Source organism: Micrococcus sp. CH7 (assembly GCF_001595485.1).
Lineage (GTDB): Bacteria > Actinomycetota > Actinomycetes > Actinomycetales > Micrococcaceae > Micrococcus > Micrococcus luteus.
The window spans coordinates 1-56,109 of the sequence record NZ_LOSQ01000010.1; the positions used below are offsets into that span (position 1 = coordinate 1).

General features: G+C 73.4%; 51 protein-coding genes and 2 riboswitches (1 of these 53 only partly in view). Of the genes, 30 read left to right on the forward strand and 21 right to left on the reverse strand.

Translation table 11 applies throughout. The annotated features are described in order from the left end of the window. The first annotated feature begins 232 nt into the window (after positions 1 to 232). The 5 genes from AUV08_RS04610 to AUV08_RS04630 are packed head-to-tail and all read left to right on the forward strand — an operon-like array spanning position 233 to position 8,270. A complete protein-coding gene (locus AUV08_RS04610) occupies positions 233 to 3,499 on the forward strand; it encodes a type I restriction endonuclease subunit R (protein WP_061867659.1) in 3,267 nt (1,088 codons plus the stop codon). Between the two features lies 1 nt (position 3,500). Then, entirely contained in the window at positions 3,501 to 4,427 is a 927-nt protein-coding gene (locus AUV08_RS04615) for a GIY-YIG nuclease family protein (protein ID WP_060775113.1), read from the forward strand. Next, the gene (locus tag AUV08_RS04620) at positions 4,427 to 5,968 is read left to right on the forward strand and encodes a DUF262 domain-containing protein (RefSeq protein ID WP_060775112.1); all 1,542 of its coding nucleotides are present in this window, start codon (positions 4,427 to 4,429) and stop codon (positions 5,966 to 5,968) included. Before AUV08_RS04615 ends, AUV08_RS04620 begins: the two co-directional genes overlap by 1 nt. Beyond that, a complete protein-coding gene (locus AUV08_RS04625) occupies positions 5,958 to 8,015 on the forward strand; it encodes a DUF262 domain-containing protein (protein ID WP_060775111.1) in 2,058 nt (685 codons plus the stop codon). Before AUV08_RS04620 ends, AUV08_RS04625 begins: the two co-directional genes overlap by 11 nt. A gap of 45 nt (positions 8,016 to 8,060) precedes the next feature. Beyond that, entirely contained in the window at positions 8,061 to 8,270 is a 210-nt protein-coding gene (locus AUV08_RS04630) for a hypothetical protein (RefSeq protein ID WP_002857973.1), read from the forward strand. 101 nt (positions 8,271 to 8,371) lie between these two features. Here AUV08_RS04630 and AUV08_RS04635 read toward each other — a convergent pair whose 3' ends face one another. Further along, positions 8,372 to 9,172, reverse strand: a complete 801-nt coding sequence (locus AUV08_RS04635; protein ID WP_060775110.1) for an enoyl-CoA hydratase/isomerase family protein — start codon at positions 9,170 to 9,172, stop codon at positions 8,372 to 8,374. 21 nt (positions 9,173 to 9,193) lie between these two features. On the opposite strand from AUV08_RS04635, the gene AUV08_RS12300 reads away from it, so the two are divergent. Next, positions 9,194 to 9,322, forward strand: coding sequence for a hypothetical protein (locus AUV08_RS12300; protein WP_255351296.1), 129 nt, complete (start codon positions 9,194 to 9,196; stop codon positions 9,320 to 9,322). Positions 9,323 to 9,331: 9 nt separating this feature from the next. Here AUV08_RS12300 and AUV08_RS04640 read toward each other — a convergent pair whose 3' ends face one another. Beyond that, the gene (locus AUV08_RS04640; protein WP_002857975.1) at positions 9,332 to 9,874 is read right to left on the reverse strand and encodes a MarR family winged helix-turn-helix transcriptional regulator; all 543 of its coding nucleotides are present in this window, start codon (positions 9,872 to 9,874) and stop codon (positions 9,332 to 9,334) included. A gap of 132 nt (positions 9,875 to 10,006) precedes the next feature. On the opposite strand from AUV08_RS04640, the gene AUV08_RS04645 reads away from it, so the two are divergent. Then, positions 10,007 to 10,393: a hypothetical protein gene (locus AUV08_RS04645; protein ID WP_044658809.1), complete on the forward strand. Its 387-nt coding sequence runs from the start codon at positions 10,007 to 10,009 to the stop codon at positions 10,391 to 10,393. Between the two features lie 9 nt (positions 10,394 to 10,402). Here the strand turns inward: AUV08_RS04645 and AUV08_RS04650 are convergent, their stop codons facing one another. The 3 genes from AUV08_RS04650 to AUV08_RS04660 are packed head-to-tail and all read right to left on the reverse strand — an operon-like array spanning position 10,403 to position 14,369. Then, positions 10,403 to 11,605, reverse strand: a complete 1,203-nt coding sequence (locus tag AUV08_RS04650; protein ID WP_036384913.1) for an acyl-CoA dehydrogenase family protein — start codon at positions 11,603 to 11,605, stop codon at positions 10,403 to 10,405. Continuing rightward, positions 11,602 to 13,200 (reverse strand): fatty acyl-CoA synthetase, encoded by a 1,599-nt coding sequence (locus tag AUV08_RS04655; protein WP_061867660.1) that lies wholly within the window; start codon positions 13,198 to 13,200, stop codon positions 11,602 to 11,604. The genes AUV08_RS04650 and AUV08_RS04655 overlap by 4 nt, the downstream gene beginning before the upstream one ends. Positions 13,201 to 13,220: 20 nt before the next feature. After that, positions 13,221 to 14,369 (reverse strand): acetyl-CoA C-acetyltransferase, encoded by a 1,149-nt coding sequence (locus AUV08_RS04660; protein WP_036384911.1) that lies wholly within the window; start codon positions 14,367 to 14,369, stop codon positions 13,221 to 13,223. A gap of 266 nt (positions 14,370 to 14,635) precedes the next feature. On the opposite strand from AUV08_RS04660, the gene AUV08_RS04665 reads away from it, so the two are divergent. Beyond that, a complete protein-coding gene (locus AUV08_RS04665; protein WP_036384910.1) occupies positions 14,636 to 14,890 on the forward strand; it encodes a DUF6480 family protein in 255 nt (84 codons plus the stop codon). A 138-nt stretch (positions 14,891 to 15,028) separates the two neighbouring features. On the opposite strand, the gene AUV08_RS04670 is transcribed toward AUV08_RS04665, so the two are convergent. The 7 genes from AUV08_RS04670 to AUV08_RS04700 form a co-directional block, all read right to left on the reverse strand. Beyond that, positions 15,029 to 15,424 (reverse strand): hypothetical protein, encoded by a 396-nt coding sequence (locus AUV08_RS04670; RefSeq protein WP_036384909.1) that lies wholly within the window; start codon positions 15,422 to 15,424, stop codon positions 15,029 to 15,031. 189 nt (positions 15,425 to 15,613) lie between these two features. Then, complete coding sequence (locus tag AUV08_RS04675; RefSeq protein ID WP_061867661.1) at positions 15,614 to 17,056, reverse strand: sodium:alanine symporter family protein; 1,443 nt, start codon at positions 17,054 to 17,056, stop codon at positions 15,614 to 15,616. 60 nt (positions 17,057 to 17,116) lie between these two features. Further along, positions 17,117 to 18,472: an RNase H family protein gene (locus AUV08_RS04680; RefSeq protein WP_061867662.1), complete on the reverse strand. Its 1,356-nt coding sequence runs from the start codon at positions 18,470 to 18,472 to the stop codon at positions 17,117 to 17,119. Positions 18,473 to 18,678: 206 nt separating this feature from the next. After that, complete coding sequence (locus AUV08_RS04685) at positions 18,679 to 19,185, reverse strand: TetR family transcriptional regulator (protein WP_002857997.1); 507 nt, start codon at positions 19,183 to 19,185, stop codon at positions 18,679 to 18,681. Further along, the gene (locus AUV08_RS04690; RefSeq protein ID WP_036383834.1) at positions 19,182 to 19,883 is read right to left on the reverse strand and encodes an ABC transporter ATP-binding protein; all 702 of its coding nucleotides are present in this window, start codon (positions 19,881 to 19,883) and stop codon (positions 19,182 to 19,184) included. Before AUV08_RS04690 ends, AUV08_RS04685 begins: the two co-directional genes overlap by 4 nt. Beyond that, entirely contained in the window at positions 19,883 to 21,613 is a 1,731-nt protein-coding gene (locus AUV08_RS04695; protein WP_036383832.1) for an iron ABC transporter permease, read from the reverse strand. Before AUV08_RS04695 ends, AUV08_RS04690 begins: the two co-directional genes overlap by 1 nt. Beyond that, positions 21,613 to 22,680: a thiamine ABC transporter substrate binding subunit gene (locus AUV08_RS04700; RefSeq protein ID WP_036383830.1), complete on the reverse strand. Its 1,068-nt coding sequence runs from the start codon at positions 22,678 to 22,680 to the stop codon at positions 21,613 to 21,615. The genes AUV08_RS04695 and AUV08_RS04700 overlap by 1 nt, the downstream gene beginning before the upstream one ends. Positions 22,681 to 22,750: 70 nt before the next feature. Then, positions 22,751 to 22,856, reverse strand: a riboswitch (TPP riboswitch). A 46-nt stretch (positions 22,857 to 22,902) separates the two neighbouring features. Here AUV08_RS04700 and AUV08_RS04705 point away from each other — a divergent pair. Continuing rightward, entirely contained in the window at positions 22,903 to 24,189 is a 1,287-nt protein-coding gene (locus AUV08_RS04705; protein ID WP_036383828.1) for an AI-2E family transporter, read from the forward strand. On the opposite strand, the gene AUV08_RS04710 is transcribed toward AUV08_RS04705, so the two are convergent. Continuing rightward, positions 24,155 to 25,204, reverse strand: coding sequence for an agmatine deiminase family protein (locus AUV08_RS04710; protein WP_061867663.1), 1,050 nt, complete (start codon positions 25,202 to 25,204; stop codon positions 24,155 to 24,157). The two genes, AUV08_RS04705 and AUV08_RS04710, sit on opposite strands and share 35 nt — an antisense overlap. 131 nt (positions 25,205 to 25,335) lie before the next feature. Here AUV08_RS04710 and AUV08_RS04715 point away from each other — a divergent pair, with 131 nt between their 5' ends. From AUV08_RS04715 to AUV08_RS04730, 4 genes are all read left to right on the forward strand, one after another. After that, positions 25,336 to 28,980, forward strand: a complete 3,645-nt coding sequence (locus AUV08_RS04715) for a bifunctional proline dehydrogenase/L-glutamate gamma-semialdehyde dehydrogenase (RefSeq protein WP_061867664.1) — start codon at positions 25,336 to 25,338, stop codon at positions 28,978 to 28,980. A 19-nt stretch (positions 28,981 to 28,999) separates the two neighbouring features. After that, complete coding sequence (locus tag AUV08_RS04720) at positions 29,000 to 29,581, forward strand: thioesterase family protein (protein ID WP_036316171.1); 582 nt, start codon at positions 29,000 to 29,002, stop codon at positions 29,579 to 29,581. Positions 29,582 to 29,612: 31 nt separating this feature from the next. Beyond that, complete coding sequence (locus AUV08_RS04725; protein WP_061867665.1) at positions 29,613 to 31,607, forward strand: FMN-binding glutamate synthase family protein; 1,995 nt, start codon at positions 29,613 to 29,615, stop codon at positions 31,605 to 31,607. Between the two features lie 116 nt (positions 31,608 to 31,723). Beyond that, positions 31,724 to 32,944, forward strand: coding sequence for an MFS transporter (locus AUV08_RS04730; RefSeq protein WP_036383812.1), 1,221 nt, complete (start codon positions 31,724 to 31,726; stop codon positions 32,942 to 32,944). Between the two features lie 204 nt (positions 32,945 to 33,148). Here AUV08_RS04730 and AUV08_RS04735 read toward each other — a convergent pair whose 3' ends face one another. Both AUV08_RS04735 and AUV08_RS04740 read right to left on the reverse strand, forming a co-directional pair. After that, the gene (locus tag AUV08_RS04735; protein ID WP_010080175.1) at positions 33,149 to 33,352 is read right to left on the reverse strand and encodes a cold-shock protein; all 204 of its coding nucleotides are present in this window, start codon (positions 33,350 to 33,352) and stop codon (positions 33,149 to 33,151) included. Positions 33,353 to 33,590: 238 nt separating this feature from the next. After that, entirely contained in the window at positions 33,591 to 34,115 is a 525-nt protein-coding gene (locus AUV08_RS04740; protein WP_061867666.1) for a flavin reductase family protein, read from the reverse strand. A 73-nt stretch (positions 34,116 to 34,188) separates the two neighbouring features. Next, a riboswitch (SAM riboswitch) is annotated at positions 34,189 to 34,308 on the reverse strand. Between the two features lie 192 nt (positions 34,309 to 34,500). Between AUV08_RS04740 and AUV08_RS12160 the strand changes: the two genes are divergently transcribed. Continuing rightward, positions 34,501 to 35,115 (forward strand): hypothetical protein, encoded by a 615-nt coding sequence (locus AUV08_RS12160; protein WP_231862109.1) that lies wholly within the window; start codon positions 34,501 to 34,503, stop codon positions 35,113 to 35,115. 48 nt (positions 35,116 to 35,163) lie between these two features. Here the strand turns inward: AUV08_RS12160 and AUV08_RS04750 are convergent, their stop codons facing one another. Next, positions 35,164 to 35,532 carry an RNA-binding S4 domain-containing protein gene (locus tag AUV08_RS04750; RefSeq protein WP_002855797.1) on the reverse strand — a complete coding sequence of 123 codons (369 nt, stop codon included), beginning with the start codon at positions 35,530 to 35,532 and terminating at the stop codon, positions 35,164 to 35,166. A gap of 10 nt (positions 35,533 to 35,542) precedes the next feature. Next, positions 35,543 to 36,859, reverse strand: a complete 1,317-nt coding sequence (gene hisD, locus AUV08_RS04755; protein WP_061867667.1) for a histidinol dehydrogenase — start codon at positions 36,857 to 36,859, stop codon at positions 35,543 to 35,545. A 134-nt stretch (positions 36,860 to 36,993) separates the two neighbouring features. On the opposite strand from hisD, the gene AUV08_RS04760 reads away from it, so the two are divergent. Continuing rightward, complete coding sequence (locus AUV08_RS04760; protein WP_061867668.1) at positions 36,994 to 38,571, forward strand: mechanosensitive ion channel family protein; 1,578 nt, start codon at positions 36,994 to 36,996, stop codon at positions 38,569 to 38,571. A 16-nt stretch (positions 38,572 to 38,587) separates the two neighbouring features. On the opposite strand, the gene AUV08_RS04765 is transcribed toward AUV08_RS04760, so the two are convergent. Further along, positions 38,588 to 39,124, reverse strand: coding sequence for a universal stress protein (locus AUV08_RS04765; RefSeq protein ID WP_041102665.1), 537 nt, complete (start codon positions 39,122 to 39,124; stop codon positions 38,588 to 38,590). Between the two features lie 72 nt (positions 39,125 to 39,196). Continuing rightward, positions 39,197 to 40,012, reverse strand: coding sequence for an MBL fold metallo-hydrolase (locus AUV08_RS04770; RefSeq protein ID WP_061867669.1), 816 nt, complete (start codon positions 40,010 to 40,012; stop codon positions 39,197 to 39,199). A 12-nt stretch (positions 40,013 to 40,024) separates the two neighbouring features. On the opposite strand from AUV08_RS04770, the gene AUV08_RS04775 reads away from it, so the two are divergent. The 5 genes from AUV08_RS04775 to AUV08_RS04795 all read left to right on the forward strand — a co-directional run bounded on the left by AUV08_RS04775 (position 40,025) and on the right by AUV08_RS04795 (position 46,377). Beyond that, positions 40,025 to 41,176 carry a glutathione S-transferase family protein gene (locus AUV08_RS04775; RefSeq protein ID WP_061867670.1) on the forward strand — a complete coding sequence of 384 codons (1,152 nt, stop codon included), beginning with the start codon at positions 40,025 to 40,027 and terminating at the stop codon, positions 41,174 to 41,176. Between the two features lie 200 nt (positions 41,177 to 41,376). Further along, positions 41,377 to 42,144, forward strand: a complete 768-nt coding sequence (locus AUV08_RS04780; protein ID WP_061867671.1) for a LamB/YcsF family protein — start codon at positions 41,377 to 41,379, stop codon at positions 42,142 to 42,144. Beyond that, positions 42,141 to 43,901: a carboxyltransferase domain-containing protein gene (locus AUV08_RS04785; protein ID WP_061867672.1), complete on the forward strand. Its 1,761-nt coding sequence runs from the start codon at positions 42,141 to 42,143 to the stop codon at positions 43,899 to 43,901. The genes AUV08_RS04780 and AUV08_RS04785 overlap by 4 nt, the downstream gene beginning before the upstream one ends. Continuing rightward, positions 43,898 to 45,673 (forward strand): biotin carboxylase N-terminal domain-containing protein, encoded by a 1,776-nt coding sequence (locus tag AUV08_RS04790; protein WP_036384271.1) that lies wholly within the window; start codon positions 43,898 to 43,900, stop codon positions 45,671 to 45,673. The genes AUV08_RS04785 and AUV08_RS04790 overlap by 4 nt, the downstream gene beginning before the upstream one ends. Next, positions 45,670 to 46,377 (forward strand): GntR family transcriptional regulator, encoded by a 708-nt coding sequence (locus AUV08_RS04795; protein ID WP_036384245.1) that lies wholly within the window; start codon positions 45,670 to 45,672, stop codon positions 46,375 to 46,377. Before AUV08_RS04790 ends, AUV08_RS04795 begins: the two co-directional genes overlap by 4 nt. Before the next feature lie 22 nt (positions 46,378 to 46,399). On the opposite strand, the gene AUV08_RS04800 is transcribed toward AUV08_RS04795, so the two are convergent. Together AUV08_RS04800 and AUV08_RS04805 are read right to left on the reverse strand one after the other, a co-directional pair. Then, positions 46,400 to 47,212, reverse strand: a complete 813-nt coding sequence (locus AUV08_RS04800) for a putative hydro-lyase (protein WP_036384247.1) — start codon at positions 47,210 to 47,212, stop codon at positions 46,400 to 46,402. Further along, the gene (locus AUV08_RS04805; RefSeq protein ID WP_061867674.1) at positions 47,205 to 48,488 is read right to left on the reverse strand and encodes an NRAMP family divalent metal transporter; all 1,284 of its coding nucleotides are present in this window, start codon (positions 48,486 to 48,488) and stop codon (positions 47,205 to 47,207) included. Before AUV08_RS04805 ends, AUV08_RS04800 begins: the two co-directional genes overlap by 8 nt. A 168-nt stretch (positions 48,489 to 48,656) precedes the next feature. Between AUV08_RS04805 and AUV08_RS04810 the strand changes: the two genes are divergently transcribed. The 10 genes from AUV08_RS04810 to AUV08_RS04855 all read left to right on the forward strand — a co-directional run. After that, positions 48,657 to 49,412, forward strand: coding sequence for a VIT1/CCC1 transporter family protein (locus AUV08_RS04810; protein WP_036384251.1), 756 nt, complete (start codon positions 48,657 to 48,659; stop codon positions 49,410 to 49,412). 468 nt (positions 49,413 to 49,880) lie between these two features. Beyond that, positions 49,881 to 50,117 (forward strand): 50S ribosomal protein L28, encoded by a 237-nt coding sequence (gene rpmB / locus AUV08_RS04815; RefSeq protein ID WP_002858335.1) that lies wholly within the window; start codon positions 49,881 to 49,883, stop codon positions 50,115 to 50,117. 1 nt (position 50,118) lies between these two features. Continuing rightward, complete coding sequence (gene rpmG, locus AUV08_RS04820) at positions 50,119 to 50,286, forward strand: 50S ribosomal protein L33 (RefSeq protein ID WP_002858336.1); 168 nt, start codon at positions 50,119 to 50,121, stop codon at positions 50,284 to 50,286. Between the two features lies 1 nt (position 50,287). Beyond that, a complete protein-coding gene (gene rpsN, locus AUV08_RS04825) occupies positions 50,288 to 50,593 on the forward strand; it encodes a 30S ribosomal protein S14 (RefSeq protein ID WP_002858338.1) in 306 nt (101 codons plus the stop codon). A gap of 229 nt (positions 50,594 to 50,822) precedes the next feature. Next, on the forward strand, positions 50,823 to 51,104 hold the full coding sequence (locus AUV08_RS04830) for an HU family DNA-binding protein (RefSeq protein WP_002858339.1): 282 nt from the start codon (positions 50,823 to 50,825) through the stop codon (positions 51,102 to 51,104). A 157-nt stretch (positions 51,105 to 51,261) separates the two neighbouring features. Then, complete coding sequence (locus AUV08_RS12305; RefSeq protein ID WP_036384254.1) at positions 51,262 to 51,957, forward strand: hypothetical protein; 696 nt, start codon at positions 51,262 to 51,264, stop codon at positions 51,955 to 51,957. A gap of 110 nt (positions 51,958 to 52,067) precedes the next feature. Further along, entirely contained in the window at positions 52,068 to 52,751 is a 684-nt protein-coding gene (locus tag AUV08_RS04840; RefSeq protein WP_036384256.1) for a copper resistance CopC family protein, read from the forward strand. 103 nt (positions 52,752 to 52,854) lie between these two features. Further along, complete coding sequence (locus AUV08_RS04845) at positions 52,855 to 53,466, forward strand: copper chaperone PCu(A)C (protein WP_061867676.1); 612 nt, start codon at positions 52,855 to 52,857, stop codon at positions 53,464 to 53,466. Beyond that, positions 53,453 to 54,865 (forward strand): Dyp-type peroxidase, encoded by a 1,413-nt coding sequence (locus tag AUV08_RS04850; protein WP_061873115.1) that lies wholly within the window; start codon positions 53,453 to 53,455, stop codon positions 54,863 to 54,865. The genes AUV08_RS04845 and AUV08_RS04850 overlap by 14 nt, the downstream gene beginning before the upstream one ends. A gap of 73 nt (positions 54,866 to 54,938) precedes the next feature. Further along, on the forward strand, positions 54,939 to 56,109 hold the 5' portion of the coding sequence (locus AUV08_RS04855; protein WP_061873116.1) for a cytochrome c oxidase assembly protein. It continues 1,088 nt past the right edge of the window; the window shows 1,171 of its 2,259 coding nt (coding positions 1-1,171); the start codon lies at positions 54,939 to 54,941; its stop codon lies off the right edge, out of view.

A 56,109-nucleotide genomic window follows, 5' to 3' on the forward strand; every position in this document is an offset into this window, starting at 1 on the left:
CGAGGGCTCGCCTGGGTTCTTCTCGTCGATCATGGTCATGATTCTTACCGTTCCTCTCGGTACGGCTTACACAGACCATCTGACACGCCCACCTCGACCACGAGACCGCAAAGATCGACGCGCTCATCGCCAAGGCCGAACGCTTCATCGAGCTCGCCCAGGAGCGCCGGGCCGCGCTGATCACTGCCGCCGTCACCGGCCAGATCGAGATCCCCACGGAGGACTGACCGCCATGGCCATCCACAACGAGAGCGAGCTCGAGACCTGCATCTGCGAGTACCTGGAGCAGCACGGCTGGCTCTACTCGCCCAACGATGCCGGCTACGACCGCAAGAACGCGATCTTCCCCGAGGACGTCCACGCCTGGCTGGCCGAGAACCAGCCGGAGGACTACGGGCGCATCGTGAAGGCCGATGCCCCGGCCTCCGCCCAGCAGGCACAGCGGGACCAGATCACCACCCGCCTGATCGACGTGCTGAACAAGCCGCAGGACACCGGCGTCGGCGGCACCCTCAACGTGCTCCGCAAGGGCTTCAAGGTCGGCACCTCCGCCACCCTGCGCATGGCCGAGCCGCGGCCGGCCACGAACCTGAACCCGGCCGCTGTCGCCTCCTACGAGCGCATGCGGCTGCGCGTGATGCGTCAGGTGCACTTCAACCCGGCCACCAACCAGTCCGTAGACCTGGTGCTGTTCGTCAACGGCCTGCCCGTGGCGACGATCGAGCTGAAGACCGACTCCACCCAGTCCATCGGCCACGCGAAGAAGCAGTACCGCGAGCGCAACCCCAAGGCCACGCCACTGTTCCGGTTCGGCACCCGCGCCGTGGTCCACTTCGCCGTCTCCAACCGCGAGGTCTGGATGACCACCAAGCTGGCCGAGAAGGACACCTTCTTCCTGCCCTTCAACCAAGGCGACGACGGCCACGCCGGCAACCCGCTCAACCCGAACGGCGGTTCCTCCACCTCCTATCTGTGGGAACGGATTCTCCAGCGGGACACCTGGCTCGAGATCCTCCAGAAGTTCGTCTTCCTTAAGAAGGAGACCGTGGAGGACGAGTACGGCCGCTCGCGCCGGGAGTCCACGCTGATCTTCCCGCGCTTCCACCAGTGGGAGGCCGTCACCACGATGCTCGCCGCCGTCCGCGAGGAGGGCGCCGGGAAGTCCTACCTGATCGAGCACTCCGCGGGCTCCGGCAAGACCAACACCATCGCCTGGACCGCCCACCGGCTGCTCTCCACCTACGGGGCGGACGAGCAGCGGGTGTTCGACTCGGTCATCGTGGTCACCGACCGCACCGTGCTGGACGACCAGCTTCAGGAGGCCGTCCGGCAGATCGAGCGGACCTCCGGCACCGTGGTGGCCGTGGACCGCAAGAACCTCGGGGGAGAGGCCACCAGCAAGTCCGCCCTGGTGAAGCAGACGCTGCTGCAGGGCAACCGGATCATCGTGGTGACGCTGCAGACCTTCCCCGCCGTGCTCGAGCTCCTCAAAGGTGACTCGACGCTCGCCGGCCGCACCTACGCGGTGATCGCGGACGAGGCGCACTCCTCCCAGACCGGCTCCGCCGCAGCCAAACTCAAGCGTGTGCTCACCCCGGAAGAGCAGGCCGACCTCGAAGACGGCGGAGAGGCGGACACCGAGTCCATCCTCGCCGCCGAGGTCGCCGCCACCGGACGCCCGCAGAACATCAGTTTCTTCGCCTTCACCGCCACTCCGAAGGACAAGACCCTGCAGATGTTCGGCCGCCCCTCCGGCGAGTACGACGAGAAGGGCCGGGAGATCCCGGCCTCCTTCCACCGGTACACCATGCAGCAGGCCATCGAGGAGGAGTTCATCCTCGACGTGCTGAAGAACTTCACCAACTACGACACCGCCTTCAAGCTGGCCCTGGCCGGACAGAAGGGCGAGTTCCGTCCGGAAGGCGACCGGGCCGCCGTCGGGAATCCGACCACCGAAGTGGACCAGACCGAGGCGAGCAAGAAGCTCATGCGGTGGGTCAAGCTGCACCCGACGAACATCGCGCAGAAGGTCAAGATCATCGTGGAGCACTTCCGCGCCAACGTGGCCGGACTGCTGGACGGGCAGGCCAAGGCCATGGTGGTCACCGACTCCCGCGCCGCCGCCGTCCGGTACAAGCGCCAGATGGACCAGTACATCCAAGACATGGGGTACACGGACGTGGGCACCCTGGTGGCCTTCTCCGGCGAGATCACCGACGACGACTTCGGGCTCGAGAAGGTCACCGAACGGTCCATGAACCCGTCCGTGACCGGCGACCTGGCGAAGGCGTTCGACGGGGACGGCTACCAGGTGATGATCGTGGCCAACAAGTACCAGACCGGCTTCGACCAGCCGAAGCTCTGTGCCCTGTACGTGGACAAGAAGCTCTCCGGCGTGCTGGCCGTGCAGACGCTGTCGCGGCTGAACCGCGCGGCGCCGGGCAAGGACACCACCTACGTGCTGGACTTCGTGAACTCCGAAGACGACATCCAGGCTGCCTTCGAGCCGTACTACGCGGGCGCGACGCTGGAGACGGTGACGGACCCGAACCTGATCCATGACCTGGGGACGAAGCTCGACGCCGCGGGTGTGTACGACTGGGACGAGGTCGACGCGTTCGCCGAGGTGTGGGTCGCGTGGAAGCCGGGGAGCGGGCAGGAGGGCCTACAGGCTGCGCTGGAGCCCGTGGCATACCGGTTCCGCAAGGAGCTGGCGCATGCGCGGATGAACCAGGATGAGACGCGCGTGAACGAGCTCGTGCTGGTGCGCAAGGACATGCGGTCCTTCGTCAGCCTCTACGACTTCCTCTCCCAGATCTACGAGTTCGGGGACACCGAGCACTACAAGCGGGCGCTGTTCCTGCGGCACCTGGTGCAGCTCGTGGGCGATCAGCCCGGCGGTGAGGAGCTGATCGACCTGAGCGATGTGCAGCTGGTGAGCATCCGGCAGAAGAAGACGTCCTCGGGCGACATCGGGTTGACCGGTGGGACCGCGCTGAAGGGGACGACCGCTGTGGGAGGCGGGCAGGTGCGTGAGAAGCAGCGCGGGCCGTTGGAGGAAGTGATCGAGAAGATCAACGAGATCTTCGCTGGTGAAGGCGTGGATGCCTCCCCGTCCCAGCAGGAGGCGTGGGTCAGTGCCCTCGTGGCGCCGCTCATGGAGGACGAGAAGCTGCTGGGGCAGGCCGGTGCGAACTCGCTGGAGCAGTTCCTCGCGAGCCCGAACCTGGAACGGTCGGCGATGGGCGCCGTGTACGCGAACGAGGACGCCTTCGCGAAGATGACGGACATCGTGGGCAGGGGCGGGGACCCGTCCAAGATGATCGTCGCTGCCATCGGGGAGTACCTGTACTGGAAGGTGCGAGGCGAGGGGACTGGGCCGGTGGACGTTGCTCATGGACAGTCCGCCGTTTTCGCTGACGAAACGGCCCCTTCGCAGGGCACTTCGGTCGATGAGAGGGCGAGCGCGACACCGTCGCGCGTCCGGAAGGGGAACTGAGATGGCACATCCCAAGACACTGCAGGTCTTCCTGATGGACGGTGCACCCACCGGTCGACTGAAGTGCACCCTCGACAACTGGACGGGCCTCGTCTATGTGGTGCCACGCACCAGCCTCAACGCGGACGGACACCCCGAGGCGTTCGAAGGCACCGGTGTGTACCTGCTGCTGGGGCAGGACGCCGATTCCGGCGACGACGTCGTCTACGTCGGCCAGGCTGTCGGGCGGGCCAACGGCAACGGCATGGTAGGCAGGATCCGGGAGCACGTCCGGAAAGAGGCGCACGACTTCTGGAACCGGGCCATTCTCCTCTCCACCCTCGGGGACACCTTCGGCCCCACGGAGGTGACCTACCTGGAGCACTACTTCCACCAGGCTGCATCCACGGCCGGGCGCTTCACCGTGGACAACGCGGTGGCGCCCTCCCAGGGCAACGTCACGGAGGAGAAGAAGGCGGAGCTGGAGGAGTACGCCGACAAGGCCAAGATCCTGATCAGCGCCCTGGGGCATCGCGTCTTCGAGAGCGCTGACGGCTCACATGCCGTGGTCGCGGCGGGCCGGGCCACCCAGGCGCCCGGGTCGGTGCCGGAGCGCACCCTGTTCACCATGACGGTCAACGGCGTGAGTGCGCAGGGGCACCCGACGCCGGACGGGTTCGTTGTCCTGCGGGGCAGCGGCCTCATGGAGGGGCTGCGGCCCAGCGCGCCCGCGGGTGTCCGGGCGAGCCGCGAGCGCTTTGCCGGCCACATCGGCGCTGATGGGGTCCTGATCGAGGACGTCTCCTTCACCAGCTCCTCGGCCGCGGCCGGATTCGTGGCCGGCGGGAGCATGAGCGGGCCGTCCTCATGGCGGGCGCCGGATGGGCACACCCTCGGCGAGGTCGAGGCCGCCTCGGCTAAGACGGGACCCATGGAAGACGACGCCTGATGGAGATGCACTCGACCGCCGCGGATGCCGCCGTCGACCATCTGCGGGGTGCCCAGAGCGACGCCCAAGGACCGGGGACGGGGCACTCCGGGTCGTTGACCGCGAACGTCATGACCGTCGCGGATGCACTGCGGGACCCTCGTCTCCGTATCCCCGTGTACCAGCGGCCCTATACGTGGTCCACGAAGAACGCTGTGCAGCTGATCGACGACATCCGTCGATTCCGCAGCGCGGCGTCCTACCGGATCGGCACCATGATCGTGCACGCCGAGGACGGCTGGCTGGACATCGTCGACGGCCAGCAGCGGTACATGACCTTCGCGCTGATCGCGCTCGCACTGCAGGAGGTCCTGGGCGACACCGCCGAGCGCGCCGAGCGCCAGCGTGCGGCCCTGGACAGTGCGGCGACCATCGAGCTGCCGCCGGGCCGCCGGGACGTGTCGGAGCGCCACGTGGTCGAGAACCACCGCCTCATCCTGCAGACATTCCGGTCCTGGGACAGCACCGAGGTCGAGGACTTCGCGGACTACTTCCTGGACCGTTGCACGCTGGTGCGCCTGATCGTCAGCGACCTCGACGCGGCCTTCCAGATGTTCGACTCGCAGAACACCCGCGGCCGGGCACTCCTGCCCACCGACCTACTGAAGGCCTACCACCTCCGCGCCTATGGTGAAGCCACATCGGACCGGGCGGCGATCCTCGCGGCCGTGCGGGAGTGGGAAGCCACCCCGCCGGTCGAGATCCACCATCTCTTCTCACGTCTGCTCTATCCGATCCTCCGCTGGAGCGCCGGTGAGTCCCTGCCGCGCGACGGCTTCACCGCGTCCCGGATCGGAGCGTTCAAGGGGATCTCCGCTGGGCCGACGGGCCTCGGCCGACTGCCCTGGGCGCGCGGGCTTCTCATGGCCAAGGCCCACGTGGACGACTACAACGGGCGAAACGCCGCGCTGATCGCGCACGGTGCCCTTCCTCCGCTGGAGTTCCCGTTCCAGCTGACCCAGCCTGTCACCGACGGCGAGATGTTCTTCCGCCTGGTGTATCACTACACCCGGCTCGCGAGGGCCCTCGGCGTCTCCGCGACGGACGCGGAGCAGACCGCCGGGGACGACGCCCGTCGTGGGAGGGAGAACAGGCGATTCCAGACGATCACCCGGCTCGTCCGGGCCGCCGGCACCGGCGCTGGCTACCGCTACACACAGGAGCTCTACGGAGCGCTGCTGCTGGCCTACGCAGACCGGTTCGGCGACCACGACATCGAGCGCGCCGCTCTCGTGCTCGCACGGCATGCCTTCGCATTGAGAACGCGGTTGACGCGGGTCTACCCGCGCTCCGTGGAACTTCACGCGCTGGGCCAGCACGGGGCGCCGGACCTGGAGGACCGGGTCAACCTGTTCCGCCTGATGAGGAGCAGCCTGGACCCCGCCGCCGTCACCGGGCGCGTGGCGGCCCTCCCCGGGCCGTACGTGGACGAGGCCTCCCCGGTGGAGCGTCTCTACTCGGACACGCCCTGGGACACGGAGGAAGCCCACGATGCAGACTGAGAAGCACGCGCCTGAGGCGCTGACGATCGAGGAGGTCTTCACCGCCGCCCGGCACTACCGGGTGCCGGTCTACCAACGGGCCTACGCCTGGACGCAGGTCGAGATCGCGACACTCCTCGCGGACGTGCGCCGCGCTCGCCTCCGCTCGGAGAAGCCGGATACGCAGGGAGCCTCGTCCGACTACTACCTCGGCTCGCTGGTGGTGAACCGAGCCACGACTCCTGAGGGCGTGCCGATCGACGAGGTGGTCGACGGGCAGCAGCGCCTGACCACGCTGACGGTGCTGGCGGCCGTCGCGGAGCGTGTCATCCGTGCCGGTGTCCTCGACCCCCGGACGTTGGCCGTCCTGGATTACGAAGGGCGCCCCGAGGCCGGGGAGGACCTCGCGACCCTCCGCCGTCGGGGCGCCCCCGCCGGGACGTCATTCCAGGTGGACGCCATCGGGGTGGCCGTCGAGACGATCGCTGCGGCCTGCCGGCGGGCCATGGACCGGCAAACCCCGGCAGACGATCAGGAGGTGATGTTCGACGGCGACGACCTCGCGTACCTCTGGAAGCATGTCCGGTTGCTGCGCACCGAACTTCCGAAGGGCACGGACCTCAACCACTATTTCGAGGTGATGAACACCCGCGGTGAGCAGCTCGCCAAGCACGAGATCCTGAAGGCCACATTGATGCGGCCTCTCGAGGACGCCACGGACCGGAAGGTGTTCGCGCACGTCTGGGACGCCTGCGCCGTTCTGGACCGCCACATCCAGCTCCAGTTCTCGACGGAACGGCCGAAGGGTGGCGGTGAGGCGGCAAGAGACGCCGTCTTCGGCGGGTCCTGGTCGGCCCTCCTCACCCGGGATTTCGCGTCGCTGCGGGCAGCTCTCGCGCCGAGCCAGACCGCGACGGCGTCGGGCGCCCGCACCATCATTGAGGCTCTGCTGGCCGCCGGGCAGACCGCCGTGGAGTCCGGGCCCCCGTCCGACCAACGCCAGGACGACGCCGATACCGGCGCCTACGGGACCATCGTCGACTTCCCGAACTTGCTGCTGCATGTGCTGCGCGTGATGCAGGAGAAGGGTGAGGGGGCCGAGCCCGGCCTGCCGCGGTGGGGCCAGGACTCAACGGGGGCCGTGCGGCTCGAGGACGGCTCCCTGCTGGAGCAGTTCGCCCAGCACGGCCATGGCGACGCGGCCTGGTCTCAGCGTTTCCTCGTGACGCTGCTCCGCATGCGCCTTCTGCTGGATACCTATGTGATCAGGACTCTGGCGACGACGGGAACACAGGCGGACGAGGAGAACTGGGTGCTCAGCCGAGCTCAGAAGCTCGAGACTGAGGCCGGCGAGCGCTCTCCGCGCCGACGGCTGGGTGTGAAGAACACCTTCCGGGATCAGCAGGTCCAGGACGCCGTCCGGAACCTTCAGGCCATGTTCCAGGTCACCGACACGCGCCGCACATCCAAGTACTTCCTGTACCGCATCCTGCGATGGCTGGATGCGCAGCCGGTGGACGGTGTGGACGGCGTGGCGTTTCAGCTCATGCTGGAAGATCTGGCGCGAGAGCGCCTCCGTGCCTATGAGGCGGACAAGACCTGGGATGCCGGCGTCAACGTCCCCAACTTCGTCTTCAACGCCCTGGACTACATCCTCTGGGACGCCGGCCGGACATCGCCCATGGAACGGGAACATCTGCGGGAGCCCCTCAGCGATGTCGAACAGGAGGTGCTCCGCCGGCGCGCCGACGCCTTCCGGTTCCGGTACCGAACCTCGGTGGAGCACTTCTACCCCGTGGTTCCGGGTGAGGAGCAGGAGGCCTTGACCGCGGAGGACGTCAACCGTTTCGGGAACCTGTGCATCATGGGCCGACGCGAGAACTCCCAGCGGAACAACCTGATGCCCGTCTCGAAGGTGAAGCAGTACTCCTCGGACGAGCAGAGCCTCAAGTTCCAGCTCATGGCCGGCATCCTTCACGCCGAGGGCGACTGGGACGTCCCCCAGATCAAGGAGCACGGGAACAGCATGCGGCGGGTGATCCAAGAGTGGCAGGGCAAGCGGCCCTGACACCTCGGGACGATCTGGCCTCAGGGCCCCCGTTACGCTCGCCCCATGAAGATCGGTCTCCGCAAGCCCAGCCTGAAGAAGTCCATCAAGGCCCGCACCACGGGCCGCGCCAAGCGTGCGATCAAGCGCAAGGTCATCCCCGGCTACGGCCGCAAGGGGATGGGCTGGCTGCGCGATCCGAAGCGCGCCGCCTACAACGCCGTCTACCGGCGCACCACGGTCGGCCTGGGCGACGTCCTGAAGATGTTCAAGTGACCTCCACGCCCTCGCGGACCTGACCGGGGTCGGCCCGGTGGAGGAGCGCCGCCGGCCCGGCCCGCCGGCCTGCGCCGCCGGCCCGGGCCGCCGCCCACCCCTCACCGGCCCGCGAACGCCTCCACCCGCCGCACGGCCTCCAGGTGCTCGGACGCCGCCGCGATCGACGCCGCCTCCTGCCGCACGTGTGCACGCAGCGCCTCGACGTCGGCCCCGCGCGCCAGCGCCTTCGTCGGCCCATAGGTGTGCGCCGGACCGGCCACCAGCTCGTCCTCGAGCTCCGCCAGACGCGCCGCGAACGCGTCGCCGGCCACCGCCTCGGTCGCCAGGCCCCACTCCACGGCCTCGGTCCCGGTCAGGCGCCGACCGCCGAGCAACAGCTGCGTCGCGCGCACCTGCCCCAGCACCCGCGGCAGCCAGTAGGACACGCCCGTGTCCGGTGTCATCCCGAGCGCGGAGAACGCCGTCACCAGCTGCGCGTCCTCGCGCACCAGCACGACGTCGCCGCCCAGCAGGAGCCCGAGCCCCGCCCCGGCGGCCGTCCCATTGACGCCGGCCAGCACCAGCAGGCGAGAGCCTGTGAGCGCCACCGCGACCTCGCCCGCCGCCTCGCCGAGCTCCTGGATCATCGCGCGCCGCTCCGGCCCGGCAGGCGCGGCAGCCATGGCCTGGACGTCCCCGCCGCCGCAGAAGATCCGCCCGGCGCCGGTCAGCGTGAGCACGTGCACGGACTCGTCCGCCTCGGCCGCGGCGATCGCCGCGAGCACCTCGCGCGCCATCGTCAGTCCGAGCGCGTTGCCCTTCGCGGGCCGGTTCAGCGTCAGCCGCACGACGCCGGGCCGCGTCTCGACGAGGACGGCGGGGGCGTCGTCGGAGGAAGAAGGGGTGGGTGCGGTGCTCATGTCAGCTCCTGGGGTTGGCGGGTGCGGTGCACGGGTGCCGGCCGCGAGGACGGCCGGCCGGGCATGGGGTGGGTGCGCGATCCGAAGCGCGCCGCCTACAACGCGGTCTACAAGCGCACCACGTTCAGCGTCTGGGACCTGTTCCGCTGAGTCTGTTCCTCACGCGGGCTGGTCCGCCTCGTCCTCGTCATGCTCCTCCACGCTGCGGATCAGGGCCCGCAGGAACGCGGCCGCGCCGGCGAGCTCGGCCGGGGTGAGGCCCTCCACCGCGGCGAGCATACTGCGGTGCATGGCGCCCAGGGTGGCGCGGACCTCGTGGTCCGTCTTGGCCGTCGGTTCCACCACCACGGATCGGCGGTCCTGTGGGTGGGGCGCCCGTCGGGCGTAGCCGTCTCGGACCAGTCGGTCCACCAGGGCGCTGGCGGAGGCCGGGGTGATCTCCAGGGCGCTGGCCAGATCCCGCTGACGGACCTTGTGGCCGCGTCGGTCGGCCCGCAGCAGGTAACGCAGGGCTGACAGGTGGGTCTCTCCCATCCCCATGCTGTCCCGGGTGCGGGCGCGCATGCGCCGTTCGGCCTCCCGGTAGCGTCGCAGCAGGTTGAGCACGTCCACGGGTTCGATCTCGCGGGCGCCGCGGGTGTACCAGTAGCCCGACGTCGGTTCGCCATCCGTGCTGGTCAGCGTGGTGTGCTCCTCACCCATGCGCTCTTGAACCTCCCTGTTCACGTCACCCCGAAAATTTGGTTAGTCTTCCTAACGCATAGTTAGACTAACATTTTCCAGGTCACGGCGATCTCTGTGAGGGGGCGCCCGGGCCGCGGCGAGAGGAATGTCATGACAGCAACGCTGGAGGCCCCCCAGGCCATGGGGCGGACCCTGTCCGCCGTCCCGCCCGTCCTCGAGTCCCCGGCGCCGCAGCCCGCCGCCTTCCGTCAGCGCTGCGCCCTCCTGGCCATGAGTGCCGCGCGGGCCGTCACCGTGTTCCCCGAGGTCGCTGAGGCCAGGTTCGCCATCACCGGCACCCCCTCCGCCCCCGCGCTGGAGGTGGACTGCATCCTGCGGGACGGAGAGGACACCGCGGCGGTCATCGAGACCATCACGGTGCACCTCGTCGAGGACCTCGAGGAGCTGCTCGGCGCACGGTTCCACGAACGTCGGCTGGAGCTGGTCGTGGACCGCAGCCTGCCCCGGGTGGGCGTGGGAGTCGTCTCCGCGCCCTGAGGGAGGCGCTCACGCGAACGCGCTCATCCCGGTCAGGTCCCGGCCGAGGATCAGCGCCTGCACGGACTCGGTGCCCTCGTAGGTGTGCAGGGCCTCGACGTCGGCGAAGTGCCGCATCACCCGGTGCTCTAGGAGGATGCCGTTGCCGCCGAGCATGTCCCGGGCGATCTGCGCCACCCGCCGCGCACCCCGGGTGCAGGCGTACTTCAGCAGGGAGGCCTGCTCGTCACGCAGCCGCCCGGCCGCCTGCAGGCGGGCCACGGCCACGCAGCGGGTCTGCATCGCGGTCACCTCGTCCAGCATCTGCGCGAGCCGTTCCTGCACCATCTGGTGCGCTCCCAGCGGCTTGCCGAACTGCTCGCGCTGCCGGGCGTAGGCGAGCGCGGCCTCGAACATGGCGGTCGCGTGGCCCAGCGCGGACCAGCCCACGTTCACGCGGGTGGCCACCAGCACGCGCGCGGCGTCCTTGAACGTCGCCACGCCCGGCAGCCGCGCGTCGTCGCCGACCCGCACGTCGGTCAGCGTGATCTCGGCCTGGTGGATCGCCCGCAGCGCGCCCTTGCCCGTGATCACCTCGGCCTCGTAGCCGGGCGTGGACTGCTCCACCACGAACCCCTTGACCTGCCCGTCCTCGGTGTCCCGCGCCCACACGATCGTGATGCCCCCGGTGGCCCCGTTGCCGATCCACTTCTTGGCGCCGTTCAGAACCCAGCCGCCGGCGCCGTCGGGCCGCGCGGACGTCTCGAGGGACACCGAGTCCGAGCCGTGCAGCGGCTCTGTGAGCGCGAACCCGCCCGGCAGCGTGCCGCGCGCCACCGGCTCGAGGTACCGCTCCTTCTGCTCCGGGCTCGCGCAGTGCACCAGGGCGCGCAGCACGAGCCCGCCCTGCACCGCCGCCGCGGCCGCCATCGACCCGTCCGCCCGGGAGATCTCCATCGCCACCAGACCCGCCGCCAACGGCGACATCACCGCGTGCCCCGGCACCTCCAGCCCATCGGTGAGCAGGTCCAGCTCGCCCGCCCGCGCCACCAGGTCCAACGGGTACTCCGCCCGGTCCCAGTGCCCGTCGATCCGCTCGAGCACCTCCCGGCCGTAGGCGCGGGCGCGGTCCCAGTGCGCGCGGTCCTCGTCCGTGGCCTCCCCGAACGCGTCCAGGTAGTCGACGTCCAGGGGCGTGACGACGTCGTAGGTCGGCTTCTGCGTGCGCGTCACCGGGCCTCCTGCGTCCGCTCGGCGCGCAGCGCGCGCTTGAGCAGCTTGCCCGACTGGTTCCGCGGCAGCTCCGCCACGAAGTCCACGCGCTTGGGCACCTTGAAGCCCGCCAGCCGCTCCTTCACGTGGGCGCGCACGGTCTCCGCGGTCAGCTCCGCGCCCTCCTTGAGCACGACGACGGCGGTCACCGCCTCGATCCAGCGCTCGTCCGGCAGGCCGATGACGGCGACCTCGGCCACCTCGTCGAGTTCGTAGATCGCGTCCTCGACCTCGCGCGGGGCGACCAGCACGCCGCCCGTGTTGATGACGTCCTTGATGCGGTCCACCACCTGGATGTAGCCGGCCGCGTCCTGGGTGACCTGGTCGCCGGAGCGGAACCAGCCGTCGTCGGTGAACGCGTCCGCGGTGGCATCCGGCCGGTTCCAGTAGCCGGAGAGCAGCTGCGGCGAGCGGTACTGGATCTCGCCGGGCTCGCCGGGCGCGGCGGGGGCGCCGTCGGCCGTCATCACCCGCGCCTCCACGTGGAACACGGGGCGGCCGCACGAGGCCGGCCGCGCGTCGTGCTCCTCGGGGCGCAGCACCGTGCACAGCGGGCCCAGCTCGGACTGGCCGAAGCAGTTGTAGAAGCCGATGCCCGGCTGGCTCTGGCGCAGGCGCTGCAGCACGGTCACCGGCATGATCGAGGCCCCGTACTGTGCCTTGCGCAGCGAGGAGAGGTCGCGCGTGGCCAGGTCCGGATGGTTCGCCAGCGGCACCCAGACGGTGGGCGCCAGGAACAGGGAGCCGATGTGCTCGGTCTCCACGAGCTCGAGCATCCGGGGGATGTCCGGGGCGGGCAGCAGGCGCACCGTGGCGCCGAGGCTCAGGTAGGGGAGCAGGAACACGTGCATCGCGGCCGAGTGGTACAGCGGCATGGCCACCAGGGGCCGGTCCTCGGCCGTGAAGTCCAGCGCGATGATCGAGGAGAGGTACTCCGCCACGAGCGCCCGGTGGGACATCATGGCGCCCTTGGGGGTGGAGGTGGTGCCGGAGGTGTAGAGCAGCTGGGCCAGGTCGGTGGCCGACACCTCCGCCTCCGGGGCGGCGGCGTCCAGCGTCTCGTCCCGGGCGGTCTGAAGCACGGAGGGCTCGGCGTGGCCCGCGGGGAGCATGGTCCACACGTGCCGCAGCGCCGACGCACGGCCCTCGGCCCGGACCTGGTCGACCCGCTCGAGCATGCCGGCGTCGGCCACGAGCAGCTCCGCGCTGGAGTCCTCGAGGGCGTGGGCGAGCTCGCCGCCCTTGAGCGCGAAGTTCACGGGCACGTGCACGTAGCCGGCCGTGACGCAGGCGAGGAAGAGCAGCGCGTAGGCGTCCGAGTTGGTGGCGTAGGCGGCCACCCGGGTGCCGGCCGGCAGGCCGGTGTCCTGGAGGCGGCGGGCCACGCGGTGCGCTCCGTCCCGGAGCTGGGCGTAGGTCCAGTCGCGGTCCTCGAAGCGCAGGGCGACGGCCTGCGGGGAGCGGGCGACCGCGCGCGCGAACACGCGGCCGATCGTGTCCTCCGGGGCGGGGGAGAGGTGGCCGGCGTCGGTGGGGTGGGTGATCTGGTCTGGCATGGGAACCTCCGGGGGATGGGTCAGAGACGTTCGATCACGGTGACGTTGGCCTGGCCGCCGCCCTCGCACATGGTCTGCAGGCCGTAGCGGCCGCCGCTGCGCTCGAGCTCGTGCAGCAGGGAGGTCATCAGGCGGGCGCCGGTGGCGCCGATGGGGTGGCCCAGGGCGATCGCCCCGCCGTTGACGTTGACCTTCCCCGGGTCCGCGCCGGTCTCGGTCAGCCAGGCCAGCACGACGGCGGCGAACGCCTCGTTGATCTCCACGAGGTCCATGTCGTCGATGGTCAGGCCCATGCGGTCGAGCGCGTACGCCGTCGCCGGGATCGGGGCGGAGAGCATCATGACGGGGTCCGCGCCGCGCGCGGAGATGTGGTGGATGCGTGCACGCGGGGTGAGGCCGTGACGACGCACCGCCTCCTCGGAGGCGAGCAGGAGGGCGGCCGCGCCGTCGGACATCTGGGACGCGGTGGCTGCCGTGTGCAGCCCGCCGGGGACGATCGGGTCGAGCGAGGCGATCTTCGCGGCGTCCGGGGTGCGCGGCCCCTCGTCCGCGGTGAGGCCGGCGAGGGGGATGATCTCGCGGTCGAAGCGACCGTCGGCCTGGGCGGCGAGCGCGCGCTCGTGGGAGCGCACCGCGAACTCCTCGAGGGTGTCCCGGTCCAGGTTCCAGTGCCGGGCCATCATCTCGGCCCCGCGGAACTGGGAGATCTCCTCGTCCCCGTAGCGGGCGGCCCAGGACTCGGAGCCGGTGAACGGGTCGGGGAAGCCGAAGTCGGCGGCCGCGCTGTTGGACCGGGAGAGCGGGATCGCGCTCATGGACTGCACGCCGCCGGCGACGACGAGGTCCGCCGTCCCGCTCATGACGGCCTGCGCGGCGTAGTGGACCGCCTGTTGGCCGGAGCCGCACTGGCGTTCGACCGTGGTGCCGGGGACGTCCTCGGAGAGCCCGGCCGCGAGCCAGGCGTTGCGCGCCACGTCCATGGCCTGCGGGCCGAGCTGGTCGATGCAGCCGAGGATGACCTCGTCGTACTCGGCCGAGTCGATGTCCTGGCGGGCGACGAGCTCGCGCAGCGGCGCGGCCGCCAGATCGAGGGGATGCACGCCGGCGAGCCCCTTCCCTCGGCGACCCACGGGGGTGCGGACGGCGTCGATGATGTAGGCCTCGGGCATGGGGACTCCTCCGGACGGCGGGGACGTGACGCCGATCACGCTATTGCTTGGACGTCCAACGATCAAGAGTGTGACGGGATCCGTCGGGGCGGCGTGGGCGTCGCGGAGGGCGCCGTTTCGGCCACGAAAGCGGCTCGGGGCGCGCCGTTTCGGCCACGAAAGCGCTGGGGCGGGCGTCGCCTCGCCCTGGTCAGGACCCCCTGCCCCGGGCCTACCGTGAGGGCCAGCGGCGCGCACCCGTGCCGCCGAGACGAGAGGAGCCGGCCATGGCCACCCCGCACACCCCCGACCCCCAGGACGCCCGGCGCGCACGCGAGGCGACGGACGAGACCTCCGGCGTCGCATTCGACGGCGACACGCCCCCAGCCGAGGGTGCAGGCGTCGGCCCGGACAACCCGGGCATGGACGTGGAGCAGACCGGCGAGCGCTCGGCCGGCAAGATCGTGCTCGGGCTGATCATCGCCCTCGTGGCCATCGGCGTCCTGGTGTTCATCCTGGGCCGCGTCGCCGGCCTCGGCTGAGCCGCGGCGCAGACGCCTCGAGCACGCCACCGGCCCACCACGACCACGGGGCGGGCACCGATCCGTCGGTGCCCGCCCCGTGGTCGTGTCCGCTCCGCGGTGATGCCGTTCAGCGGCGACTCCGCGCCCGCGCAGCGGTCAGAAGCCGCCGCCCACGGTCCGGCGGCCGCCCGCCGCGCGTCGGCCGACGGCGCCGCCCCGGCCGCGGGAGGCGAGGGCCCCGCCGAGCAGCCCGCCCAGCAGGCCGGTGCCGAGGCCGCCCGTGGACCGGGCCGAGGGCCCGAAGCCGCCGCGGTACGCACCGGAGCTGCGCCCGCGCGTCGTGCCCCCGGCGCCGCGGCGCGAGAGCTCACGCAGCGCCAGACCGCCGAGCGTGCCCAGGAGGGCACCGCCCAGGCCGCTGGACCGGCGTCCCTGAGCGCGGCCCTGCCGGCCGAAGCCGGGGGACCGGCCGACGTGCGCACCGATGGTGGGCCGGCTGGAGCGGCGGCCGCCGCCGCCGAGAGTGCGGGTGATGCTGGAGAGGATGCCCATGTGTCCTCCTCGGACGTCGTGCCGGCCGCTCGGGCGTGGCCGGTCGGGTGCGCCTCAACCTAGGCGCCGACCCCCGCGCGGTGTCCAGACCGGGCCTCCTCACGCATCGAGGCGGGATATCCACCCCACGGCCGCCCGCGGCAGCCGGATGGGGTCGATATCCCGCCTCGAAACGCGCGGGCGGGGGCGTCAGTCCTGGAGCGGGGAGGTCTTCGGCTCGTCCCGCCAGAGGGCCACGTTCCGCGCCTCGGGCAGGTCGGAGATGTGGAAGCCCGGATCCATGCCCGCCTTGAGCTTGCGCTCGTAGTCCCGGAGCAGCTTCACGGCCAGCCCGCCGAGCGGGATGATCGCCACGAGGTTGATGGTCGCCATGAGGGCCGCGAACGTGTCCGCGAGGTTCCACACCAGCGCCACGGAGCCGAGCGCGCCGCCGACCACGCACACCAGCACGAGCACGCGGAACACGGTGATGGCCGGGCCCGCGTGGCGGCCGGCCAGGTACCGGATGTTGGCCTCGCCGTAGTAGGTGTTGCCCAGCACGGAGGACCAGGCCAGGAAGAAGATGATGACGGTCAGCGCCGGGCCGGCCCACGCGCCCACGGCCTGCTGGAGCGCACCCTGGGTCACCTGCATGCCGAGCGCCTCCCCGCGTCCGTAGGCCGGGTTGGAGAGCAGGATGACGAACGCGGTGGCCGAGCACACGATCAGGGTGTCGAAGTAGACGCCCAGGGACTGCACGAAGCCCTGCTTGGCCGGGTGGGAGACGGCCGCGGTGGCGGCGGCGTTCGGGGCGGAGCCCATGCCGGCCTCGTTGGAGAACATGCCGCGGCGCACGCCCTGCATCACCATCGTCATGCCGACGGCGGCGCCCGCGACCTCGCGCAGGCCGAAGGCGTGGCCCACGATCAGCGCGATCATGCCCGGGACCTCGGTGATGTTGACGACCATCACGATCAGGGCCAGGAAGATGTAGAACGTGGCCATCACGGGGACCAGCACGTTGGTCACGGCCGAGAGCCGGCGCACGCCGCCGAAGATCACGAGGCCGGTGAGGGCGGCCAGGCCCAGGCCCACGATCCACGCGGTGGTGGAGGACGCGCCCCAGTTGGCCTGCACGGACTCGGAGATCGAGTTGGACTGCACGGCGTTGAACACGAAGCCGTAGGTCACGGTGATGGCGACGGCGAACACGGCCGCCAGCCACTTCGCGCCCAGACCGTCGCGGATGTAGTACGCGGGCCCGCCGAAGTAGCCGTCCGCGCCCTTCTGCTTGTACAGCTGGGCCAGCGTGGACTCGACGAACGCGGTGGCGCCGCCGATGATCGCCAGCAGCCACATCCAGAACACGGCGCCCGGGCCGCCGATCACGATCGCGATCGCCACGCCGGCCACGTTGCCGGTGCCCACGCGCGAGGCCGCCGAGATGGTGAAGGCGCGGAACGGGCTCACGCCGTCGTTCTCGAACCCGGTCTGGGACTTGGCCGTCACCGACCGGAGCATCTCCGGGAGCATGCGCACCTGCACGCCCACGGTCCGGATGGTGAACCACACCCCGGCCACGAAGAGCAGCGCCATCACGACGTACCAGTACTTGTCGTTGAAGGCGGTGACGGCCGCTGTGATCTGTTCCACTGTCGCTTCCACAGCCCCACCCTAGAGGCTGGGACGGAGGACGCGGAATCGGGGCCGGGGTCAGCCGGCGGCGGCGTCGTCCTCGACGCGGAGCTGGATCAGCTGCCCCAGCCGCTCGGGCAGGTCCCCCTCGGGGGTGCCGACGCTGGCATGGCGGGCGGCGGCCCGGGCGAGGTCGTCGGCGAGTTCGTTGCCGTGCACCCCCACGTGGCCCTTGACCCACGTGGTGTCCACCTGGACGTCCGCGGCCTGCGCCAGGTCGACGGCGGCCAGCAGGCGCCGCAGAGTGCGGCGGATGCGCTCGCCCCGGGCGCCACCGAGGGTGAGCCGCTCACGGCGGGCGGCGTTGAGCAGGGCCAGCGCGGCGCGCGAGTCCGAGTGGATGGTGACCCGGCCGCCGGGGGTGCCCGCCCACGCGCAGATCACGTGCCCCAGCACGAGCGCCTCCAGTTCCACCTCGAGCGGCATCGTGGCCCCGGCCACGGCCTGCACGGCCCACATGCTCGGCCCGGCGACGGCGGCCGCCCCGCCGATGCGGGAGCCGCGCAGCACGGAGCCGTCCACGTACACGTCCGTCACGTCCGCCTCGTCCGCGAACGTGAGGCCGTGGGTCACCCCGGGCAGGTTGCGGCGCAGGAAGCGGTCCGTGCGGCGGCGGGAGAGGAAGACGCCGGAGGAGCGGCGCAGCGCGTCCTCCTCCTCCTGGGCGGCCTCGATGGCCTCGAGCGGGATCCGGGCCGCACCCGTCTGGGCGACCGTCTCCGGGTCCACGTCCGGCAGCAGGTAGCTGGAGCGCTGCGTGCCCACGGGGGACTCGTCGAGCCGGTAGGAGACCACGCGTGTGTCCACGGGGGCGAGGACCTCGAGCAGGGCGAGCAGCTCGGCGTCCCGGTCCGAGCGCAGCCGCACGATCACCGGGCGCTTCGGCGGCAGGTCGACGGTGACGGTGGACCAGAAGGCGCTCAGATGCGCCGTGCCGACCATCCCGGTGTAGACGTGGCCGCGGACGTCGTCGCCGAGCTCGCGCAGCTCGAGCTCGCGGGCCACGTAGACGATGCCCCCCGTCGTCGGGTGCAGGTCCAGGCGGAGGGCGGGGCCGTGGTCCACGCCGGGCAGCATGGCCAGCGGGCTGGCCACCACGCGGACGCCGTCCCGGCGGATCCGGGTGCGCGGCGGGGCGGGGCGGGGGACGACGGGGCCGGTGCGCGTGAGGTCGACGCCGTTCCGGTCCCGCGGGGTGCCCCGAGGTCGGCGGGCACGGACCACGCGCAGCGGGCGGTGCTGCTCCTCCGCCTTGGCGCCCGGGCCACGGAAGTCCCAGCCCACGTCGACGAGCGCCGCGGGGTGCGCGGCCTCGACGTCGTGATGCAGCGTCCGGTCCACGACCGTCCGCGGGTGGTTGATCCGTGCTCCCATGGCTTCGCCGGCTGTGTCGAAGGGGGCCGCGCCGGAACTGTGAGCCGGGTCCGGCGGGCCATGCTGGTCCTGCGGCGGTCGGGCGGGATCGCCCTGAACGAAGGGGACGACCCGTCCCGACCTGTCCTCCCGACCTTACCGAGCGCACCTGTGAGGAGGCAGGTCTCCTCTCCTCGGCCTCCCGCGCGGCGGCGCCGGACGGGGGCTCAGAGCGGGTCCGTGCGGTGCCGCTGCACGTCCGGGCCGGTCGGCACGCCGAGCGCCTGCGCCTGCGCGCGCTGCTGCCGCAGGGACACGGTGCCCAGCAGCAGCGCCAGGGCCCGCTCCCCGTCCTCCGGGGTGTCCGCCGCCTCGGTGAGCAGACGGTGCAGGCCGAGGCCGCCCAGCCCGAGCGCGAGGGCGGAGAGCACCACGTCCGCCCCGTCCCGGTGCCGCAGCAGGGCGGCCTCCGCGGCCTCGGCGCGGCCCGCCAGGTCCGTGACGCGGCGGGCGCGCACGGTCTCCTCCGCCTCGGCGACGATCCGGTCCGCCACCCGCGCCAGCAGCGACTGCTTGTCCGGCACGTGCCAGTACAGCGCGGAGGCCTGCACGCCCAGCACCCCGGCCACGCGCCGCATGGACAGGTCGCCCATGCCGAAGTCCTGCAGGATCCCGACGGCGGCGTCCACCACGTCCTGGGCGGTCAGCCGGGGGCGGGGTGCGGGCGGGGTCATGCCTGAGAGGCTACCGCCGGGTCGTCCTCCTCCGCCGCGATGCGTCCGCCCGCACCCAGGCGCACGGTGCGGTCGGCCATCACGGCGGCCTCCGCGAGGTCGTGGGTGACGACGACGCCGGTCGTCCCCGCCGCCCGCAGCACCGTCCGGATGTCCTCGGCCAGGCGCCGGCGCAGGTCCGCGTCGAGCGCGGACAGCGGCTCGTCCAGCAGGAGCACCCGCGGGGCCGGGGCCAGCGACCGGGCCAGCGCCACGCGCTGGGCCTGCCCGCCGGAGAGCCGCTGCACGGGCCGGTCCGTGAGCTCGGTCAGGCCCACCAGGTCCAGCAGCTCGGCCACGCGTGCCCGCCGCCGGGCCCGGTCCCAGCCGGCGGACTCGAGACCGTACGCCACGTTCCGGCCCACGGTCCGGTGCGGGAACAGCTGCCCGTCCTGGAACACCATCCCCACGCCCCGGCGGTGCGTCGGCACCGCGGCCACGTCCCGCCCGTCGAGCTCCACCGTGCCCGCCACGACGTCCTCGAGCCCGGCGATCCCGCGCAGGATGGTGGACTTGCCCGAGCCGGAGGCGCCCACGAGCGCCACGATCTCCCCGGCGGCCACGTCCAGGTCCGTCCCCCGCACGGGGGTGGAGCCGTCCGGGTAGCGGATCGCCACGTCCCGCAGCCGGAGGGAGGCCCCCGTCGTCGTCGGCGTCATCAGAGACCTCCCGCCCCGGCCGGGCCCCGGGGGCGCAGCCGCTCGCACACCAGCATGATCCCGGCGCTCAGCACGGCCAGCACCGTGGCCGCCGCGAGCGCCATCCCGTAGTTGTCCGCGCCCGGCCGGCCCAGCAGCCGGGCGATCAGCACCGGCAGGGTGGGCGCGGACGGGCTCGCCAGGAAGCTCGTGGCCCCGAACTCGCCCAGGGACACCGCGAAGGCGAAGCCCGCGGCCACGCCCACGCCGCGGGCGAGGAACGGGCCGTCCACCGTGGCCAGCACCCGCCACGGGCCCGCCCCGAGGGTGCGCGCGGCCTCCCGCAGCCGCGGATCCACCGCCGCGAGCACGGGCACGAGCGCCCGCACCGCGAGCGGCAGCGCCACCACCGCCTGGGCCAGCGGCACGAGCACGCCCGAGGCCGCCAGCTCCGGGAACGCGGCCCGCAGGGACACGACGAAGCCGAAGCCCACGGTCACCGCGGACACCCCGAGCGGCAGGAGCAGGGCGCCGTCGAGGGCCCGCTGGGCCGCCAGCGCCGCGCGTGAGCGGAAGGGCCGGGTCAGCAGCAGGGCCAGCGGCACGGCCACCACGAGCGTCACGAGCGTGGCGTCCACGGCCACCCGCAGGGACTGTTCGAGCGCCTGGGCCGGCGTCGACCCGCCCACGAACCCGCTGCCCGCGCTCGTCGCCAGCAGCCGGTAGTTGCCCAGCCCCCAGCCGTGGCGGGTGTGGAAGGAGCGCACCACGAGCGTGAGGATCGGCGCCACCACGAGCGCCACCACCGCGAGCATCACGGCCACCGGGACCGCGTCCGCGCGCGTGAGCCGGGCCGGCGGCGTCTCCCGCAGCCGCAGTGCCCGCTGGGTGCGCGCCGCCGTCACGCCGGAGACCACGACGGCGGCCAGCACCACCGCGAACTGCAGCACGGAGAACACCGCCGCGGTCCGCAGGTCCAGGTAGACGGAGGTCTGCACCCAGATCTCCGACTCGAGCGTGCCGTAGCCGGGCCGGCCGAGCGTCTGGACGATGCCGAACGCGGACGCGCAGAACAGGAACACCAGCGCCGCGCTCGTGGCGATCGCCGGGGCGAGCTGGGGCAGCGTCACGGTGCGGAACGCCCGCCACGGCGAGGCGCCCAGGGTGCGGGCGGCCTCGGTCTGGCGCGGGTCCAGCGCGTTCCACAGCGCGCCCACCTGGCGCACCACCACGGACACGTTGAAGAAGACCATGGCCAGCACGACGGCGGTGGTCGTCTGGTCCAGCCCGGTGAAGCCCAGCGGTCCGCCGGGGGCGAGCAGGGCGCGGAACGCGACGCCGACCACCACCGTGGGCAGCACGAACGGCACGAGCACGAGGGCGCGGAGCACGGCCCGCCCCGGGATGCGACGCCGGTGCAGCACGAACGCGGTCGGCAGGCCGAGCGCCACCGAGACCACCGTGCCGGCGGCGGCCATGCCGAGCGTCTGGCCGAGGATGCGCCACGTGCGCTCGCGGGCGAGGGTCTCCCCGAAGGCGGTGAGGTCCACGGCGCCGGTGAACGCGTCGGCGTCGCCGCCGATCCCGCGCCAGAGCATGGCCGCCACGGGCCACGCGAAGAAGACGAGCAGGAAGGCGACCGGCAGGACGGCGGCCACCAGCCACCACGGGCCGAGCCCGTCCCCCCGGCCGCGGGCCCGCCGGCGCGGCAGGTCCGTGCCGGGGGCCGCGACCTCGGTGAGTGCGGACATCAGCGCCGGGAGGCCTCGGACAGGGCGGTCCACTCCTTCAGCAGGTCCTCGCGGCGCTCGTCGATGCGGGCGGGGTCCGGGGTGATGGCGTCCTCGACGAGCGGTGCGTTCTGCGCCCACTCCTCGGGCAGCTGCACCGACTCGTCGATCGGGTACATGTACATCGACTCGGGCAGGGCGGACTGGACGTCCTCGGTGAGCATGAAGTCCACGAACGCCTGCGCGCCCTCGGGGTTCTTCGCGCCCTCGAGCACGCCGGCGTACTCGACCTGCGGGGTGCAGGAGTCCTCGATCACCTCGGTCTCGGGGGCGAACGCGGGGGAGGAGGAGTAGGAGAGCACCACCGGGAACCGACCCTTGCCCTCGCCGCCGGAGAAGTCCGAGTTGTAGGCGTCGGACCAGCTGTCGGCGACCTTGCCGCCGTTCTCCATCAGGCCCTGCCACCAGTCCTGCCAGCCGTCGTCGCCGTACTTCTCCGTGGTGGCCGCGAGCAGCGCCAGGCCGGGGGAGGAGGCCACGGGGGAGGTGGCGACCGTCAGCTTCGCGTACTCGGGGTCGTCGAGCTGGTCGATCGAGGTGGGGGCCTCGACGTCGTGGGCGGTGAACCACGCCGGATCCGTGTTGAAGCACACCTGGCCCTGGTCCACCGGGGTCATGCGGTCCTCCACCATCCGGTCCTGCGCGGAGGCGGGCAGGTCCTTCGGGGTGTAGGCGGCGACGACGCCCTCGCGGACGAGACGGTGCGCCGAGTGGTCCTCCACGCCATAGACGCCGTCCACGGTGGGCTCGTCCTTGGCCAGCAGGAGCTGGTTCACCACGCTGCCGGCGTCGCCGGGGGCCGTGGTCTTCAGGGTGTAGCCGGACTCCTGCTCGAACTTCTGGACGAGCTCCTCGGGCAGGTTGAACGAGTCGTGCGTCATGATCGTCACGGTCGTCGACTCGCCGCCGCCGGCCCCGGAGACGGACGACGACGCCCCGTCGCCGGACGAGCCGGACACCGAACAGCCGGTGAGGGCGAGGGCGGCCACCGAGAGGGCGGCGAGGGCGCGGTGCGGGATGCGGGACATGGCGGTTCTCCTCTGTCTGGGACGGCAGAGGGGCCGGGACGAGGTCGCCACCGGAATCCCGGGACGACGTCGACCGGGAGACTCGACTTCCTTCGCCGGTGCGGACCGGAGCAGGTTCGAGGGTCTGCGGCGGACCGCACTCTCAGCGCCGCGCGGGCGCTCCCCTGTCGATGTGGACTGGTCCCGACCCTACCCCGTCCGGCCCGCGCATAGACTGCCCGCGTGAGCGCCGCACAGCCCCCGGGGGTGACCCCGCAGCCCGCCTGGTCCAGTCCCGCCTCCGACTGGGACATCCGCCGCCCCCACCGCATGTGGCCGCGCATGCTGGTGATCGTCCTGACGCTCGCGGGTCTGGTGCTGGTGGTGCAGTTCTTCCAGGGGATCGCCTCCATCGCGGCGCCCGTGTTCCTGGGGCTGAACCTCGTGATCGTGGCCTACCCCCTGCAGGCCTGGCTCATCCGCCGGGGCCTGCACCCCGTGCTCGGCGCCACCACCACCGTCCTGCTGATCGTCGCGGTGATGGGCGTGTTCGGGGGCATGATGGTGTGGTCCGGCCTCGAGATGGTGGCGGAGCTGCCGAAGTACGCGGACCGCTTCCAGCAGATCGTCCTGGACGTCTCGCACTGGCTCAGTGAGCGCGGCGTGACCCCGGACATGGTGTCCCAGCAGCTGGCCTCGATCGACATGAGCACCGTGACCGGGACGGCCGTCAGCGCCATCACGAAGATCGCCACGAACGTCTACGCCGTCTTCGGCCTGCTCGTCACCGTGATCATGGGCATGTTCTTCCTCGCGATGGACTCGATGGACGTCGAACGCCGCGTCCGCCTGCTCAGCACCGCCCGCCACGAGTTCGGCCACGCCCTGGTCGAGTTCGCCCAGGGCGTGCGCCGCTACTGGGTGGTCACCACGGTGTTCGGCCTGATCGTGGCGGTGCTGGACGTGATCGCCCTCCTGCTGATCGGCGTCCCGCTCGCGCTCGTGTGGGGCGTGCTCAGCTTCCTCACCAACTACATCCCGAACATCGGCTTCATCATCGGCCTGCTGCCGCCGGCCGTCCTGGGCCTGGCGGCGGGCGGCTGGTCCGACTTCCTGTGGGTGGTGGTCAGCTACTCGGTGCTGAACTTCGTGCTGCAGTCCGTGATCCAGCCCAAGGTGGCCGGCGACGCGATCGGCGTGATCCCCACCGTCAGCTTCCTCTCCCTGCTCTTCTGGGCCTGGGTCCTCGGGCCGCTCGGCGCGATCCTCGCGCTGCCCTGCACGCTGCTGGCCAAGGCCGTGCTGATCGACGCCGACCCGAACGCCCGCTGGATCAACGCGCTCATCGCCTCCGACCTGAAGGGCATGGAGCGCCGTCAGTCCTCGCTCCTGGAACGGCTGCGCCCGGCGGCCTGGCGGTCCGACGCGCACGGGAAGGACGAGGACCGCGCCCCGGCGGACGGCGGCGACGACGACGGCCCCGCGGCGGACGAGGTCACGGGCGGGGCTGGAGCAGCACCAGGTCGTTGAGCGCGCCGGCCAGCCGCAGCAGCGGCGGGGCGGGGAACGACAGCTGGGGCAGCCCCGGGTGCAGCGCCGCGCACGCGGCGGCCGCGGCCTCCTCACCCGCGGCGTCCTCGAACGCCGGCCGCAGCACCGCCGCGCCCAGCGGCAGCGTGTCCAGGAGGGAGCGGGGGCCCCGCTCGGCCGGGTCGTACGCGGCGGGCTGCGCCGCCCCGGTCACCGTGCGCACGCGCAGGGGCCGGCCGGCGGCGTCGTCGGCGCCCTGCAGGAAGCGCAGCGCCGCCGCGGCGTAGGGGTGCTCGGGGTGGAACCGGTCGCCGCGCCAGTGCACGGCGGCCTCGCCGTCGCCCCGCAGCCGCACCCACGAGGCCAGGTGGCCGGGCCCGCCCCACGGCCCGGTGTCCGGCCGCGGTGCCGGCGGCAGCCACAGCACCCGGGTGATCCCCAGGAGGGCGGCGAACTCGGCGGCCACCTGGCCGGGGGTCCACGCGCCGTTGATCCGTCCGTCCAGCACGGGGTCCGCGGCCACCACGGCCGTCCCCTCGCCGTCGGTCACCCAGGCCCCGCGCGGGGCGCACAGCAGGGGGGTGAGCAGCGGCAGTCCCGCCGCCTCCGCCACGGCCGTCGCGGCCGCGCCGTCGAGGGGCCCGGTCCCGGTCAGGCCCGCGGCGCTGCGCCAGGCGACGGCGGCCAGGCCCTCGGGGCGGCGGATGAAGCTCGGCCCGGTGCGGCCCAGCAGCGGTGAGCCCACGGGCGCGCGCAGCAGGTCCACCTCCGGGGGCACCAGCCGCGCCGCCCCGGCGTCGCGCGGGTGGGCGAGCACGGTGACCGGCAGGACGGCGGCGAGCGTCTCGGCCAGGCCCACGACGGCGTCCCGCGTCTCCTCCAGCAGCGTCGGCACCGGGTGGCGGTGGGGCAGGACGAGCCAGGCCCGCTCGGGCGGGTCCTCGGGTCCGGGCACGGGCACGACGACGTCCCGGCGCTCCCGCGCGTCGGTGGGGGCGGGGTCGGCGGCGGCCATGGCGGACGGGCTCCTGGGAAGACGGCGGCGACGCGCGGGCGCGCGGCGAGGGGATGTCCATCGAGCATAGGCGTCTGACAGGAAGCCGCGGCGGTTTGACCTGTGACCCGGAACACGTGCAGAGTGCGGCCATGACCGCGATGTTCTCCGCCCAGGACCATGACGATCTCGACCGGGTCCTCGGCGCGACCGGCGGGATCCCCGACCCCGCCGACCTGCACGCCCTCGCCGACGATGCCGTCGCGCAGGTGCGGCGCTGGCTCGCCGAGTCCCGGGACCACGAGGCCGACTTCGCGGCCCGCCAGCTGGCGGGCGCCCTGAAGGAGCCGGGCGGCCTCGACTTCATCGTGCGCTTCGTGGACCACGTGGTCCGCCCCGAGGACCCCGCGATCGCCGCCCGGGCGCTGCGGGAGCTCGCCGGCCGCGCCCCCGGCTTCCTGCCCCCGGCCCTGCGCGCCGTCCTCGGCGTCGGCGGCCGCGCCGCCCCGCTCGTGCCGCGCATCGCCGTCCCCACGGCCCGCGGCGTGCTGCGGCACATGGTCTCCCACCTGATCGTCGACGCGCGGGACCGACAGCTCGGCAAGGCCATCGCGGCCCTGCGCGACGAGGGCACCCGGCTGAACATCAACCTGCTGGGCGAGGCGATCCTCGGCCAGGGCGAGGCGGATCGCCGGCTCGAGGGCATCGCCGCGCTGATCCGCCGCGACGACGTCGACTACGTGTCCGTGAAGGTCTCCGCCGCCACCGCCCCGCACGCGCCCTACGCGTTCGACGAGGCCGTCGCGGACATCACCGAGCGGCTCACCCCGCTGTTCGAGCTCGCCCGGGATCGGGACACCTTCATCAACCTGGATATGGAGGAGTACCGCGACCTCGACCTCACGCTCAACGTGTTCACCGCCCTGCTCGAGCAGCCGGGCCTGCGCGACTACGAGGCCGGCATCGTGCTGCAGGCCTACCTGCCGGACGCGCTCGCGGCCATGGTGCGCCTGCAGGAGTGGGCCGCGCGCCGCGTCGCCGCCGGCGGCGCCCCGGTCAAGGTGCGCGTGGTCAAGGGCGCCAACCTGCCCATGGAGCGGATGCAGGCCTCCCTGACGGGCTGGCCGCTGGCCACGGTGGGCTCGAAGCAGGAGGCGGACACCAACTACAAGCGCGTGCTCAACTACGCGCTCACCCCGGAGCATCTGGCCCACGTGCGCATCGGCGTGGCCGGGCACAACCTCTTCGACGTCGCCCTGGCCCACCGGCTGATCGAGCGCCGCGGGCTCGACCCGGCCGCGGTGGAGTTCGAGATGCTGCTCGGCATGGCCACCGGCCAGGCCGCCGCCGTCCGGGCCGACGTCGGCGCCCTGCTGCTCTACACGCCCGTGGTGCGGCCCGAGGAGTTCGACGTGGCGATCTCCTACCTCGTGCGCCGCCTCGAGGAGGGCGCCTCCCCGGAGAACTTCATGTCCGCCGTGTTCGACCTGGACGCGGACGCGGACCTGTTCGCCCGCGAGGAGGAGCGCTTCCGCGCCTCGCTGCGCCACCTGGACGCGGCCGTGCCCCGTCCGAACCGCCTCCAGGACCGGTCCCGCGGGGAGGACGGGCCGACCCCCGCCCCCGTGGACGGCTTCGCCAACACCCCGGACACGGACCCCGCGCTGCCCGGCAACCGGGAGTGGGCCCGCCGGATCCTCGCGGCCGTCCCGGGCTCGGACCTCGGGACGGACACCGTCCGCGCCCACCGCGCCACCACGGCCGACGACGCCCGCGCCGCCATCGCCGCCACCGCCCACCCCGGCGCCCGCTGGGGCGCGCTCACCGGCCACGAGCGCGCCGACGCGCTGGACGCCGTCGGACGGGCCCTGCACGCCGGCCGGGCCCGCCTGCTGGAGGTGGCCGCCGCCGAGACCGGCAAGACCCTGGACCAGGGCGACCCCGAGGTCTCCGAGGCCGTGGACTTCGCGCACTACTACGCGCGCCTGGCCCGCGGTCTGGACGCGGTGGAGGGCGCTCGCGCCGTGCCCGTCCGCCTGACCCTGGTGATCCCGCCGTGGAACTTCCCCGTGGCCATCCCGGTCGGGGGCGTCCTCGCCGCGCTCGGCGCCGGCTCGCCCGTGGTGTTCAAGCCGGCCCCGCAGTCCGAGCGGACGGGCGCGGTCGCGTGGGAGCTGATCGTGGCCGGGCTGCGGGACTCGGGGCTGTTCGACGACGGCGGCCCGCTGGCCGGGCACGACCCCGCGGACCTCGTGCGCCTGGTGACGCTGGCGGACGAGGACGAGGCGGAGGTCGGCGCGGCGCTCGTGACCGACCCGGCCGTCGAGCGGCTCATCCTCACCGGCAGCTGGGACACCGCACGGCTGTTCAAGGGGATGCGCCCCGACCTGCACCTGCTCGCCGAGACCTCCGGCAAGAACGCCGTGATCGTGACCCCGTCCGCGGATCTGGACCTGGCCACGAAGGACGTGGTCCAGTCCGCGTTCGGTCACGCCGGCCAGAAGTGCTCGGCGTCCTCCCTCGTGGTGCTCGTCGGCTCCGTGGCCACCTCCGAGCGCTTCCACCGGCAGCTGCTGGACGCCGCCTCGTCCCTGCACGTGGCGCACCCCGCGGACCCGCGCGCCGAGATGGGCCCCGTGATCGAGGCCCCCGGCGAGAAGCTGCGCCGCGGGCTCACCGAGCTCGGCCCGGGGGAGCGGTGGGCCCTGCGTCCGCGGCAGCTGGACGAGACGGGTCGCCTGTGGAGCCCGGGCATCCGCTCCGGCGTGCGTCCCGGCGCCGACGCCCACCTCACCGAGTACTTCGGCCCCGTGCTGGCCGTGATGACGGCCGAGACGCTCGAGGAGGCCATCGGGATCGTGAACGCCGTGGACTACGGCCTCACCTCCGGGCTGCACTCGCTGGACCGGGAGGAGATCGACGTGTGGCTGCGCGGCGTGCGCGCCGGCAACCTCTACGTGAACCGCGGCATCACCGGGGCCATCGTGCGCCGCCAGCCCTTCGGCGGCTGGAAGCGTTCCGTCGTCGGCCCCACCACGAAGGCCGGCGGGCCGCACTACCTGCACGGCCTCGTGGACTGGGAGGACGCGCCCACGTGGGCCGGGGGAGAGGGGCGGCCCGGGTCCGAGGCCGACGGTGCGGGCGCATCCTGGCTCGAGACCGCCCGCGCCCTCGACACCCACGCGTGGACCACCGTGTTCGGGGTGGCCACGGACGTCTCCGCGCTCGAGGCCGAGCGGAACGTGCTGCGTCACGTCCCCACCCCGGTCCTCGTGCGCCGGCACTCGGGGCCCGCCGACCACCTGCTGCGCATCGTCTCCGCCGGCCTGCGCGCCGGGGCGCCCATGACCGTGAGCCTGCGCCCGACCCCCACCGCGGAGGGGCCCGACGCGGACGGGCTCTCGGCCGAGGCCGTGCGCGGCCGGGTGGAGGAGCTGGTCCGGTCCGTCCGCACGGAGGGTGCCGGCACGTCCGCGCCGGTGGACGTCGTCGTCGAGGACGACGCCGCGTTCCACGACCGCGCCCGGCGGCTGGCCCTCATCCCGCCCGCAGCGGAGGGCGGCGGCGACGCACGGATCCGGCTCGTCGCCGACTGGGCCGGCGACCGGGAGGCGGCCGAGGCGGCGCGGAGCGCGCTCCACGCGGCGCTCGGCGACACCCCCGACGTGGCGGTCTACGCTGGCCCCGTGGTGAGCGCCGGCGAGGTGGAGCTGCTGCCGTTCCTGCACGAACAGGCCGTGTCCGTGACCGCCCACCGGTTCGGCACGCCGGACCATCTGACCGAGGGGGTCCTGTGACCCCGAGGAGGAACATCCGATGCATCTGATCCCCCGCACGATCTGGGTCGTCGCCCGCGCGCGTCGCCGCCCGCGCGCCGGACTCTGGGAGCCGACGACGCTGCCGATGCGCGCCCTGCCCACGGACGTGGACATGGCCCTGCACGTCAACAACGGCCAGTACTTCGGGCTGTTCGACCTCGGCCGCTTCGACGCGATGGTCCGCACCGGCCTGTGGGACGAGATCCGCCGTCGCGGCTGGACGCCCGTGGTGCAGGCCGAGCAGATCGCGTTCCGCCGCTCGGTGACCCTGGGGCAGCGGTTCGACGTGGAGACGCGGATGATCGGCCTGGATGAGCGCGCGGTGTGGTTCGAGCAGCGCGTCGTGGTCGACGGCGACGTCGCGGTGCGCGCGTACATCTGCACGCGCCTGCGCAAGAAGGACGGCCGCCCCGTGGAGAACGACGAGGTCCGGGCGATCGCGGCGGCGGCCGGCCACGACCTCGCGGGGGAGCCGACGCTGCCGGAGTGGCTGCACGAGTGGCGGCGCAGCGTGGCCCTGCCGTCGGCCCGGACGCCCCTGCCCCACACGTGGGACCTCGACACAGTGCGGCGAGGATGAACGTTCGAGTGATATAGGGCACGATGGTCGGGTGAACAACAGACTCCTGATCGTCGCGACCCTCTCGCTGGCCGCGCTCGTCGTCGTGCTGGTGGCCGCCATCGGCGGCGGCGCGTGGTGGGTGCTGGCGGTGCTCCTGGTGGCGCTGCTCGTGCTCGCCGTGTGGGACATGACCCAGAAGCGGCACGCGATCCTCCGCAACTACCCCGTGCTCGGCCACATGCGGTACCTGCTGGAGTCGATCCGCCCCGAGATCCAGCAGTACTTCATCGAGCGCAACTTCGACGGCAAGCCGTTCGACCGGGACACCCGCTCGATCGTCTACGCCCGCGCGAAGGGACTGGACAGCCACAAGGCGTTCGGCACCGAGCGGGACACCTCGGAGATCGGCTACGAGTTCCTGTTGCACTCCACCGCCCCGGTCAACCCGCCGGAGGAGCCCCCCACGGTGCGGATCGGCGGCCCGGACTGCCGCCGGCCCGTGGACATCTCGCTGATGAACATCTCGTCCATGTCCTTCGGCTCCCTCTCCGCCAACGCCGTGATCGCCATGAACAAGGGCGCCGGCCTGGGCGGGTTCATCCACGAGACCGGCGAGGGCGGCCTCACCAAGTACCACCGCGGCAACGGCGCGGACCTGTTCTGGGAGATCGGCTCCGGCTACTTCGGCTGCCGCAACGAGGACGGCACCTTCAGCCCGGAGAAGTTCGCCGAGAAGGCGCTGCTGCCCGAGGTCAAGGGCATCACCATCAAGATCTCCCAGGGCGCGAAGCCCGGCCTGGGCGGCATGCTGCCCAAGGAGAAGATCTCCCCCGAGATCGCCGAGGCCCGTGAGATCCCGATGGACAAGGACTGCCTGTCCCCGGCGTCCCACTCCGCGTTCCGCACCCCGCGCGAGATGGTCAAGTTCATCGAGCAGCTCCGTGAGCTCTCGGACGGCAAGCCGATCGGCATCAAGTTCTGCGTGGGCTCCCGCGTGGACGTGCTGGCCATGACCAAGGCCATCTGGGAGGAGCGGATCGCCCCCGACTTCATCATCGTGGACGGCTCCGAGGGCGGCACCGGCGCCGCCCCGCTCGAGTACTCGGACCGCGTGGGCACCCCGCTGACCGAGGGCCTCATGCTCGTGCACAACGCGCTCGTGGGCACCGGCCTGCGCCACATGATCAAGCTCGGCGCGGCCGGCAAGGTCGCCACCGGTTCGGACATCGTCAAGCGTCTGATCCAGGGCGCGGACTTCACCATGTCCGCCCGCGCGATGATGATGGCCACCGGGTGCATCCAGGCGCAGAAGTGCCACACGAACGAGTGCCCCGTGGGGGTGGCCACGCAGGACCCGCGTCTGATGCGCGCCCTCGACGTGGAGGACAAGGGCAACCGCGTCTTCAACTACCACCGCCTGACCGTGCGCGAGGCCGTGCAGATCATGGCGTCCATGGGCCTGACGCATCCGTCCCAGCTGAACACCCGCATGCTGCGCCGCCGCGTGGACCACCTGAGCACCCGCTCGTACGCGTCCATCTACCACTGGCTGCGCACGGACGAGCTGCTCAACGACCCGCCCGCCGGCTGGGCCATGGACTGGGAGGAGGCGGACGCGGACCACTTCGGCGAGCACGCCCGCGTGGACTACCTCACCGAGCGCGACCCCGAGTGGCGCTCCGAGCTGCTGATCCCGGGCCGCAAGGCGGCCGGCGCCCCCGTGCAGGGCTCCCCCATCTCCGGGACGGGCTCCACGCTCGTCGACGCCCGGCAGACCGAGTCCGTGCCGCTGACGACGTCGCCGATGCCGCGCGTCAGCTCGTTGGGTGAGGGTGAGTCGCTGTCCCCGCACGGCGGCCGTCGTCGGGCCCCGCAGGATCCGGCACCCGCCGCCACCGCCGGCGAGACACCCACCGACGAGAACGAGGGCCTGCCGGCGGAGGCCGGCGAGCGGCCCGAGCGCCAGGACGGCGAGGAGGTCACCCAGCGGGGGACCACCGGCCGCGTGGAGGGCGAGCACCGCGGTGAGGGCCGCGTCGGCTGACCCACCCCCGCCGTCACCACCGCTTTCGAGGCGGGAAATCCACCTCACACGACGCCCCCGGGCGCCCATGAGATGGATTTCCCGCCTCGTCGCGTGAGGGGTCGTAGCCTGGGGCCGTGACCCCGCCCGCCCCCGCCGCTCGCCGCCCCTCCGCGGCCCTGCTGTGGGTGCTGCTGGCGGCCATGGGCGCCGGGCCCCTGTTCAACTACGGCGTCTCCGCCTCCTCCACGGTCGTGATGGAGCGGCTCGACGTCACCTCGGGCCAGCTCGGCACCGTGATGACGGTCGTGTTCGCGGCGGCCGCCGTCACCTCCCTCGGCCTCGGCCGGGCCGCCGACCGCCTGTCCGCCCGCGCGCAGCTGAGCATCATCTTCGGCGGCACCGCCGCGGCTCTCGTGCTCGGCGCCGTCGCCCCGTCCCTGCCCGTGCTGTACGCGGCGGCCGCCGTCGCGGGCGTCACGCAAGCCATCTCCAACCCCACCACGAACCGGATCATCCGCACCGTGGTGCCGCCGGAGAGGCGCATCGGGTGGGTCGGGGTGAAGCAGTCCGGCGTCCAGGCGGCCCAGCTGGTCGGCGGCCTGTTCTTCCCGGCCGCGTCCCTCGCCCTGGGCTGGACGGGCGCCGCGCTGGGGGCCGCGGTGCTCATCGGGGCGCTCTGGGTGCTCGCCCTGGTCGCCGCCCCGCCGCTGCCCGGGGCGCCGCCGCCGGCCACCGGCCCCGTCGGCGGGCGACGACGGCGGGACACCTCGCCCCTGCCGGCCACGGTCTGGTTCTTCGCGGCGATCGCGTTCCTCACCGGCCTGGGCATGCAGGCCACGAACACGTACCTGCCACTGTTCGCCGTCGAGACGCTGGGAATGACGCTCGTGGCCGGCGGCGCCGCGGCGGCCGTGTCCGGGGTGGTGGGGGTGCTCTCCCGGATCGGGTGGAGCCGGCGGATGAGTGCCGGAGACCGGCCCACCACCCTGCTGGCCGTGATCTGCCTGGGGGCGGTGGCCGGCGTCGTGGTGTTCCTCGCCGCGGACCTGCTGGACCTGCCGGCCCTGCTGTGGGTGGGCGCCGCGGTGCACGGCCTGACGGTGCTGGGCGCCAACGTGGTGATCAACGCGGGCCTGCTGAGCGAGGTGCCGGCCGAGCGGCTGGGCCGTGCGACCGGGGCGAACTCGATGGGCATGTACGCCGGCTTCGCCCTGGGCCCGCTGCTGATGGGCGTGCTGCGCGACGTCACGGGCGACTACCGGGCCGGCTTCGTTGTCGTCGCGGCCGGGTATCTGCTGGCCCTGGGCGTGGTGCTGCTGCTGCGTCGCCACGTGGGCCGGCGGGGCGTGGCCTGACGCGCAGGGCCAGGACGAGACCCGCCGCGGAGGACCGCGCCTCAGCGACATCACCGCAGTGCAGCCCTGCGGTGATGTCGCAGCGCCGCGGTCGAACGGGCGTACGGCGGAGTGCGGGGGCGTGCAGGGCGCACGGAAGCGCATACGACGACGCCCCCGGTCCGTGCGGACCGGGGGCGTCGGAAGCCGTGCGTCAGGCGAAGATCAGAGCTTCGTCACGTTGGCGGCCTGGAGGCCCTTGGGGCCGTCCTGGGTCTCGAACTCGACGCGGTCGTTCTCCTGGAGCTCCTTGAAGCCGTTGCCCTGGATGGCGGAGAAGTGCACGAACACGTCCGCGGAGTTGTCCTCGGGGGCGATGAAGCCGTAGCCCTTCTCAGCGTTGAACCACTTGACAGTACCGACAGCCATGATGGTGTCCTTTCGATGTGCCCCCGCGGTGCGGTGGCGGTGTTGGACCGCGGCCCGGAGGTGGGACGCGGGTGAAGCGGCGAGACTGAACCGCTTGCCCAACACTCATCGACGCCGGCGATGCCGGGCTGACGAGCAGTGAAGATGGCGGGATACAGCTTGATCAACTTCAGGCTCCATCATTGCACGGATCTCGCCGACCGGGAACCAGGGGCCCGATTGTTCACCTGGAGTTCGCTCAGAGCGCGCGCAGGCCGTGGAAGAGATTGCGGTGCAGGGCGGCCGGGGGAGCGGCGTCCGTGTGATCCGCCAAGGCCGTCACCTCCAGCAGCACCACCGTGTGGTCGCCCGCCGGGACCTCGGCGTGCACCCGCGTCTCGAGCCAGAGCGAGGAGCCCCCGATCAGCAGGGCGTCGTGCGGGCTGCGGTGCACGTCGAGACCGGCGAAGCGGTCGCCCTCGCGGGCGGCCAGCTGACGGCACAGCGGCGTCTGGTCCGCTGCGAGCAGGGAGACGCCGATCGACCCGGCCCGGCGCAGGCGCGGCCAGGTGCGGGAGCTGTTCTGCGCGGAGAAGGACACGAGGGCCGGCTCCCAGGAGATGCCCACGCCGAAGGAGGAGGAGACCATCACCTCGGGGACGTCGTCGGCGAGGCCCGCCAGCGCGACGACCCCGGTGGGGAATGCCGAGAGGCCGGAGCGGAGGTTGCCGAGGGACAGGTCGGTGTCCCACGCGGCGGTGTGGGGTTCGTGGGTCAGGGTCATGGCGCGCGTCCTCTTCCGATGACTGGCGCGGCTCCGCAGACGGCGGGAACGCGGATCGCCCGGATCCGCGGAGGCGCGGTACTTGCCCGTCGGGGTGTCCGAGGGGCCGAATCATCACCTGGAGCACCCCACTACTGCGTGAGAGGGTTGCCGTCCCGCCGGCCAGGGCCGTGAATGACGGGAACTCGTGATTCTGGGGATCAGCCTACGGAGGGGTCCGTGGGGTGGTCAAAGCGCGGCGGTCGCGCGGCGTCATCCGAGCTGCCCGATGTGATGCTTGACACACCGCGCATCGCCAGCCAGGATCAAGCCACTCGAGAGGGGGGCTCGAGACCGCAGCCCGCGGCCCCGCAATCGGTTCTCTGAGAGGGATCGGATCATGCGGATGGACATCGAGAAGAAGCGTGCGGCATTGTCGGCCGCCGTGGTCGTCGCGGCTCTCCTCGGTATCGCCATCTCGGGATGCTCCGCTTCCCCGGGCAGCGTCTCCTCCACCGCGAAGGCATCCACCGCTGCGGCGTCCTCCGTCACCGTGACGTCAGCGGCCCCCTCGGCAACCCGGTCGGCCTCCGCCACCGGTTCGTCCGCGTCGTCACCCGCCGGTGAAGAAGCACTCCCCGCCGCGCTGTTCGAGGAGGACGGGATGACGTTGGTCGAGTACACGCACCGGCATCCGGATGCGGGCCATCTCGACCCGGAGAAGGAGTCCGTCCTGGAGGAGGCGGTCGGGACGGGCACGCAGCAGATCACCGTGGACGCTCAACAGGGTGCAGTCCTTCGGGTCATCGTGCTGTGTCCTTCGGATGCCACCGGTGAGACGGAGATCCTGACCTCACGGGGTGGCGGGGGAACGAAGACCTGGATGGCCGGATCGGAGGCGCTGTGCGGCGGCTGGTCGGCGGCGACTCCCCCCGTGGATGAGGCGGGGCCGATGACGTTCACCGTCACGGTGGACAACGACAAGCCGTTCCGGATGGTGCTGACCGCACCCTCCGCATGAGGCCGCCATCACGACGGCGGATGACGGCGCGGGGGAGGACTGAGACGCTCAGCGTCGGTCGCGGCCGCGCAGCGCGTCCAGCTGCCGGCGGTCCCGCTTGGTGGGCCGGCCCGCGCCGCGCTCACGGTAGGGCACCGCGAGCAGCTCACGCGGCACGGGCGGCGGGGAGTGGTCCACGTACTGCTGCCGGGCCACGGGGGCGCCCACCCGCTTGGCGATCAGCCCCGTGACCTCCAGGATCCGCTCGCGTCCGTCCTGGCGCACCCGCACCCGGTTCCCGACGACGACGGGCGTCGCCGCCTTCACGGGCTCGCCGTCGATGCGCACGTGGCCTGCGCGCACCGCCGCCGTGGCCGCGGACCGGGTCTTGTACAGCCGCACGGCCCACAGCCACGCGTCGATGCGGACGCCGCTCACGCCCACCCCCTCACGCGAAGCGGACGCGGATCGCGGCGCCGTGCGCGGGCAGGCGCTCGTCCTCGGCCAGCACGCCGATCCCGTCCGCGACCTCCTCGAGCCCGGTCTCCGTGTAGCGGATGCGCTGCTGCAGGCGCAGGAACGTCACCGTGTTCAGACCGGAGGAGTGCCGGGCCGTCCCCGAGGTGGGGAGCACGTGGTTGGACCCGGCCGAGTAGTCGCCCAGCGGCACGGGGGCGTGCGGGCCCACGAACACGGCGCCGGCGTTGCGGATGCGCCCCACGAGGGCCTCGGGGTCGCGCGTCTGGATCTCGAGGTGTTCGGTGGCGTAGCGGTCGGAGACCTCCACAGCCTGGTCCATGTCCCGTACCAGCAGCACGCCGGACTGGGGGCCGGTGAGGGCCTCGCGGATCTGGTCCTCGTGGAACGCCCCGGGCACCTGCGCCTTGATCGCCGCCTGCACGTCCCGGAGCAGGTCCTCGGAATCGGTGATGAGCACGGAGGCGGCCAGCGGATCGTGCTCGGACTGGCTGATCAGGTCCGCGGCCACCCAGTCGGCGCGGGCGGTGCCGTCCGCGATCACGGCGATCTCGCTCGGCCCGGCCTCGGCGTCCACGCCGATCACGCCCTGGAGCGCGCGCTTGGCGGCGGCCACGTACACGTTGCCGGGCCCCGTCACCAGGTCGACGGGCGCGCAGAGCCACCCGCCGTCGTCGTCCTGGACGCCGTGCGCCAGCATGGCCACGGCCTGGGCGCCGCCGGCCGCGTAGACCTCGTCCACGCCGAGCAGCGCGCACGCGGCGAGCACGGTGGGGTGGGGCAGGCCGCCGTGGTCCCGCTGCGGGGGCGAGGTCACCGCGAGGCTCCCCACGCCGGCGGCCTGCGCGGGCACCACGTTCATCACCACCGAGGAGGGGTACACGGCGCGGCCGCCGGGCACGTACAGGCCCACGCGGCCCACGGGGGTCCAGTGGTTCTCCACGACGGCGCCCTCGCCGAGCTCGACCGTGGAGTCCTGGGGGTGCTGGGCGTCGTGCACGAGCCGGGCTCGGCGGATCGACTCCTCCAGGGCGGCGCGCACCCGCGGGTCGAGCCCGGCCAGGGCGGCCTCGAGCGCCTCGCCGGGCACGCGCAGGGCGGGCGGGCGGACGCCGTCGAACCGCTCGGCCAGGTCCAGCAGGGTCTGCTCGCCGCCGTGGCGGACCTGCTCGATGATCGGGGCGACCGCCGGCACCACGGAGGACACGTCCACGTTCGCCCGCGGGATGATGCGGGACAGGTCCGCGGTGGCGGTGTCGAGCGGGCGCAGGTCGGTGACGGAGAGCACGGATTCCTCCAGAGGGGCGGCGGCGGGCCGGCGGGACGGGGCACGACGACGGCCGGGCCCGGACCGCGCGGACGGTCAGGCTCCATTGTGCTCTTCTCCGGGGTGCGTCCGGGGGCGGGTGTCAGACTGTCGTCATGGTCCTCCCCGTCCTGCCCGCCCTCGCGACCCCGCCCCTGCTGACCGCCCTGGACCGCCTCCTGGCGGGCGAGACCGTGCCGTCCGGGGTGGAGGGGGACATCCAGGACGGGGCGGCCGCCACCACCCGGGCCTTCGGCGTGGAATGGGGGACGCTGCTGACCGTGCTGATGGCGTTCGCGATCGGCGCGGCGGTCGTGTACCTGGCCCTGCAGGTGGCGCGCGTCGTGCTCGTGCGCCGCCCCGCGTTCCAGCACGGCGCCGCCCGGCTGAGCCTGCCGGCCGCCGTCGCCGCCGGCCTGCTGGCCTCCCGGATCTGGCTCGGGGTCATGGCCGAGGAGCAGACCTGGTACCGGCCGGCGTCGTTCCTCTTGCTCATCGCCGTGGCCGCGGCGGGCGCGTGGGCTGCGTGGCGCCTGGTCGGCGTGATCGAGGAGGGGATCCTCGGCCGCTACCAGGAGACCGGCGTCGAGCACCGCCGCGAGCGACGCATCCGCACGCAGACCATCCTGATCCGGCGCATCCTCAACGCGGTGATCGTGGTGGTGGCCGTCGCCGTGGTCCTGCTGGGGGTGCCCGAGGTGCGCTCGCTCGGGGCCGGCCTGCTCGCCTCCGCCGGCGTGATCTCGGTGATCGCCGGCCTGGCCGTGCAGTCCACGCTGACCAACGTGTTCGCCGGATTCCAGCTCGCCTTCACGGACGCGATCCGGGTGGGCGACGTGGTGGACACGGAGGGCGTGTTCGGCACCGTCGAGGAGATCACCCTGTCCAACGTGGTGCTCAAGCTCTGGGACGGCCGCCGCATGGTCTACCCGTCCTCGCACTTCACCACCCAGCCGTTCGAGAACTGGACGCGGGTGGGTGCCGAGGTCTCCGGCGTCGTGGAGCTGGACGTGGACTGGCGCGTGCCCATGGACGCGCTGCGCGCACGACTCACCCAGCTGCTCGAGTCCACGGACCTGTGGGACGGGCGCGAGCACGCGCTGCAGGTGACCGACGCGACCGGCGGCGTCGTGCGCATCCGCGCCGTGGTCTCCGCCCGCAACTCCGGCGACCTCTGGGACCTGCGCTGCCTCGTGCGCGAGGACCTCGTGGCCTTCCTGCGCCACGAGCACCCCGAGGGCATCGTGGTGCAGCGCATGGTGGACCGGCACCCCGCCCACGACGACGCGGCGCCCGCCTCCGACGGTTCCGACGCGGAGGCCCGCGGTGGCGACCGGACGGGCGAGCCGGGCCGGGACGACTCCGGGGTGGCGGCCCGCGAGCCGCGCCCGCGCACCGCGCCGCTGCCGCGCGTCGACGGCGCCGATCCACGCCCGGACACCCTCACCACACCGCTGACCCGCGTGGGTGACCACTCCGGCCTGTACACCGGCTCGATGACGGCGGTGCAGCGCAACCGCGAACTCGCCGGCCCGGGCGAGGAGGCGTTCGCCGAGCGGCGCGCGCAGCAGGCCAAGCAGGCGGCGGAGGCCGCGGCGGCGGACGAGGCCGGGCGGCGCAGCGGCGCCGGCTCCCACACGGACGGCCTCCTCGACGACGTCGTCACGCGCCGCCGTCAGGACGACGAGGACTGAGGCCCGGCGGGAGCGCTCAGCGCTCGAGCGTCGGGTCCCCGGGATCGACGGGCGTGAGCCGACGCCGCTCGGCCATCGGCTCGGACGCGGGCAGGCCGTGGGTGCCCGGGTCCGTCTCGGCGACGTGGCTCACGGCCTCGGGCGTGTGGTCCCCGTACTGCCGGTACTCCTTCACGCACAGCACGGGCTGATCGATCTCCTGCAGCAGCTCGTCCGAGACCGATCCCATGACGAACCGGCCGAAGCCGCCGCGGCGGCGCACGCCGATGACCACGATGGACGGGTCCAGCTCCGCGGCCACGTCCTTCATCTCCTCCACCGTGGACCGGCCGCGTGCGTACTGGCGGAACTCGGCCGTCACGCCGGAGGCGTCCAACCGGGCCTGCACGCCGCGCTGCTGCTCCTCCGTGACCAGGGACTTGGTGCGGTGCTCGCCGCCGGGGCCCGCGTTGACCACCACCACGCGCTCGCCGGTGGAGCGGGCGATGTCCAGGGCGGTGTCCAGAGCGGCGTCCGCGGCCTTCGAGGGGGCGTAGCCGACGAGGATGGTCATGGGGTGCCTCCGCTGGGTCGAGGGACGGGTCTGAGGTCAGCGTAGTGCGGGCCGGGCCCTCGGCGGAGGGGCTCAGTCCTCGCGCAGGTGGCGCAGGTGCGCGGCCACCGTCTGGACGGCCACGCGGGCCACGGTGCCGGTGAGGCCGGGGTAGATGCGCGGGGCCAGGTCCTCGGGCGTGATCGTCGCCGCCTCGGTCTCGGGCAACGCGCCCAGGGCGGCGCGGATCTGCTCCAGGCGGCCCTCGCGGTGGTGCCGGTAGTCGCGGGCGACGACGTCCAGCGGCTCCGGCACGGGCCCGTGCGCGGGCAGCACCGTGAGCGGGCCCGCCGCCTCGAGGCGGCGCAGGCTGGCCAGGTAGTCGGTGAGGGTGCCGTCCGGGTGGTCGAGCATGGTGGTGCCCGAGCCGAGGATGGTGTCGCCCGTGATGACCGCGCCGTGCGCGCCCGCGTCCGGGACGGCGAACGAGTAGGAGTCCGAGGTGTGGCCCGGGGTGTGCCACGCCAGCATCGGGGTGCCGGCGGCGTCGATCCGCTCGTCCGGCGTCAGGACGGCGGCCTCGCCGCGGCACCAGTCCGGGTCCGCGGCGCGCACGGGGGCGCCCGTGGCCGCGTGGAACGCGTCCACCCCGCCGGTGTGGTCGGCGTGCCGGTGCGTCACCAGGATGAGCGCGATTCGGCGCCCCTCGGCCGCCGCGCGGACGCGCTCGAGGTGGGCGGCGACGTCGTCCTCCGGGCCCGGGTCCACCACGACGGCCGCGTCCGAGTCCGGTGCGGCGACCACGTACGTGTTGGTGCCGGCGAGGGTCATCGGGGAGGGGTTCTGGGCGGTCACGCAGCGCACCAGCGGGGCGGGCGTGGGGCCGGGCGTGGCGGTGGTCGTCGTCATAGGCTCGAGTGTATGGAGAACCAGCAGACCGGCCAGGCCGCGGACCGCGGCACCATCGACTCGCGCGAGGGGCTCAAGGGCAACTACGTGCAGTCCGGGGCGGAGTTCACGCGGGACACGAACTACATCGCGGACCGGATCGTGGCGGACCCGGAGGCCGTGCGGGCCCTGCCCGTGGCCGAGCCGTCCACGGTCGGCCGCGTGGGCGGCGGGCTCACCGAGGGTGCCGAGGCGTGGCCCGTCGAGGCGGGCCGCTACCGGCTCGTGGCGGCGCGGGCGTGCCCGTGGGCGAACCGGACGATCATCGTGCGGCGCCTGCTGGGCTTGGAGGACGCGATCTCGCTGGGCACCCCGGGGCCGACCCACGACGAGCGCTCCTGGACCTTCGACCTCGACGAGGGCGGGAAGGACCCCGTGCTCGGCACCGAGCGGATCCAGGAGAACTACTTCACGCGGTTCCCCGACTATCCGCGGGGCATCACGGTGCCGGCGATCGTGGACGTGCCGACGGGCGGCGTCGTGACCAACGACTACCCGCAGATCACCCTCGACCTCTCGACGGAGTGGACCGCGTTCCACCGCGACGGCGCCCCGCAGCTGATCCCCGACGCCGGGCCGGAGCGGGACGAGATGTTCGAGGTGATCGAGCGCGTGTTCACCGAGGTGAACAACGGCGTGTACCGGTGCGGCTTCGCGGGCTCGCAGGAGGCGTACGACGCCGCGTACGAGCGGCTGTGGACCGCGATGGACTGGCTCGAGGAGCGTCTGACGACGCGCCGCTTCCTGATGGGGGAGCGGATCACCGAGGCCGACGTGCGGCTGTTCACCACGCTGGTGCGGTTCGACCCCGTGTACCACGGGCACTTCAAGTGCAACCGGAACAAGCTGACCGAGATGCCGGCGCTGTGGGGCTACGCGCGCGACCTGTTCCAGACCCCGGGCTTCGGTGACACGATCGACTTCGCGCAGATCAAGGAGCACTACTACGTGGTCCACGAGGACATCAACCCGACGCGCATTGTGCCCGCGGGCCCGGAGCTGACGAGCTGGCTGAGCGAGCACGGGCGTGAGGCGTTCGGCGGGGACCCGTGGGGCGGCGGCACCGCACCCGGGCCCGTGCGCGAGGACGAGCGCGTGGACCCGGAGCACACGCCGCTGCGGTGAGGTCGCCCGGCCCGGCCCGCAACGCCGGTTGAGTTGTCGCGGGTCCCGGGCTGGGAGACCCGCGATAACTCAACCCGCGTTGCCGTGCGGGCCGGGTGGGCGCCAGCAGGGCGCGCCGAGGATTGTTGAACAATCCCCCCTCATGCCTCAAGATTGTGTGACCGGCACCTCAGCCGGGCCCGATCCGAGAGGACTGCACCGTGTCTCACGCGCCGCAGATCGACCTGAACTCCGACGTCGGCGAGTCCTTCGGCTCGTGGACGATGGGGGACGACGCCGCCATCATGCCCTCCGTCTCCTCCGCCAACGTCGCGTGCGGCTTCCACGCGGGCGATCCCTCGGGGATCGCCCAGACCTGCCGTGACGCGGTCGCCGCCGGCGTCACGATCGGCGCGCACGTCGGCTACCGCGACCTCGCCGGCTTCGGCCGCCGCTTCCTGGACTGCACGCCCACCGAGCTGGCCGACGACGTCCTCTACCAGATCGGCGCCCTCGACGCGCTCGCCCGCGCGGCCGGCGGCCGGGTCCGCTACGTGAAGCCGCACGGCGCCCTCTACAACACGATCGTCCGTCACGAGGCGCACGCCCAGGCCGTCGTCGACGGCGTCAAGGCGTTCGGCTCCGACCTCCCGCTGCTGCTCCTGCCCGGCTCCGTCGCCCTGGACAAGGCGGCCGCCGCGGGGCTGCGCGGCGTCGCCGAGGCCTTCGCGGACCGCGGCTACAACCCGGACGGCACGCTGGTCTCCCGCCGCGAGCCCGGCGCGGTCCTCCACGACGAGGACGCCGTCGCCGCCCGCATGGTGCGCCTGGCCACCGAGGGCGTCGTCGCGGCGGTGGACGGCACGGACGTGCGCGTCGACGCCGAGAGCATCTGCCTGCACGGCGACACGCCCGGCGCCGTGGCCATGGCCGCGGCCGTGCGCCGCGCGCTCGAGGGCGCGGGCGTGTCCATCAAGGCCTTCGCATGAGCGCCCCACGTCACCCCGCCGCCACACCGCCGGCCCGCGCGATCCGCTGGGTCGGCACGCAGGGCTTCCTCGTCGAGTGCGCCTCACTCGAGGACGTCATGGCCGTCCACGCCCACCTCACGGCCCACCCGGAGCGCGGCCAGCGCCAGGTCATGGCCGCCGCCGCGACCGTCCTGGTGACCTTCACCTCGCAGGCCGCCGCCGAGCACGCCGCACCGCGGGTCAGCACCCTCACCCCGGACGCCGGTGAGCTGACGGGGGGTCGGATCGTCGAGATCCCCGTGGTCTACGACGGTGAGGACCTCGCCGAGGTCGGCCGGCTCACCGGGCTCGGCGTCGACGGCGTCATCCGGGCCCACAGCGAGGCGGACTGGTTCGCCGCGTTCGGCGGCTTCGCGCCGGGGTTCATGTACTGCGCCTCCGAGGCGGCCCCGTTCGAGGCGCCCCGTCGCAGCTCGCCCCGCACGGCCGTCCCGGCGGGCGCCGTCGCCGTCGCCGGGGCCTTCTCCGCCGTCTACCCGCGCACCTCGCCCGGCGGCTGGCAGCTCCTCGGGCACACCACCGCGGCCCTGTGGGACCTCGGCCGCGAGCAGCCCGCCCTGCTGCAGCCCGGCGACCGTGTCCGCTACGTCCCCGTGCGCCCGACGGCGTCCGTCACCTCCGGCGCGGACGCGGCGGTCGACGCCACCCCGCCCGCCGACGCCGCGGCCGGCCTCCCGTCCGTGGCCGGCCGCCGCGGCGTCACCGTCGTGGACCCGGGGCTCCTGACCCTGGTCCAGGACCTGGGCCGCCCGGGCCTGGGCGACCTCGGCGTCGTCGCGTCCGGGGCGGCCGACCGGGACGCGGCACGCCAGGCGAACCGGCTCGTGGGCAACCGCTCACGCGAGGCGGTGCTGGAGACCGTCCTGGGCGGCCTCACCCTCACCGCGCACGGCCACCAGGTGATGGCCCTGGCCGGCGCCGAGGCCGGCGGGACGATCACCGCGGCCGACGGCGCCGCGCGCCGGGTGCCCGCCCGCAGCCCGTTCGTCGTGCTGGACGGCCAGACGCTGACGGTGGACGAGCCGGTCGGCGGCCTGCGCGTGTACGTGGGCCTCCGGGGCGGGATCGACGTGCCGCCCGTGCTCGGCAGCCGCTCGACCGACACCCTGTCCGGGCTCGGCCCCGCCCCGCTGACGGCGGGGGACCGCCTCGCCCGCCGCGTCGGCCCGGATGCGAGGGGCGCCGCCGGCGCCTCCGCCGCGAGACCGACCGCCGCCGGCGCCCCCGCCTCGGAGGAGGCCGGCGTCGTGCTGGTGGGGGACCCGGAGACCTCGCTGCGCCCCATGCCCGCGCCCGGCCAGGTGGCCGTGCTGCGCGTGGTCCCCGGCCCCCGCGACGACTGGTTCGGCGAGGCGGGCCTGGAGCGCCTGTTCACGCAGGACTGGGACGTGAGCCAGCAGACCGACCGGATCGGCGTGCGCCTCACGGCCCCCGACGACGGCGCGCCGCTCGAGCGCGTGCGCGAGGGCGAGCTGAAGTCCGAGGGCGCCGTGCGCGGCGCGCTGCAGGTGCCGCCCTCGGGTGAGCCCGTCCTGTTCCTCTCCGACCATCCGGTCACCGGCGGCTACCCGGTGATCGGCGTCGTGGCCCGCGCGGACCTCAGCCTGGCGGCCCAGCTGCCGCCGGGCGCCCGCGTCCGCTTCGTCCCCCATCCCCGCCCCGGCGCCGAGACCGTCCTCGACTCCGCATCGCCCTCTGAGGAGACCCCCGCATGACCACCACCCCCGCCGCCCGCCCCGTCACGCGGGTGCTCATCGCCAACCGCGGCGAGATCGCCGTGCGCGTGGCCCGCGCCGCCCGCGACCACGGCATCGCCTCGATCGCCGTCTACTCGGATCCGGACGCCGACGCCCTGCACGTGGCCGTCGCGGACGAGGCCTTCCACCTGCCGGGCGCGTCCTCGGCGGACACCTACCTGAAGATCGACGCGGTCCTCGACGTCGCCCGCCGCGCCGGCGCCGACGCCGTGCACCCGGGCTACGGCTTCCTCTCCGAGAACGCCGACTTCGCGCAGGCCGTGATCGACGCCGGGATGACCTGGATCGGCCCGTCGCCGGACGCCATCCGCGCCCTCGGCGACAAGATCACCGCCCGCTCCCTCGCCCAGCAGGCGGGCGCCCCGCTCGTGCCGGGCTCGGACGGCCCCGTGCCGGACGCCGCCGCCGCGCGCGCGTTCGCCGAGGAGCACGGCCTGCCGATCGCCATCAAGGCGGCCTTCGGCGGCGGCGGCCGCGGCATCCGCGTGGTGCGCGAGCTCGGCGACGTCGAGGACGCGTTCGAGGCGACCGTCCGCGAGGCCGTGGCCGCGTTCGGCCGCGGCGAGTGCTTCGTGGAGCGCTTCCTGGACCGCCCCCGCCACGTGGAGGCCCAGGTCCTCGCCGACGAGCACGGTCACGTGGCCGTGCTCGGCACCCGCGACTGCTCCCTGCAGCGTCGCAACCAGAAGCTCGTGGAGGAGGCCCCGGCACCGTTCCTCACGGACGAGCAGCGCGAGCGCATCCACACCTCCGCCCGCGAGATCTGCCGCGCCGCCGGGTACACCGGGGCCGGCACGGTCGAGTACCTCGTGGCCCCGGACGGCCTCATCAGCTTCCTGGAGGTCAACACCCGCCTGCAGGTGGAGCACCCCGTGACCGAGGAGGTCTTCGGCGTGGACCTGGTGCGCGAGCAGTTCCGCATCGCCGCCGGCGAGCCGCTGAGCATCCCCGAGGACCCGACGCCGCGCGGCCACGCCCTCGAGTTCCGCCTCAATGCCGAGGACCCGGCGTACGGCTTCCTGCCCGTGCCCGGCCCGATCGACGCCTTCGAGGCCCCCACCGGCCCCGGGGTCCGCATGGACTCCGGCGTCCGCACCGGCTCCGTGGTGCCGGGCGAGTACGACTCCCTGCTCGCCAAGCTCATCGTGTGGGGCGAGGACCGCGCCCAGGCCATCGCCCGCGCCCGCGACGCCCTGGCCGAGCTGCGCATCGACGGCGTGCCCACCGTGGTGCCGTTCCACCGCGCCGTGCTCGAGCAGGACGCCTTCACCTCGGGGGAGCGCCTCGGCGTCTACACCACGTGGATCGAGTCCGAGTTCGCCGAGCCGCTGGCGGAGTCCCCCTACCTGGGCGCCGAGGTGCCCGCCGGCGGTCGCACCGCCGTCACCGTCGAGCTGGACGGCCGCGCCGTGCGCCTGGGCCTGCCCGCCGACCTCTACGCGGCCCTCCTCGGAGGCGGAGGCGTCGGTGCCGCGGCTCCGGCCGGCGCTGCGGGGCCCGGGAAGGCCGACGACGACGGCGCCGTGGCCTCGCCGGTCACCGGCACCCTGGCCTCGTGGAAGGTCGAGGACGGCGCCGAGGTGGCCGAGGGCGACACGGTCGCGATCGTCGAGGCGATGAAGATGGAGACGCCGATCCGTGCCCCGCGTGCGGGCCGGATCCAGCTCCTCGTGGCCGAGACTCCGGCCTCGGTGACGCGCGGCCAGGCGATCGCCCGGTTGGGGGCGTGACGGTGCCGGAGCGCGGCGGTGTCACCGGGGAAGACCTCGCGCCCGGCGCCGGTGCCGGGGAATCCGCCCCGGCGCCGGCTCCCGTGGCCGCGGCCGCGCAGCTGCGGCAGCGGATCGCGGCGGCCGGGCTGGTGCCGGGGGAGCGACTGGGAGAGGTGGCGCTGGCCGGCGAGCTCCAGGTCAGCCGCAACAGCCTGCGTGAGGCCTTCACCATGCTCGCCTCGGAGGGCCTCGTGGAGCGCCTGCCGCACCGCGGGGTGTTCGTGGCGGCGCCGGGTGCGGAGGACGTGCGCGGGCTGTACCGCACGCGTCGGGTGATCCAGCTCGGCGCCCTCGAGCACGGAGAGCTCACTCCCGGCGCGGCGCGCCACCTGCGCTGTGCCCAGGACCTGCTCTCGGGCGGCCTGGACACCCCCGCGCGGGTTCTGGGCGACGCCAACCATCGCGTCCACGTCGGCATCGTGGACCTTGCCGGCGCCCCCGAGCTCACGCGGCTCATGGCGTCGGTGCAGGCCCGCGTGCGCCTGGCGTTCCATCCGATGGACGAGCAGACGCGCCTGCACGTGGAGTTCGCGGACCGCAACCGGTGGATCGTGGAGCGGCTGCTGGCCGGCGACCTGCCCGCGGTGCACGCCATGTTCGGCGGCTACCTGGACGAGGCGGAGCACTTCGTCCTGGCGCACCTCGCCGCCGCGGGGGACTGACCGCCTCCCCGGGCCCGGGCGGTCACGGGACCTGGAACATCCGGTCCGGCAGGTCCGTGAGGAGCATGTGCCCGGGCGCGTGCGTGATGGCCAGCGGCGGGCGGGACTCCATGATCGCCGCCTGCGGCGTCACCCCGCACGCCCAGAACACGGGCAGGTGGCCCTGCGGGACCTCGACGGCGTCGCCGAAGTCCGGTGCCGACAGGTCCGTGATCCCGAGGCCGGCCGGGTCGCCCACGTGCACGGGCGCGCCGTGCACCGCGGGGTAGCGGGAGGTGATGCGCACGGCGTCGGCCACGCGGTCGGCGGGGATGGGGCGCATCGAGACCACGAGCGGGCCCGAGAGGCGGCCCGCCGAGGCGCAGCGCCGCGTCGTGCGGTACATCGGCACGTTCACGCCGGCGTCCTGGTGGGCCATCCGGATGCCCTCGGCCACCAGGGCGGACTCGAAGGTGAACGAGCAGCCGATCACGAACGTCACGAGGTCGTCCCGCCACACGTCGAGCAGATCCGTGGGGCGGTCCGTCTCGACGCCGTCGCGGTACACCACGTACTGCGGCACGTCCGTGCGGACGTCGCCGTCCAGTGCGGGGCCGTTGACCTCGCCGGCCTCGAACACGCCGAGCAGCGGCAGGGCCTTGGGGTTGCGCTGGGCGAAGAGCAGGACGTCGTAGGCGTGGTCCTGCGGGATCGAGACGAGGTTCGCCTGCGCGTAGCCGTCGGCGATCCCCGAGGTCGGCCGCACGAGCCCCGCGCGGAAGCGCTCGCGGGCCTGCGCGGGGGTCGTGGCGCCGTCCAGCGGCGGCAGCGGCATCGTCGTGGTCATCTCAGGCACCGGTGATCATCTTGACCATGGGGAGGAACCCGCGCACCGCGATGAACACGGAGACGATCCATGCGAGCGCGCCGATCACGAGCAGCCACCCGGGGTAGCGGTAGCCGTGCAGCAGGTCGCGGCGGCGCCAGGCCACGTAGAGGAGGGCGGCGAAGCCGACCGGCAGGATCATGCCGTTGAACGCGCCGGCGAACACGAGCAGCGTCTGCGGGGCCTGACGCAGGGCCAAATACAGGATCGTGCAGACCAGGATGAAGGCGACCGTCAGCAGGTTGCGGGTGCGGGCGCTCGTGGTGGAGCGGGTCACGAAGCTGATCGAGGTGTACGACGCGCCGATCACGGAGGTGACGGCGGCGGCCCACAGGACGATGCCGAACATGCGCAGGCCGATGTCGCCGGCGGCGGCCTGGAAGGCGGAGGCGGCCAGGTTGTCCTTGGCCAGGACCGCGCCCGAGGCGACGACGCCGAGGATCGCCAGGAACAGGAGGGCGCGCATCAGGCCGGTCACGAGGATCGAGGCCACGGAGCTGCGGGCGATGTCCTGGACGTCGTCCACGCCCTTGACGCCCGAGTCGATCATGCGGTGGGCGCCCGCGTAGGTGATGTACCCGCCGATGGTGCCGCCCACGAGGGTGACGATCACGAAGAAGTCGATCTTCTCCGGCATCACGGACTGGCGCAGGGCCTCGCCCACGGGCGGGGCGGAGGTGATGGCCACGTACAGCATCAGCAGGATCATGACGGCGCCGAGCACCACCACGATCCGGTCCAGGGCCACACCGGCGCGCTTGGAGAGGAAGACCAGCAGCGCGATGAGCGCCGAGACGCCGCCACCGATCAGCGGGTCGACGCCGAGCATGGCGCTCGCGCCGAGGCCGGTGCCGGCGATGTTGCCGATGTTGAAGACCATGCCGCCGAGGAACACGAGCCCGGCGAGGACCCAGCCGAGGCCGGGCAGGACGCTGTTCGCCAGCTCCTGGGCACGCATGCCGGAGACGCCGATGACGCGCCAGACGTTCATCTGGACGGCGATGTCGATGAGGATGGACACCAGGATGGCGAACGCGAATGCGGCGCCCATCTGGACGGTGAACGTGGCGGTCTGCGTGATGAAGCCCGGGCCGATGGCCGAGGTGGCCATGAGGAACATGGCGCCGAGCAGGGCGGTGCGCCGGGTGGCGCTCGCGGCACGGGTGTCGGTCTTCGGTGCGGCGCCCGAGGGGGTGGCACCGTCCGGCCCGGCGTGGGGGATGTCTGCGTGGGACACGATGGTCACCTTCGTCGAGGGCGCCAGGCGAGGTGACGGGCGTCACGAGGCGCTGGGGAGACGGTAGCTGTTGTTGAACAATCCTGGCAACAGGAGGAGCGAGTGTCGTGGCCTCCCCGTCCGAAGGAACGCCTCACCTGCCTGGCGCACCCCGCCCCGCGCCGCGACCATGGAGACATGTCGCACACGTCTGAACAGTCCTCGCCCCTCGCCGACCAGGTCCCGCCGGGCGGTCCCGACGAGCCGCACGCCGCCGGCGGCGTGCATGCCCGCCTCAACTGGCTCCGCGCGGGCGTGCTCGGCGCCAACGACGGCATCGTGTCCGTCGCCGCCACCGTCGTCGGTGTCGCCGGCGCGACGACGGCGCTCACCCCGATCCTGCTGGCCGGTGCCGCCGCCGTGGTCGGCGGCGCCTTCTCCATGGCGCTGGGTGAGTACGTGTCCGTCTCCTCGTCCTCCGACTCGCAGAAGTCGCTGATCGCCAAGGAGCGCCGCGAGCTCGAGGAGGATCCCGAGGGCGAGCTGGAGGAGCTCGTGCAGCTCTACGAGGCGGACGGCCTGAGCCGGGCCACGGCCGAGGCCGCCGCGCGGGAGCTCACCGAGAAGGACGCGCTCGCCGCGCATCTGCGCATGGAGCTGGGCATGGCGGAGGAGGACGTCGTCAGCCCGTGGGCCGCCGCCGGAGCGTCCTTCCTCGCGTTCCTCGTGGGCGCGCTGCTGCCCTTCCTGACGGTCGTCCTGGCGCCGGTGGGCCTCCGCGTCCCGTTCACGTTCGGCGTCACCCTCCTGGCCCTCGCCGTCACCGGCTGGGTCGGGGCCCGGCTCGGCGACGCGCCCGCGCTGCGGGCGGCCGTGCGCGTCGTCCTCGGCGGCGCCCTGGCGCTCGGCCTGACCTTCGCGGTGGGCTCCCTGCTGGGGGCGTCGGTCGCCTGATCCGCGCCGGAGGGGTGGGCCGGCCCAGCGCCCGTGGCCGCGCCGAGCCGTGGCGAGCGGAGCGGCCCTGGGGGCCGAGGACCGTGCGCATACCACAGGCGCCCCCCGTCGAGTTGAAGCGACGCCCACGGTTCGCGTAAGGTGGGACGGCGCACGCCGCGTTGTTCTCGTCGTTCCATCGGTCAGGTGACCGGGCGGACGTCGGGTCGGAAAAGCAACGCGCTCCCGCAGACCGGATCCCGGGACGTCCTCAGGACGGACCGGGGCTCACCGTCCACACCAGCGATCCCATAAGGAACTTCGGTTGGCTCTCACCCAGCCTGGTCCCCCTTTTCGAGAAGTCGCAGTAAGAGTGCGGTGTCCACACCCGGGGCGGGGCTCACAACAGGTGTCCGCGGACAGGTCCGCGGCTCGCCGCCATGCGGGTTCCGCCCGTCCTTTTACTACTACTTGCCACGAGGAGTGATCATGGCAGCTCACTGCCAGGTAACCGGGGCTGGGCCGGGATTCGGCCACAGCATCTCCCACTCGCACCGTCGCACCAAGCGCCGGTTCGACCCGAACATCCAGAAGAAGACCTACTGGGTCCCCTCCCTGCGCCGCAACGTCACCCTGACGCTGTCCGCCAAGGGCATCAAGACCATCGACGTGCGCGGTATCGACGCCGTCGTGGCGGACCTGATCGCGAAGGGAGTGAAGCTCTGACATGGCCAAGGACAAGGACGTTCGTCCGATCATCAAGCTGAAGTCCACCGCCGGCACCGGGTTCACCTACGTGACCCGCAAGAACCGCCGGAACAACCCGGACCGCATCACCCTGAAGAAGTACGACCCGGTGGTCCGCAAGCACGTCGACTTCCGAGAGGAGCGCTGAGATGGCCAAGAAGTCCAAGATCGCCAAGAACGAGCAGCGCAAGGCCATCGTGGCCCGTTACGCCGAGAAGCGTCTCGAGCTGCGCAAGACCCTCGTGGACCCGAACGCGTCGGACGAGGCCCGCGAGGCCGCCCGACTGGGCCTGCAGAAGCTGCCCCGCGACGCCTCCCCGGTCCGCGTGCGCAACCGCGACGCCATCGACGGTCGCCCCCGCGGCACCTTCCAGCGCTTCGGCATCTCCCGTGTGCGCTTCCGTGACATGGCGCACCGTGGCGAGCTGCCCGGCGTGACCAAGTCCTCCTGGTGACCTGAGGCCCGGTCTCCGGGCGCTCGGCACCACCGCGACGGCGGCGTCCCTCCTGAGGAGGGGCGCCGCCGTCGTCGTGCCTCGGGGATCAGGGCCGCCCAGGTCACGGGAAATCGCGGATTCTCGCGGTTCAGGGGGCGATTCGCCCGCGGAGAGATGGTACGTTCACAACTGGCAGCCCGGTCCGAACGGCCCGGGAACCGTAACCGACGTCCCATAGGGAGGACCCATGGCCATGAACCGCAAGGAACTCGTCGCCGCCGTCGCCGAGCGCTCCGGCAACACCCAGGCCGCCGTCAGCGATGTGCTGGACGCCCTCTTCGAGGTGTTCACCGCCCAGGTCAAGAAGGGCGAGAAGGTCTCGATCCCGGGCTGGCTGGCCGTGGAGCGCACCGAGCGCAAGGAGCGCACCGGCCGCAACCCGCGCACCGGCGAGGAGATCACCATCCCGGCCGGCCACTCCGTGAAAGTGACCGCCGGCTCCAAGCTCAAGGCCGCCGCCTCCGAGTGATCCCGGTCGCGGTGCGCGTCCCCGGACCCACGCCGCAGGCCGCAGGACGGGCGCCCCACCCTCGGGTGGGGCGCCCGTCGTCGTGTCCGGCCGCGTAGGATGGGCGGACGATCGTCCGGCCGACGTGGACCGGGGCCGTCAGGAGAGGAGTCGTGGCATGCGCAGCGCCGTCGCCGCCGCTCCGTGGGCCCCGTCCGGCCTCGAGGACGCCCCTCCGCGCGTCGTGCGTGGGCCGGCCCGTCTGGCCCGGGGCTGGGCCGGGGCCCTGGCGATGACCGCCCTGGCCGCGCTGTTCCACACCGCCGCCGAGCCCGGCCACGGGTTCCCCGAGGTCGGCGTGGTCGCCTTCGCGGCCGTCCTCGCCGCCCCGCTCTGCACCGCCCTGGCGGGCCGCGCCCTCTCGCTGTGGCGCACCGCCGCCGCCGTCGCGATCGCCCAGGGGCTGTTCCACGTGCTCTACGGGCTCGCCGCCGGCGGCCACGCCGTGGCGCCTGCCGCCAGCGTCGACCCCGCCCACCTCGGCCACGCCCGTCCCGGCGCCGGGGCCCTCCTGGCACCGGGGGAGGCCCTGTCCGGCGCCCCCGCCGGCCACCTGACCGACCTGCGCATGCTCGCGGCCCACGTGATCGCCGCGGTCCTCACCGTGCTGGTGCTGCGGCGCGGTGAGGCCCTCGTGCTCACCATCGCCGAACGCGTGGTGGCCGTCGTCTGCCCGCCGCCGGCAGCGCACGGCCCCCTGCCGACGCCGGCCCGCCTCCGTGTCCCCGTCCCGCCGGTGCTCCGGCTGGCGACGTCCCTCGCCCTCCTCAGCTCTCCGGGGCGGCGCGGCCCGCCGTTCGCCCTCGCGGCCTGAGGACGCCGGCTCCGTCCGCGTCTCGAGCCCCGACCGCGCCCGACGACCCTTCGGAACGGTCCGCCCGCGACTCCCGTCCGGGACCGCGGCAGACCCGTGAGGACACCACCATGCATCACCAGACCACCCCTGTCCGCCGCGCCGCTCGCGCCGCAGCCGGACTCACCCTGCTGCCCGCCCTCGTCGTCGCCGGAGCCGCCCCCGCGGCCGCGCACGACGAGCTCATCCGCACCGCCCCCGCGGTCGGCGAGACGGTCACGACGGCGCCGTCGGAGGTCTCACTGACCTTCAGCGGCGAGCTGATCGACGGCGAGGGCATCCAGAACCTCATGCAGGTCCGCGACGCCGACGGCAACCAGTGGCAGTCCGCCGCCGGCACCGGGGACGGCCCCACCTTCTCCGCGCCGCTGTGCGAGGGCCTGCCCAACGGCGACTACGAGGTCGCCTACCGCGTCGTCTACTCGGACGGACACTCCGAGGAGCGCTCGTTCGACTTCGCGGTGGACGACCCGGCCGCACCGGCCGCCGGCACCGCGCCCCAGGGCTGCGGCACCGCCGTCGCCGGGGCCTCGACCGCCGCCTCCCCGGAGGCCACGGCAGGCCAGGGCGACGCCGCCTCGGCCGATGCGACCGCGCAGGCGGACGGCTCCGACGCCGCGCAGCCCGCGGACTCCGACGCGCTGCCCGCCTGGGTGTGGGTCGCCGGCATCGCCGGCCTGGCCGTGCTCGTGGTGGCCTTCCTCCTGATGGGCCGCCGCGCCCGCGCACTCGGCCACCTCGACGACGGCCGCTGACCTCTGATCCCCGGCCGGCCCCCTGAGGGGACCGGCCCCGCCCTCGCGCGCCCGCACGCCCCGCGCGTCGTCGCGCGCCCGCATGACAAGGAACCCCACAGACATGACCACCACCTCCCCCCGCGTCCCTCGCCGCCTCGGCGCCGCCGCCGTGCTCGCCGTCGCCGCCCTCGGCCTGACGGCCTGCGCCGGAGACGAGGCCGGCTCCGCCCCGAGCGCGTCGGATGCCTCGAGCGTCGCGCCGGCCACGGACGCCTCGCCGGCCGCGTCCACCGCGGACGGCCAGGCCGCCGGCCTCACGATCACCGACCCCTGGACGAAGGCCACCGAGGAGGGCATGACCGGCTCCTTCGGCATGCTCGAGAACTCCTCGGACCAGGACCTGCACATCGTCGGCGTCCGCTCGGAGCTGGGCGAGACGGTCGAGCTCCACGAGATGGTCTCCGGCGAGGACGGCCAGATGGTGATGCAGGAGAGCCCCGACGGCTTCACCGTGCCCGCGGGCGGGAGCCTCGAGCTCGCCCCGGGCGGCAACCACGTGATGTTCATGGGCCTGACCGACCCGATCGAGCCGGGTGAGGACGTGACCTACGACCTCGAGCTGGAGGACGGCTCCACCCTCGAGGTCACCTCCGTGGTCCGGCCCTTCACCGGCGCCAACGAGTCGTACCACGGCGGCGAGTCCCACGAATCGGAGGACCATGCCGACCACTGACCCCGCCGTCCGGCCGGACGACCACCACGGGTCGGGCGGGCGCGAGGGCGCCCGCCCGGCCCCGGGGGGCCCCTCCCGCCGCGGCCTGCTCCTCGGGGCGGGCGCGGTGGGCGGCGGCCTGCTGGGCACGGCGCTCGGCTACGGCGCCGGCCACGCGTCGGCCTCGACCGCCCCGGGCGCGTCCGCCGCGCCCGGGGCGGGGGCCTCACCCTCCGAGGTCATGGGCGACACCGGCATCGAGGGCGACGTCGGCCGGGCCGGCTGGGCCGAGCCCGGCGGCCAGGCCGCCCGGGTGGCCGTCAGCTCGCCCGTGGGCACGGACACCGTGCCGTTCCACGGGCCGCGCCAGGCCGGCGTCGACACCCCCGCCCAGGCCCACGCCGTCTTCCTCGCCCTCGACCTGCGCGAGGACGCGGACCGGGTGCGCATCGAGCGGATGCTGCGCCTGCTCACCGACGACGCGGCGCGTCTGACCCAGGGCCGCGCCACGATCGCCGACACCGAGCCGGAGCTCGCCGCCGCCCCCGCGCGGCTCACCGTGACGTTCGGCTTCGGCCCGGAGCTCGTCCGCCGCGTGGCCCCGGACCGGGCCCCGGCCTGGCTGCGCCCGCTGCCGGCGTTCGAGCAGATCGACCGCCTGGACCCCGCGTTCAGCGACGGCGACCTGCTGCTGCAGATCTGCGGCGACGACCGGATGTCCGTGGCCCACACCCGGCGCATGCTCCTCAAGGCGGCCCGGCCGTTCGCCACCGAGCGCTGGGTGCAGGAGGGCTTCCGCTCCGCCCGCGGCGCCCACCCCACCGGCACCACGATGCGCAACCTCTTCGGGCAGGTGGACGGCACCGGCAACCCGGCGGCGGACACCCCGCACCTCGACCGCGTGGTGTGGGGCGTGGGCGCCGAGCAGGTGGGCGTCACCCCGTGGATCCCGGACGGCACGTCCGTGGTGATCCGGCGCATCGAGATGCTCATGGACACGTGGGACGAGCTCGACCGCCCGGCCAAGGAGAAGGTCATCGGCCGTCGCCTCGGCACCGGCGCCCCCCTCACGGGGGAGCAGGAGCACGACGAGCCGGACTTCGACGCCGTCGGCCCCACGGGCTTCCCGGTCATCTCGGACATCGCGCACCTGCGGCGGGCCCGTGGGGAGGAGCCCGAGTACGGGATGCTGCGTCGCGGCTACAACTACGACGACCCGCGCGGGGCGCTGGAGGCGGGCTCCGGCCTGATCTTCGCCGCCTACCAGGCGGACGTGGACCGACAGTTCGTCCCCGTCCAGGCCCGGCTCGCGGAGTCGGACCACCTGAACCTGTGGACCGTGCCCGTCGGCTCGGCGGTCTTCGCGATCCCGCCCGGCTGCGCCGAGGGCGGGTTCGTGGGCGACGCCCTGTTCGCCTGACCCCGGGGCCCGACGGCGGCGGGGCCGCTCCCGTCGTCGTCGGGCGTCCGCATGCTTTGAGAGGATGGACCCCATGTCCGCCGCCACCGCCCCCGCCCGGGGCAGCCACCCCGCCGAGAACGACGACGCCGCCCGCCCCGGTCCGTCGGGGCCGGTCGGAGTGCCCCGGTGGATCTGGGTGCTCGTGGCCGCCGCGGGAGCGGCCGGCCTCGCCGCCGCCGGCTGGCTGACCGGCGTCACCGCCGCGCGCCAGCTCTCCGACCCGGGGTGGATCACCCGCTGGGGCGTGCCCGTGGGGGAGCTCGTCTCCAACGTGGCGATGTCCCTGACCATCGCCGCGCTGATCTTCGCGGCCGGGGTCCTGCCGCCCCACGCGGCGGGCACGGAACGGTGGCACCGCTCCGCCCGGCAGCGGCGCGAGGACGCGGACGCCGCACCGCTGCCCGAGCACCCCGCGTTCACCCGCGTGATGCGGATCGCCGCCGTCAGCGCCGGCGTGTGGACGGTGGCCGCGCTGGCCGTCGGCGTGCTGTCCTACTCGGACCTCGCCGGCATCCCCGTCACGGCGGGGCAGGGCTTCACGGACGGCCTGGCGGCCTACGTGGTCGGCATCTCGGTGGGCCAGGCGTGGTTCTGGGTCACCGTGATCGCCGCCGTCGTGACCACGTTGGCGATCGCCGTCCGCTCCCACAACGGCCTGTTCTGGACCGGCATCCTGGCGATGCTCGCCCTCGTGCCCCTGGCCCTGATCGGGCACGCGGCGGGCGGTGACGACCACACCGGCGCCGTGAACTCGATCGGCCTGCACCTGCTCGGCGTCGTCGTGTGGGTGGGCGGACTGCTCGTGCTCGTCGCGATCTCGGACACCCTCGTGGGGCCCAACGGGGCGCAGGGGCGGGGCCGCAGCCTGCGCCGGCAGGGCCCGGCGCCCCTGCTGCACACGGTCCTGACCCGGTACTCCGTGCTCGCCGGGCTGGGCCTGGTCACGGTGGCGCTGTCCGGCGTGGTCAACGCGTCGATCCGCATGGACGATCCGGCCCAGCTGCTGAGCCCCTACGGCATCCTCGTGTCGGCCAAGTTCCTGGCGGCCCTGGGCCTCGGCCTGATCGGCCTGCTGCACCGCCGGTGGGTGATCCCCCGCCTCGACGCCGGCCCGGACCGTCCCAGCCCCGCCCCCGCGCGTCGCCTGCTGTGGCAGCTCATCGCCGTGGAGGCCGTGATCATGGGCGCCGTCATGGGCGTCT

Bases quoted from the DNA above. Each gene is read 5' to 3' on its own strand.
- AUV08_RS04620 (WP_060775112.1), top strand. From the start codon at position 4,427: ATGGAGATGCACTCGACCGCCGCGGATGCCGCCGTCGACCATCTGCGG.
- AUV08_RS04610 (WP_061867659.1), top strand. From the start codon at position 233: ATGGCCATCCACAACGAGAGCGAGCTCGAGACCTGCATCTGCGAGTAC.
- AUV08_RS04665 (WP_036384910.1), top strand. From the start codon at position 14,636: ATGGCCACCCCGCACACCCCCGACCCCCAGGACGCCCGGCGCGCACGC.
- AUV08_RS04645 (WP_044658809.1), top strand. From the start codon at position 10,007: ATGACAGCAACGCTGGAGGCCCCCCAGGCCATGGGGCGGACCCTGTCC.
- rpmB (WP_002858335.1), top strand. From the start codon at position 49,881: ATGGCAGCTCACTGCCAGGTAACCGGGGCTGGGCCGGGATTCGGCCAC.
- AUV08_RS04830 (WP_002858339.1), top strand. From the start codon at position 50,823: ATGGCCATGAACCGCAAGGAACTCGTCGCCGCCGTCGCCGAGCGCTCC.
- rpmG (WP_002858336.1), top strand. From the start codon at position 50,119: ATGGCCAAGGACAAGGACGTTCGTCCGATCATCAAGCTGAAGTCCACC.
- AUV08_RS04700 (WP_036383830.1), bottom strand. From the start codon at position 22,680: ATGTCCCGCATCCCGCACCGCGCCCTCGCCGCCCTCTCGGTGGCCGCC.
- AUV08_RS04810 (WP_036384251.1), top strand. From the start codon at position 48,657: ATGTCGCACACGTCTGAACAGTCCTCGCCCCTCGCCGACCAGGTCCCG.
- AUV08_RS04625 (WP_060775111.1), top strand. From the start codon at position 5,958: ATGCAGACTGAGAAGCACGCGCCTGAGGCGCTGACGATCGAGGAGGTC.
- AUV08_RS04655 (WP_061867660.1), bottom strand. From the start codon at position 13,200: ATGCCAGACCAGATCACCCACCCCACCGACGCCGGCCACCTCTCCCCC.
- AUV08_RS04680 (WP_061867662.1), bottom strand. From the start codon at position 18,472: ATGGGAGCACGGATCAACCACCCGCGGACGGTCGTGGACCGGACGCTG.
- AUV08_RS04635 (WP_060775110.1), bottom strand. From the start codon at position 9,172: ATGAGCACCGCACCCACCCCTTCTTCCTCCGACGACGCCCCCGCCGTC.
- AUV08_RS04615 (WP_060775113.1), top strand. From the start codon at position 3,501: ATGGCACATCCCAAGACACTGCAGGTCTTCCTGATGGACGGTGCACCC.
- AUV08_RS12305 (WP_036384254.1), top strand. From the start codon at position 51,262: ATGCGCAGCGCCGTCGCCGCCGCTCCGTGGGCCCCGTCCGGCCTCGAG.
- AUV08_RS04690 (WP_036383834.1), bottom strand. From the start codon at position 19,883: ATGACGCCGACGACGACGGGGGCCTCCCTCCGGCTGCGGGACGTGGCG.
- AUV08_RS04850 (WP_061873115.1), top strand. From the start codon at position 53,453: ATGCCGACCACTGACCCCGCCGTCCGGCCGGACGACCACCACGGGTCG.
- AUV08_RS04770 (WP_061867669.1), bottom strand. From the start codon at position 40,012: ATGACGACGACCACCGCCACGCCCGGCCCCACGCCCGCCCCGCTGGTG.
- AUV08_RS04765 (WP_041102665.1), bottom strand. From the start codon at position 39,124: ATGACCATCCTCGTCGGCTACGCCCCCTCGAAGGCCGCGGACGCCGCT.
- AUV08_RS04790 (WP_036384271.1), top strand. From the start codon at position 43,898: ATGACCACCACCCCCGCCGCCCGCCCCGTCACGCGGGTGCTCATCGCC.
- AUV08_RS04785 (WP_061867672.1), top strand. From the start codon at position 42,141: ATGAGCGCCCCACGTCACCCCGCCGCCACACCGCCGGCCCGCGCGATC.
- AUV08_RS04740 (WP_061867666.1), bottom strand. From the start codon at position 34,115: ATGACCCTGACCCACGAACCCCACACCGCCGCGTGGGACACCGACCTG.
- AUV08_RS04760 (WP_061867668.1), top strand. From the start codon at position 36,994: ATGGTCCTCCCCGTCCTGCCCGCCCTCGCGACCCCGCCCCTGCTGACC.
- AUV08_RS12160 (WP_231862109.1), top strand. From the start codon at position 34,501: ATGGACATCGAGAAGAAGCGTGCGGCATTGTCGGCCGCCGTGGTCGTC.
- AUV08_RS04670 (WP_036384909.1), bottom strand. From the start codon at position 15,424: ATGGGCATCCTCTCCAGCATCACCCGCACTCTCGGCGGCGGCGGCCGC.
- AUV08_RS04685 (WP_002857997.1), bottom strand. From the start codon at position 19,185: ATGACCCCGCCCGCACCCCGCCCCCGGCTGACCGCCCAGGACGTGGTG.
- AUV08_RS04845 (WP_061867676.1), top strand. From the start codon at position 52,855: ATGACCACCACCTCCCCCCGCGTCCCTCGCCGCCTCGGCGCCGCCGCC.
- AUV08_RS04630 (WP_002857973.1), top strand. From the start codon at position 8,061: ATGAAGATCGGTCTCCGCAAGCCCAGCCTGAAGAAGTCCATCAAGGCC.
- AUV08_RS04710 (WP_061867663.1), bottom strand. From the start codon at position 25,204: ATGGCCGCCGCCGACCCCGCCCCCACCGACGCGCGGGAGCGCCGGGAC.
- AUV08_RS04695 (WP_036383832.1), bottom strand. From the start codon at position 21,613: ATGTCCGCACTCACCGAGGTCGCGGCCCCCGGCACGGACCTGCCGCGC.
- AUV08_RS04775 (WP_061867670.1), top strand. From the start codon at position 40,025: ATGGAGAACCAGCAGACCGGCCAGGCCGCGGACCGCGGCACCATCGAC.
- AUV08_RS04640 (WP_002857975.1), bottom strand. From the start codon at position 9,874: ATGGGTGAGGAGCACACCACGCTGACCAGCACGGATGGCGAACCGACG.
- AUV08_RS04715 (WP_061867664.1), top strand. From the start codon at position 25,336: ATGACCGCGATGTTCTCCGCCCAGGACCATGACGATCTCGACCGGGTC.
- rpsN (WP_002858338.1), top strand. From the start codon at position 50,288: ATGGCCAAGAAGTCCAAGATCGCCAAGAACGAGCAGCGCAAGGCCATC.
- AUV08_RS04660 (WP_036384911.1), bottom strand. From the start codon at position 14,369: ATGCCCGAGGCCTACATCATCGACGCCGTCCGCACCCCCGTGGGTCGC.
- AUV08_RS04720 (WP_036316171.1), top strand. From the start codon at position 29,000: ATGCATCTGATCCCCCGCACGATCTGGGTCGTCGCCCGCGCGCGTCGC.
- AUV08_RS04735 (WP_010080175.1), bottom strand. From the start codon at position 33,352: ATGGCTGTCGGTACTGTCAAGTGGTTCAACGCTGAGAAGGGCTACGGC.
- AUV08_RS04840 (WP_036384256.1), top strand. From the start codon at position 52,068: ATGCATCACCAGACCACCCCTGTCCGCCGCGCCGCTCGCGCCGCAGCC.